Origin of the sequence: Stenotrophomonas sp. GD03877, from assembly GCF_029840555.1 — a bacterium.
Classification (GTDB): Bacteria; Pseudomonadota; Gammaproteobacteria; order Xanthomonadales; family Xanthomonadaceae; genus Stenotrophomonas; species Stenotrophomonas geniculata.
On sequence record NZ_JAOCCT010000015.1, the window covers coordinates 1 to 56,329 of the forward strand.

At 66.6% G+C, this 56,329-nt stretch carries 53 protein-coding genes (1 of these 53 cut by a window edge); 30 read left to right on the top strand and 23 right to left on the bottom strand.

Going from position 1 to position 56,329, the window contains the following annotated elements; translation table 11 throughout:
• The 6 genes from N5D20_RS12600 to asnS form a co-directional block, all read right to left on the bottom strand.
• The gene (locus N5D20_RS12600) at window positions 1-522 is read right to left on the bottom strand and encodes a 3-hydroxyanthranilate 3,4-dioxygenase (protein ID WP_029379697.1); all 522 of its coding nucleotides are present in this window, start codon (window positions 520-522) and stop codon (window positions 1-3) included.
• A gap of 19 nt (window positions 523-541) precedes the next feature.
• Complete coding sequence (can, locus tag N5D20_RS12605) at window positions 542-1,204, bottom strand: carbonate dehydratase (protein ID WP_010480460.1); 663 nt, start codon at window positions 1,202-1,204, stop codon at window positions 542-544.
• A 72-nt stretch (window positions 1,205-1,276) separates the two neighbouring features.
• Complete coding sequence (locus tag N5D20_RS12610; protein WP_043398467.1) at window positions 1,277-1,915, bottom strand: FMN-binding negative transcriptional regulator; 639 nt, start codon at window positions 1,913-1,915, stop codon at window positions 1,277-1,279.
• A gap of 7 nt (window positions 1,916-1,922) precedes the next feature.
• Window positions 1,923-2,237 carry a hypothetical protein gene (locus N5D20_RS12615; protein ID WP_006453002.1) on the bottom strand — a complete coding sequence of 105 codons (315 nt, stop codon included), beginning with the start codon at window positions 2,235-2,237 and terminating at the stop codon, window positions 1,923-1,925.
• Window positions 2,238-2,244: 7 nt separating this feature from the next.
• Window positions 2,245-2,544: a hypothetical protein gene (locus tag N5D20_RS12620; protein WP_043398470.1), complete on the bottom strand. Its 300-nt coding sequence runs from the start codon at window positions 2,542-2,544 to the stop codon at window positions 2,245-2,247.
• A gap of 29 nt (window positions 2,545-2,573) precedes the next feature.
• Window positions 2,574-3,968: an asparagine--tRNA ligase gene (gene asnS, locus N5D20_RS12625; RefSeq protein WP_049482475.1), complete on the bottom strand. Its 1,395-nt coding sequence runs from the start codon at window positions 3,966-3,968 to the stop codon at window positions 2,574-2,576.
• Window positions 3,969-4,096: 128 nt separating this feature from the next.
• Here asnS and N5D20_RS12630 point away from each other — a divergent pair, with 128 nt between their 5' ends.
• The 6 genes from N5D20_RS12630 to zipA all read left to right on the top strand — a co-directional run bounded on the left by N5D20_RS12630 (window position 4,097) and on the right by zipA (window position 10,450).
• Window positions 4,097-4,435, top strand: coding sequence for an iron-sulfur cluster assembly accessory protein (locus N5D20_RS12630; protein WP_006376495.1), 339 nt, complete (start codon window positions 4,097-4,099; stop codon window positions 4,433-4,435).
• 233 nt (window positions 4,436-4,668) lie between these two features.
• Window positions 4,669-5,106, top strand: a complete 438-nt coding sequence (gene rpsF / locus N5D20_RS12635; RefSeq protein WP_006452997.1) for a 30S ribosomal protein S6 — start codon at window positions 4,669-4,671, stop codon at window positions 5,104-5,106.
• Window positions 5,107-5,117: 11 nt separating this feature from the next.
• Entirely contained in the window at window positions 5,118-5,348 is a 231-nt protein-coding gene (rpsR, locus tag N5D20_RS12640; protein WP_002804494.1) for a 30S ribosomal protein S18, read from the top strand.
• A 105-nt stretch (window positions 5,349-5,453) separates the two neighbouring features.
• Window positions 5,454-5,903, top strand: coding sequence for a 50S ribosomal protein L9 (rplI, locus tag N5D20_RS12645; RefSeq protein ID WP_197578947.1), 450 nt, complete (start codon window positions 5,454-5,456; stop codon window positions 5,901-5,903).
• A 259-nt stretch (window positions 5,904-6,162) separates the two neighbouring features.
• Entirely contained in the window at window positions 6,163-9,666 is a 3,504-nt protein-coding gene (gene smc / locus N5D20_RS12650; protein WP_197578948.1) for a chromosome segregation protein SMC, read from the top strand.
• Window positions 9,667-9,712: 46 nt separating this feature from the next.
• On the top strand, window positions 9,713-10,450 hold the full coding sequence (zipA, locus tag N5D20_RS12655; RefSeq protein WP_049436742.1) for a cell division protein ZipA: 738 nt from the start codon (window positions 9,713-9,715) through the stop codon (window positions 10,448-10,450).
• 78 nt (window positions 10,451-10,528) lie between these two features.
• On the opposite strand, the gene N5D20_RS12660 is transcribed toward zipA, so the two are convergent.
• Window positions 10,529-11,659, bottom strand: coding sequence for a pyridoxal phosphate-dependent aminotransferase (locus N5D20_RS12660; protein WP_197578949.1), 1,131 nt, complete (start codon window positions 11,657-11,659; stop codon window positions 10,529-10,531).
• A gap of 258 nt (window positions 11,660-11,917) precedes the next feature.
• Between N5D20_RS12660 and ligA the strand changes: the two genes are divergently transcribed.
• From ligA to N5D20_RS12695, 7 genes are all read left to right on the top strand, one after another.
• Complete coding sequence (gene ligA, locus N5D20_RS12665; RefSeq protein ID WP_192840220.1) at window positions 11,918-14,389, top strand: NAD-dependent DNA ligase LigA; 2,472 nt, start codon at window positions 11,918-11,920, stop codon at window positions 14,387-14,389.
• A gap of 48 nt (window positions 14,390-14,437) precedes the next feature.
• A complete protein-coding gene (locus tag N5D20_RS12670; RefSeq protein ID WP_049436739.1) occupies window positions 14,438-14,923 on the top strand; it encodes a GNAT family N-acetyltransferase in 486 nt (161 codons plus the stop codon).
• Window positions 14,920-15,876 (top strand): EF-P lysine aminoacylase EpmA, encoded by a 957-nt coding sequence (gene epmA, locus N5D20_RS12675; RefSeq protein WP_197578950.1) that lies wholly within the window; start codon window positions 14,920-14,922, stop codon window positions 15,874-15,876. Before N5D20_RS12670 ends, epmA begins: the two co-directional genes overlap by 4 nt.
• Before the next feature lie 142 nt (window positions 15,877-16,018).
• Window positions 16,019-16,747: a DUF3011 domain-containing protein gene (locus tag N5D20_RS12680; protein ID WP_010480486.1), complete on the top strand. Its 729-nt coding sequence runs from the start codon at window positions 16,019-16,021 to the stop codon at window positions 16,745-16,747.
• Between the two features lie 47 nt (window positions 16,748-16,794).
• Window positions 16,795-17,859 (top strand): S-methyl-5-thioribose-1-phosphate isomerase, encoded by a 1,065-nt coding sequence (gene mtnA, locus N5D20_RS12685; protein ID WP_043398496.1) that lies wholly within the window; start codon window positions 16,795-16,797, stop codon window positions 17,857-17,859.
• Window positions 17,860-18,120: 261 nt separating this feature from the next.
• Window positions 18,121-20,835 (top strand): DNA gyrase subunit A, encoded by a 2,715-nt coding sequence (gyrA, locus tag N5D20_RS12690; RefSeq protein WP_010480491.1) that lies wholly within the window; start codon window positions 18,121-18,123, stop codon window positions 20,833-20,835.
• A 131-nt stretch (window positions 20,836-20,966) separates the two neighbouring features.
• Window positions 20,967-23,495: a membrane-bound PQQ-dependent dehydrogenase, glucose/quinate/shikimate family gene (locus tag N5D20_RS12695; RefSeq protein ID WP_197578951.1), complete on the top strand. Its 2,529-nt coding sequence runs from the start codon at window positions 20,967-20,969 to the stop codon at window positions 23,493-23,495.
• 43 nt (window positions 23,496-23,538) lie between these two features.
• Here the strand turns inward: N5D20_RS12695 and N5D20_RS12700 are convergent, their stop codons facing one another.
• Window positions 23,539-24,528 (bottom strand): zinc-dependent alcohol dehydrogenase family protein, encoded by a 990-nt coding sequence (locus N5D20_RS12700; protein ID WP_197578952.1) that lies wholly within the window; start codon window positions 24,526-24,528, stop codon window positions 23,539-23,541.
• Between the two features lie 119 nt (window positions 24,529-24,647).
• Between N5D20_RS12700 and N5D20_RS12705 the strand changes: the two genes are divergently transcribed.
• The 3 genes from N5D20_RS12705 to N5D20_RS12715 all read left to right on the top strand — a co-directional run bounded on the left by N5D20_RS12705 (window position 24,648) and on the right by N5D20_RS12715 (window position 27,600).
• Window positions 24,648-25,553 carry a LysR family transcriptional regulator gene (locus N5D20_RS12705; RefSeq protein ID WP_197578953.1) on the top strand — a complete coding sequence of 302 codons (906 nt, stop codon included), beginning with the start codon at window positions 24,648-24,650 and terminating at the stop codon, window positions 25,551-25,553.
• Between the two features lie 51 nt (window positions 25,554-25,604).
• On the top strand, window positions 25,605-26,105 hold the full coding sequence (locus tag N5D20_RS12710) for a DUF4952 domain-containing protein (RefSeq protein WP_197578954.1): 501 nt from the start codon (window positions 25,605-25,607) through the stop codon (window positions 26,103-26,105).
• A 64-nt stretch (window positions 26,106-26,169) separates the two neighbouring features.
• Window positions 26,170-27,600 (top strand): serine hydrolase domain-containing protein, encoded by a 1,431-nt coding sequence (locus tag N5D20_RS12715; RefSeq protein WP_197578955.1) that lies wholly within the window; start codon window positions 26,170-26,172, stop codon window positions 27,598-27,600.
• A 16-nt stretch (window positions 27,601-27,616) separates the two neighbouring features.
• Here the strand turns inward: N5D20_RS12715 and N5D20_RS12720 are convergent, their stop codons facing one another.
• From N5D20_RS12720 to N5D20_RS12740, 5 genes are all read right to left on the bottom strand, one after another.
• The gene (locus tag N5D20_RS12720; RefSeq protein WP_197578956.1) at window positions 27,617-28,009 is read right to left on the bottom strand and encodes a DUF3037 domain-containing protein; all 393 of its coding nucleotides are present in this window, start codon (window positions 28,007-28,009) and stop codon (window positions 27,617-27,619) included.
• Window positions 27,987-28,763, bottom strand: a complete 777-nt coding sequence (locus N5D20_RS12725) for a HipA family kinase (protein WP_021202746.1) — start codon at window positions 28,761-28,763, stop codon at window positions 27,987-27,989. The genes N5D20_RS12720 and N5D20_RS12725 overlap by 23 nt, the downstream gene beginning before the upstream one ends.
• A 70-nt stretch (window positions 28,764-28,833) precedes the next feature.
• Window positions 28,834-30,261 (bottom strand): XVIPCD domain-containing protein, encoded by a 1,428-nt coding sequence (locus tag N5D20_RS12730; RefSeq protein WP_197578957.1) that lies wholly within the window; start codon window positions 30,259-30,261, stop codon window positions 28,834-28,836.
• Between the two features lie 12 nt (window positions 30,262-30,273).
• Window positions 30,274-30,780, bottom strand: a complete 507-nt coding sequence (locus N5D20_RS12735) for a hypothetical protein (protein ID WP_279915005.1) — start codon at window positions 30,778-30,780, stop codon at window positions 30,274-30,276.
• Between the two features lie 292 nt (window positions 30,781-31,072).
• A complete protein-coding gene (locus tag N5D20_RS12740) occupies window positions 31,073-31,225 on the bottom strand; it encodes a hypothetical protein (protein WP_197578959.1) in 153 nt (50 codons plus the stop codon).
• A 95-nt stretch (window positions 31,226-31,320) separates the two neighbouring features.
• Here N5D20_RS12740 and N5D20_RS12745 point away from each other — a divergent pair, with 95 nt between their 5' ends.
• From N5D20_RS12745 to N5D20_RS12755, 3 genes are all read left to right on the top strand, one after another.
• Window positions 31,321-31,650 carry a hypothetical protein gene (locus N5D20_RS12745; RefSeq protein WP_049436727.1) on the top strand — a complete coding sequence of 110 codons (330 nt, stop codon included), beginning with the start codon at window positions 31,321-31,323 and terminating at the stop codon, window positions 31,648-31,650.
• A gap of 167 nt (window positions 31,651-31,817) precedes the next feature.
• On the top strand, window positions 31,818-34,280 hold the full coding sequence (locus N5D20_RS12750; protein WP_197578960.1) for a prolyl oligopeptidase family serine peptidase: 2,463 nt from the start codon (window positions 31,818-31,820) through the stop codon (window positions 34,278-34,280).
• A 220-nt stretch (window positions 34,281-34,500) separates the two neighbouring features.
• The gene (locus N5D20_RS12755; protein WP_197578961.1) at window positions 34,501-34,821 is read left to right on the top strand and encodes a hypothetical protein; all 321 of its coding nucleotides are present in this window, start codon (window positions 34,501-34,503) and stop codon (window positions 34,819-34,821) included.
• Between the two features lie 10 nt (window positions 34,822-34,831).
• Here the strand turns inward: N5D20_RS12755 and N5D20_RS12760 are convergent, their stop codons facing one another.
• A complete protein-coding gene (locus N5D20_RS12760; protein ID WP_279915006.1) occupies window positions 34,832-35,815 on the bottom strand; it encodes a hypothetical protein in 984 nt (327 codons plus the stop codon).
• Window positions 35,816-35,953: 138 nt separating this feature from the next.
• Between N5D20_RS12760 and N5D20_RS12765 the strand changes: the two genes are divergently transcribed.
• Window positions 35,954-36,919: a DUF2268 domain-containing putative Zn-dependent protease gene (locus tag N5D20_RS12765; RefSeq protein ID WP_197578963.1), complete on the top strand. Its 966-nt coding sequence runs from the start codon at window positions 35,954-35,956 to the stop codon at window positions 36,917-36,919.
• A 49-nt stretch (window positions 36,920-36,968) separates the two neighbouring features.
• Complete coding sequence (locus N5D20_RS12770; RefSeq protein ID WP_197578964.1) at window positions 36,969-37,757, top strand: SGNH/GDSL hydrolase family protein; 789 nt, start codon at window positions 36,969-36,971, stop codon at window positions 37,755-37,757.
• Here the strand turns inward: N5D20_RS12770 and N5D20_RS12775 are convergent.
• Window positions 37,732-38,616 carry a LysR family transcriptional regulator gene (locus tag N5D20_RS12775; protein WP_197578965.1) on the bottom strand — a complete coding sequence of 295 codons (885 nt, stop codon included), beginning with the start codon at window positions 38,614-38,616 and terminating at the stop codon, window positions 37,732-37,734. The two genes, N5D20_RS12770 and N5D20_RS12775, sit on opposite strands and share 26 nt — an antisense overlap.
• Before the next feature lie 106 nt (window positions 38,617-38,722).
• Here N5D20_RS12775 and N5D20_RS12780 point away from each other — a divergent pair, with 106 nt between their 5' ends.
• On the top strand, window positions 38,723-39,856 hold the full coding sequence (locus N5D20_RS12780; RefSeq protein WP_197578966.1) for an agmatine deiminase family protein: 1,134 nt from the start codon (window positions 38,723-38,725) through the stop codon (window positions 39,854-39,856).
• Window positions 39,857-39,862: 6 nt separating this feature from the next.
• Here the strand turns inward: N5D20_RS12780 and N5D20_RS12785 are convergent, their stop codons facing one another.
• The gene (locus tag N5D20_RS12785) at window positions 39,863-40,408 is read right to left on the bottom strand and encodes a thioesterase family protein (protein WP_010480517.1); all 546 of its coding nucleotides are present in this window, start codon (window positions 40,406-40,408) and stop codon (window positions 39,863-39,865) included.
• A 69-nt stretch (window positions 40,409-40,477) separates the two neighbouring features.
• Here N5D20_RS12785 and N5D20_RS12790 point away from each other — a divergent pair, with 69 nt between their 5' ends.
• From N5D20_RS12790 to N5D20_RS12815, 6 genes are all read left to right on the top strand, one after another.
• Window positions 40,478-41,053 carry a TetR/AcrR family transcriptional regulator gene (locus tag N5D20_RS12790; protein ID WP_099559561.1) on the top strand — a complete coding sequence of 192 codons (576 nt, stop codon included), beginning with the start codon at window positions 40,478-40,480 and terminating at the stop codon, window positions 41,051-41,053.
• Between the two features lie 52 nt (window positions 41,054-41,105).
• Window positions 41,106-41,489 carry a nuclear transport factor 2 family protein gene (locus N5D20_RS12795; protein ID WP_054172097.1) on the top strand — a complete coding sequence of 128 codons (384 nt, stop codon included), beginning with the start codon at window positions 41,106-41,108 and terminating at the stop codon, window positions 41,487-41,489.
• 153 nt (window positions 41,490-41,642) lie between these two features.
• Window positions 41,643-42,422 (top strand): hypothetical protein, encoded by a 780-nt coding sequence (locus N5D20_RS12800; RefSeq protein WP_197578968.1) that lies wholly within the window; start codon window positions 41,643-41,645, stop codon window positions 42,420-42,422.
• Between the two features lie 52 nt (window positions 42,423-42,474).
• Window positions 42,475-43,320, top strand: coding sequence for an energy transducer TonB (locus N5D20_RS12805; RefSeq protein WP_197578969.1), 846 nt, complete (start codon window positions 42,475-42,477; stop codon window positions 43,318-43,320).
• Window positions 43,320-44,189: a hypothetical protein gene (locus tag N5D20_RS12810; protein ID WP_197578970.1), complete on the top strand. Its 870-nt coding sequence runs from the start codon at window positions 43,320-43,322 to the stop codon at window positions 44,187-44,189. Before N5D20_RS12805 ends, N5D20_RS12810 begins: the two co-directional genes overlap by 1 nt.
• A 13-nt stretch (window positions 44,190-44,202) precedes the next feature.
• The gene (locus N5D20_RS12815; protein ID WP_049436713.1) at window positions 44,203-44,721 is read left to right on the top strand and encodes a hypothetical protein; all 519 of its coding nucleotides are present in this window, start codon (window positions 44,203-44,205) and stop codon (window positions 44,719-44,721) included.
• Window positions 44,722-44,767: 46 nt separating this feature from the next.
• Here N5D20_RS12815 and N5D20_RS12820 read toward each other — a convergent pair whose 3' ends face one another.
• From N5D20_RS12820 to hutI, 6 genes are all read right to left on the bottom strand, one after another.
• Window positions 44,768-46,879 carry a TonB-dependent receptor gene (locus N5D20_RS12820; RefSeq protein ID WP_197578971.1) on the bottom strand — a complete coding sequence of 704 codons (2,112 nt, stop codon included), beginning with the start codon at window positions 46,877-46,879 and terminating at the stop codon, window positions 44,768-44,770.
• 161 nt (window positions 46,880-47,040) lie between these two features.
• Window positions 47,041-48,477 carry a serine hydrolase domain-containing protein gene (locus N5D20_RS12825; protein ID WP_197578972.1) on the bottom strand — a complete coding sequence of 479 codons (1,437 nt, stop codon included), beginning with the start codon at window positions 48,475-48,477 and terminating at the stop codon, window positions 47,041-47,043.
• A gap of 187 nt (window positions 48,478-48,664) precedes the next feature.
• Window positions 48,665-50,332 (bottom strand): urocanate hydratase, encoded by a 1,668-nt coding sequence (gene hutU, locus N5D20_RS12830; protein WP_014037699.1) that lies wholly within the window; start codon window positions 50,330-50,332, stop codon window positions 48,665-48,667.
• Complete coding sequence (hutG, locus tag N5D20_RS12835; protein ID WP_053450187.1) at window positions 50,329-51,183, bottom strand: N-formylglutamate deformylase; 855 nt, start codon at window positions 51,181-51,183, stop codon at window positions 50,329-50,331. The genes hutU and hutG overlap by 4 nt, the downstream gene beginning before the upstream one ends.
• The gene (gene hutH, locus N5D20_RS12840) at window positions 51,180-52,721 is read right to left on the bottom strand and encodes a histidine ammonia-lyase (RefSeq protein ID WP_197578973.1); all 1,542 of its coding nucleotides are present in this window, start codon (window positions 52,719-52,721) and stop codon (window positions 51,180-51,182) included. Before hutH ends, hutG begins: the two co-directional genes overlap by 4 nt.
• Window positions 52,718-53,941, bottom strand: coding sequence for an imidazolonepropionase (hutI, locus tag N5D20_RS12845; RefSeq protein WP_197578974.1), 1,224 nt, complete (start codon window positions 53,939-53,941; stop codon window positions 52,718-52,720). Before hutI ends, hutH begins: the two co-directional genes overlap by 4 nt.
• Window positions 53,942-54,008: 67 nt before the next feature.
• Between hutI and N5D20_RS12850 the strand changes: the two genes are divergently transcribed.
• Both N5D20_RS12850 and hutC read left to right on the top strand, forming a co-directional pair.
• Window positions 54,009-55,379, top strand: coding sequence for a formimidoylglutamate deiminase (locus tag N5D20_RS12850; protein WP_197578975.1), 1,371 nt, complete (start codon window positions 54,009-54,011; stop codon window positions 55,377-55,379).
• Window positions 55,380-55,406: 27 nt separating this feature from the next.
• On the top strand, window positions 55,407-56,135 hold the full coding sequence (gene hutC, locus N5D20_RS12855; protein ID WP_049412977.1) for a histidine utilization repressor: 729 nt from the start codon (window positions 55,407-55,409) through the stop codon (window positions 56,133-56,135).
• 101 nt (window positions 56,136-56,236) lie between these two features.
• Here hutC and N5D20_RS12860 read toward each other — a convergent pair whose 3' ends face one another.
• A protein-coding gene (locus N5D20_RS12860) for a restriction endonuclease (protein WP_197578976.1) crosses the window boundary here: on the bottom strand, window positions 56,237-56,329 show its 3' portion. 918 nt of this gene lie beyond the right edge of the window; 93 of the gene's 1,011 nt are visible here — the last part of the coding sequence; its start codon lies off the right edge, out of view; its stop codon occupies window positions 56,237-56,239.

Consider the following 56,329-nt stretch of genomic DNA (forward strand, 5'->3'; position numbering starts at 1 on the left):
TCAGCCCGCCGCAGGCACCGGCAGCGGATCCACGTGCCCGCACTGGCTGCAGGTACGCAGCTCCAGGCTGGCGTGGTAACGCGCGAACACCTTGGGCAGATCGGTTTCGATGTTCTGCAGCGGGAAGTACTCTTCGTGCAGCTTGTGGTTGCAGTGTTCGCAATGCCAGATCACACCGTCCATCTCATGCGGCAGGCGCTTGCGCTCGACCACCAGGCCGATGCCACCGGGCGGACGCCGCGGCGAGTGCGGCACCTTTGCCGGCAGCAGGAAGATCTCGCCGGCGCGGATCGGAATGTCGCGCACCGCGCCGTCTTCCTGCACCTTCAGCACCATCTCGCCTTCGAGCTGGTAGAACCACTCCGGGCCTTCGTCGTAGTGGAAGTCGGTACGCGAGTTCGGCCCGCCCACCACCATCACGATGAAGTCGCCGTTGTCGATCATCTTGTTGCCCACCGGTGGCTTCAGCAGGTGGCGGTTTTCTTCGATCCAGGCGTGCAGGTTGATCGGCGAAGCGAGCATGGTGGTCATCCGTAAGGGATCAGTCGCGCTTGCCCTTGCGCGGAATGTAGGACAGGGCCTTTTCATACGCCGGCTGCAGCTCTTCCTGCGAACCGACGTCGATGCCCATCTCGCGCACGCGTCCGTCCTTCAGACTGTAGACCCAGCCATGCACCATCAGCTTCTGGCCGCGGGCCCAGGCATCCTGCACGATGGTCGAGCGGCACAGGTTGGCAACCTGCTCGATCACGTTCAGTTCGCACAGGCGAGCGTGCTTGAGCTCATCGGTCTCGATCGCATCGAGGATGCCGGTGTGCTTCTGCATCACGTCGCCCACATGGCGCAGCCAGTTGTCGGCCAGGCCGACGCGGGTGTTGTGCAGGCAGGCATGCACACCGCCGCAGCCGTAGTGGCCGACGATCAGGATGTGCTTCACCTTCAGCTGGTCCACCGCGTACTGCACCACGCTCAGGCAGTTCAGGTCGGTGTGGGCGACCACGTTGGCGACGTTGCGGTGCACGAACACTTCACCCGGGGCCATGCCGATGATCTGGTTGGCCGGCACGCGCGAATCGGAGCAGCCGATCCACAGGTATTCCGGGTGCTGCTGCTTGGCCAGCTGGTGGAAGAACTCGGGGTCTTCCTTCTCGATGCGGTCGGCCCAGTCGCGGTTGTTCTGCAGCAGCTTGTGGATGTCTTTCATGTACGGGTCCCTGGCGTCGGGTGGGGGCGCGCCGCAGCCATCCGGCTGCGTCGTCGCGGGAATCTGGGGCGTTCAGTCGCTGCGGGCGGCCTGTTCGCGGTGCCAGCGCATCCACTGCGCCAACTCGGTGGAAGAGGGGGTGCCGAGCTGTTCCAGTTCGGCGATCACGGCGCGCTGGTTGGCGTCGGGATGGTTCTGGCTCAGCTTGAGCTTGAGCTGCACCTGCTCGACCTGGAAACGGAAGCCGACGATGGCGCGCAGCTCCGGGCCGTGTTCGGCACGCGTGGCATCGAACTGCCAGGCCTGGCCGACACTGGCTTCGAAACGGTCGCTGATCGTACCGACCAGTTCGGCCAGCGCATCAGTGTCGTCGAAGGTCTGCAGCTGGCCACGCAGTTCGGCGGCGGCGTAGTTCCAGGTCGGCACCCGCGCCGCAGGTTCCTTGTCCGGGTACCAGCTGGCCGAGACATAGCCGTGCGGGCCGTCGACCAGCACCTTGGCCGCGCCGCTGTGGCGCGACTGCGGGTTGGCGCGGGCCCAGTGGCCGCGCAGTTCGATCTGTTCGCCGTCACGCCGGTACAGTACCGGCATCCGGGTCAGCTCCGGCAGGCCATCGCTGCCGGGGGTGAGCACGGTGACGAATGGATCGCGCGCCAGCAGGCGGTCCAGCCAGAGCAGGTCGGTCTCGGCGAAGGCGCGCGGGGTGAACATGCTGGGTTCAGGCGCGCCCGCCCAGCGACTGGATCATGCGGCCACGCAGGCCCTCGTCGCTGTCGGCCTGCGGCGGCTGCACTTCGTGCAGGCTGAAGCCGCGCACCAGCGCGTCTTCTTCGTCCAGGCCGTCGTACTCGACGAACTCGGCGTCGAACAGCTGCGAACGGGCGGTGTCTTCGCTGTCATAGCTCAGCGTGTTGCCATCGCTGTCGAGCACTTCGGCGGTGCCGGCCGGGCGCACGCGCAGGCGCGCCCAGATCAGGGTGTTGCCGAGGCTGGCCAGCCACCAGCTGTCGCGCGAGGCGGTGATGTCATTCATGGGTGTGTTACCAGAGCGAGGCCAGCCAGAGCAGGGCGGCCATGCCCAGTCCGGCCAGCAGGGTCAGCAGCGATACCCAGGCCGGCGTCGCCAGCCCGGACAGCGAGCGGTCCGGCTGCTTGCGATAGTCGCGGCGCAGCAGCCAGGCCAGGGCATCGGGTTTGAGGAAGGCGCCGCTGCCGAAGCGCTCGGCGAGCGCCGGATGGCGGTCGCGCACATGCACCAGGGTCAGCGGCCAGAAGATCACGAAGGCACTGAACCCGGCCACTGCAACGCCGACGAAACAGAGGGCGAAGAACAGGGTCATGGGGCAGTACCTCCGTGGTCGTGTGGGGCTTAGAAGTCCGCGCTGCCGGGGGCGCGCGGGTAGGGGATCGCATCGCGGATGTTGGACAGCCCGCAGACGTAGACCACCAGGCGCTCGAAGCCCAGGCCGAAGCCGGCGTGCGGCACCGAACCATAGCGGCGGAAATCGCGGTACCAGCTGTAGTGCTCGCGATCCAGGCCGAACTGGGCCATGCGCGCATCCAGCACGTCCAGGCGCTCTTCGCGCTGGCTGCCGCCGATGATCTCGCCGATGCCCGGGGCCAGCACGTCCATCGCGGCGACGGTCTTGCCGTCGTCGTTCAGGCGCATGTAGAAGGCCTTGATGTGCTCCGGATAGTTGGTCACCACCACCGGGCGGCCGACGTGTTCCTCGGTCAGCCAGCGCTCGTGCTCGGTCTGCAGGTCCAGGCCCCATTCGACCGGGAAGTCGAACTTCCTGCCGGACTTCTGCAGCAGGGTGACCGCATCGGTGTAGTCGATGCGCTCGAACGGCGCGTTGATGAAGTCTTCCAGCTTGGTGATCGCGTTCTTGTCCACGCGCTCGGCGATGAAGGCCAGGTCGTCGCTGCGCTCGTTCAGCACCGCGCGGAACAGGTACTTCAGGAACTCTTCGGCCAGACGTGCGTCTTCGGCCAGGTCGGCGAAGGCGATTTCCGGCTCGATCATCCAGAATTCCGCCAGGTGGCGGGTGGTGTGGCTGTTCTCGGCGCGGAAGGTCGGGCCGAAGGTGTAGACCTTGCTCAGCGCCAGGCAGTAGGCCTCGACGTTCAGCTGGCCGGACACGGTCAGGAAGGTTTCCTTGCCGAAGAAGTCGCGGCTGAAATCGATCGCGCCCTTCTCGTCACGCGGCAGGTTCACCATGTCCAGGGTGGACACGCGGAACATCTGGCCGGCGCCTTCGGCGTCGGAGGTGGTGATGATCGGGGTGCTGATCCAGTTGAAGCCGTTCTCGTGGAAGAAGCGGTGCACGGCCTGGGCCAGGCAGTTGCGGATGCGGGTGACCGCACCGAACAGGTTGGTGCGCGGGCGCAGGTGTGCCACCTCGCGCAGGAACTCAGGCGACATCGGCTTGGGCTGGATCGGGTAGGTGAGCGGGTCTTCGACCCAGCCGACCACTTCCAGTGCGCTGGCCTGGATCTCGAACGACTGGCCCTTGCCCTGCGACTTCACCAGGGTGCCGGTGGCAATGACCGAGCAGCCGCTGGTCAGGCGCTTGATCTCGTCGAAGTTGGCCAGGCCGTCGCCGGCCACGACCTGGATCGGGGCGAAGCAGGAGCCGTCGCTCACATTCACGAAAGCCAGATTCGCTGAACCGCGCACCGTGCGCACCCATCCGCGTACCGTGACTTCGCCGCCTTCCGGGATCTTCCCGGCAAGCGCATGTTCAACGCTGACCACCGTCATGACTTGAATCCTCTGCTGATCGACTCGATCTGTGAACACGGGAGTTTACCGGTTGCAGCGTTCTGCTTGCGAGGCATTTTTCGCGGCAACGGCTCCTTATAATGTCCCCGTACCTCTGGAGTAGCCCCATGGCCGTCAGCCTGACCCCCATTGCCTTCGAGCGCGTGCAGCGCTTCGTCGCCCAGACCCCCGGCGCGCTGGGCCTGCGTTTCGGCGTGACCAAGACCGGTTGCTCCGGCTGGGGTCACATCACCGACCTGGCCCGCGACGAGCGCGAGGGCGATACCGTGTTCGACCAGGACGGCGTGAAGATCTACGTCGACGCCAAGAGCCTGGCGCTGGTGGACGGCACCGTGATCGACTTCGGCAAGCACGGCCTGAGCGAGACGTTCACGTTCAGCAACCCCAATGCCACCGCCGAGTGTGGCTGCGGCGAGAGCTTCACCACCGACGCCGACAAGGCCTGACGGCCGGCCGCCGGGCATGGCCCGGCGCTACCCGCCTGGTGGGTGCCGACCTTGATCGGCACCGGGGCAGGGCACCCCGGTTCAGCATGTCGGGTACCCCCGGTTGCCCATCCTCCCCATCTGCGCCATAATGCGCGGCTTCCTGCCTGCCCGGCGGGAACCCTTGCCCCACCGCGGTCTCAACGGCGGGGGGCTGTCCGGCCGCAAGGCCACATCCGAAAGGTAGAAAAAACATGAGTCGTCATTACGAAATCGTGTTCATGGTCCACCCGGACCAGAGCGAGCAGGTCCCGGCCATGATCGAGCGCTACAAGTCGCTGGTCGAGAACGGCAACGGCACCATCCACCGTCTGGAAGACTGGGGCCGCCGCCAGCTGGCGTACCCGATCCAGAACCTGGTGAAGGCCCACTACGTGCTGATGAACATCGAAGCCGACCAGGCCGTTCTGAACGAACTGACCGAGAGCTTCCGCTTCAACGACGCCGTGCTGCGCAACCTGGTCATCAAGCGTGACGAGGCTGACACCGAGCAGTCGCTGATCATGAAGAGCAAGGACGAGAAGGGTGACAAGCCGGAGCGCGGTGAGCGCCGTCGTCGTGACGACGAAGAAGGCGAGTCCACCACCACCGCTGACAACGAAGCCGGCGACGACGCCGCTTCTGCCGCCTAAGGAGCCTTCCCATGTCCAAGTTCTTCCGTCGCCGCAAGTTCTGCAAGTTCACGGCTGAAGGTGTGAAGGAGATCGACTACAAGGATCTCAACACCCTGCGCCAGTACCTGACCGAGAACGGCAAGATCGTGCCGAGCCGCGTCACCGGTACCAAGTCGAAGTACCAGCGCCAGCTGGCGACCGCCGTCAAGCGCGCTCGCTTCCTGGCCCTGATCCCGTACACCGACAACCACGACGTCTGATGCCCGGCGGGGCGGCCCGGTGCCGCCCCCGCTGTGCCAGCTATTCGGACAGCCTTTGTTGCGGGGCATCGCCTCGCTAACGAATAACTCATCTGGAGCAATACCATGCAGCTGATCCTCCTGCAGAAAGTCACCAACCTCGGCAACCTGGGCGACCTGGTCGACGTGAAGCCGGGCTACGGCCGTAACTTCCTCGTGCCGCAGGGCAAGGCCGTGCCGGCCACCGAGAGCAACAAGGCCGAGTTCGAAGCCAAGCGCGCCGAGTACGAAGCCAAGGCCCAGGCCATCCACGCCGAAGCTGACGCCCGCAAGGCCAAGCTGGACGGCGCGAGCGTGACCATCCCGGCCAACGCTTCGACCGAAGGCAAGCTGTACGGCTCGGTCGGCGCCCGCGAAATCGCCGATGCCTTCACCGCTGCCGGCCTGCCGGTCAGCAAGAGCGAAGTCATCCTGGGCGAAGGCGCCTTCCGCAACATCGGCGAGTACGACGTGCTGGTCCACCTGCACGCCGACGTCGAGACCACCGTCAAGGTTGTCGTCGTCGCCGAAGCCTGATCCCACGCCGCAAGGCCTGGCATCACCGCAGAACGGGCGCCCGCAAGGGTGCCCGTTTTGTTTTATGGCTCCGTTTCGTGGTGTCGGACCACCTCTGGCCGACGGGGTGGGGCTGGACAATGTTCCACGCCCATTCGTAGAACACGGCCACATCGGTATACTCAGGGCGTCACACCCGTTCCACGGGCATCGATCCCAGCAGGATCAATGGCTTGGAGGGTAAACGCAGGCCGCTTGCCGGCCCCAGTCCGGAACCCCTATGCGTCTTTCCACGATCAAGCTGTCCGGCTTCAAGTCGTTCGTCGATCCGACCACCCTGCACCTGCCGACCAACATGACCGGCGTGGTGGGGCCCAATGGCTGCGGCAAGTCGAACATCATCGACGCCGTGCGCTGGGTCATGGGCGAGAGTTCGGCCAGCCGCCTGCGCGGCGACTCGCTGACCGACGTGATCTTTTCCGGTTCCAACGCCCGCAAGCCGGTCTCGCAGGCCACGGTCGAGCTGATCTTCGACAACTCCGACCACACGATCTCGGGCGAGTACGCCGCGTTCAACGAAATCTCGGTCAAGCGCACGGTCAGCCGCGACGGTACCAGCAACTACTACCTCAACGGCACCAAGTGCCGCCGCCGCGACATCACCGATCTGTTCCTCGGCACCGGCCTGGGCCCGCGCAGCTACTCGATCATCGAGCAGGGCATGATCAGCCAGATCATCGAGGCACGCCCGGAAGACCTGCGCGTCTACCTGGAAGAGGCGGCCGGCATCTCCAAATACAAGGAGCGCCGCAAGGAGACCGAGACCCGCATCCGCCACACCCGCGAAAACCTGGACCGTCTGGGTGATCTGCGCGACGAGATCAGCAAGCAGCTCGAACACCTGAAGCGCCAAGCCAAGCAGGCCGAGCAGTACCAGGCGCTGCAGGAAGAGCGCCGGGTCAAGGATGCCGAGTGGAAGGCGCTGGAATTCCGTGGTCTCGACGGACGCCTGTCGAAGCTGCGCGAAGGCCTGTCGCAGGAAGAGACCAAGCTGCAGCAGCTGATCGCCGACCAACGCGACGCCGAGGCCCGCATCGAGACCTCGCGGGTACGCCGCGAAGAGGCCGCCGATGCGCTCAACACCGCGCAGGCGGCGGTCTACCAGGTCGGCAGCACGCTGGCGCGCCTGGAACAGCAGATCCAGCACCAGCGCGAGCTGTCGCAGCGCCTGCACAAGGCACGCGACGAGACCCGTCAGGCATTGGCCGAACTGGGCCAGCACATCAGTGGCGACGAGGCGAAGCTGATGGTGCTGCGTGAGGCAGTGGAGGCCGCCACTCCGCAGCTGGAAGCACTGCAGGAAGAACACGAGATCAAGCAGGAAAGCCTGCGCGAGGCTGAAGACCGGCTGGCCAGCTGGCAGCAGCGCTGGGAACAGCACACCTCGCAGAGTTCGGAGGCCTCGCGCGCCGGCGACGTCGAGCGCACGCGCGTGGACTACCTGGACAAGCAGATCCTCGACGCTGACAGGCGTCGTGAAGCGCTGGCCGCCGAACGCGCCGGCCTGGACGTGGATGCGCTGGAAGAAGCCTTCGAGCAGCTGCACCTGCAGCACGACACGCAGAAGACCGCGCTGGATGAATTGAGCGAAGACGTCGAGCTGCGCAAGCAGGGCGTGGCGGCCGTGCAGGAGCAGCAGCGGAATGGCCAGAACGAACTGGCCGAACTGCGCAAGCAGGTCAACGGCCTGCGTGGCCGCCTGGCCTCGCTGGAAACCCTGCAGCAGGCCGCGCTGGGCCAGGAGCAGGGCGCGGCCGTGGCCTGGCTGAAGGCGCGTGGGCTGGATTCGGCGGCGCGTGTCGGCGAACGCCTGGATGTTGATGCCGGTTGGGAAACCGCGGTGGAAAGCGCGCTTGGCCAGTTGATCGAAGGCGTGCTGGTCGATGACCCGGCCAGCCTGGTCGACGCGCTGGGCGAACTGGGCGAGGGCCACATTGCACTGGTCGCCAACGATGGCGCGGACCTGAAGGTCGCGCCGACCTCGCTGGCTGCACGCGTGCGTGGCCCGGCAGCGATCCGGCGCCTGCTGGCGCACCTGCACGGTGCCAGGGATCTGGCCGAAGCCAAGGCGCTGCAGGCCAGCCTGCCGGAAGGCGATTCGACCATCACCCAGGGCGGTGAGCGCCTGGGCGAGGGCTGGTTGCGTGTGTCGCGTTCCGGCGCGGCCCAGCAGGGCGCGCTGCTGCGCGAACGCGAGATCAATGAGCTGCGCGAGCAGATCGAGCAGCTGCAGGACCGCGAAGCCGAGCTGGAAGAGCAGCTGAGCGGCTTCCGCGAGCAGTTGCAGGCCGCCGAACAGCAGCGCGAAGACGCGCAGCGTGCGCTGTACCAGGCCCATCGCGCGGTCTCTGAACTGGCAGGCCAGCTGCAGGGCCAGCAGGGCAAGGTGGAGGCCGCGCGCACGCGCATCGACCGCATCGAAGGTGAGCTGAAGCAGCTGCAGGACACGCTGGAAGCCAACAACGAGCAGGCGCGTGAGGCGCGCTCGCGGTTGGAGAACGCGGTCAGCAGCATGGGCGACCTGGAATCGACCCGGCAGCGGCTGGAGGGCGAGCGCCGCCAGCTGACCGAGGCCCGCGACCTGGCCCGCGACGCTGCACGTGCGGTGCGCGAGCGGTCGCACTCGCTGGCCCTGACCCTGGAATCGCAGCGGGCGCAGCTGGCCTCACTGAGCCAGGCGTTGGAGCGCATGGGTACCCAGCGCGGGCAGTTGGATTCGCGCCTGGGCGAACTGCATTCGCAGCTGGATGAGGGCGATTCGCCGGTCGAATCGCTGCAGGCCGAACATCAGAACGCATTGGAAGAGCGCGTGCGCGCCGACCGCGTGCTGACCGAGGCGCGCACGTTGCTGGACGGCATCGATGCCGAACTGCGCAACTACGAACAGACCCGCCACCAGCGCGACGAACAGGCGCTGGCCCAGCGCGAACGCATTTCGCAGCGCAAGCTGGACCAGCAGGCGCTGGTGCTCAGCGCGGAGACCCTGCAGGGGGCGGTGGAGAAGGCCGGTTTCGTACTGCAGGACGTGCTCAATGCGCTGCCCGAGGATGCCCGCCTGGGCGACTGGGAGCAGGCCGTGCACCAGATCGATGGCCGCATGCGCCGGCTGGAGCCGGTCAATCTGGCCGCCATCCACGAGTACGGTGAGGCGTCGCAGCGCTCGGACTACCTGGATTCGCAGCACACCGACCTGACCACGGCGCTGGAAACCCTGGAAGATGCGATCCGCAAGATCGACCGCGAGACCCGTGGCCGCTTCAAGGACACCTTCGACCGCGTCAACGCCGGCGTGCAGGCGCTGTACCCGCGCCTGTTCGGCGGTGGCCACGCCTACCTGGAGCTGACCGGTGAAGACCTGCTCGACACCGGTGTGACCATCATGGCGCGTCCGCCGGGCAAGCGCGTGTCCAGCATCTCGCTGCTGTCCGGCGGCGAGAAGGCGATGACCGCGGTGGCGCTGGTGTTCGCCATCTTCCAGCTGAATCCCGCGCCGTTCTGCCTGCTGGACGAGGTGGACGCGCCGCTGGACGAAGCCAACGTCGGCCGCCTGGCCAACATGGTCAAGGAAATGAGCGAAAAGGTGCAGTTCCTGTTCGTCAGCCATAACAAGGCGACGATGGAGGCCGCGCACCAGTTGTCGGGCGTGACCATGCGCGAGCCGGGCGTCAGTCGCCTGGTCAGCGTGGACCTGGAAGAAGCCGCGCGATTGGCGGGCGCGGCCTGACGTGCCATCCTAGTTACCTGAATGAACTAGCCGGAGAACCTATCGAATGTCCGACACGGCACTGTTGCGCATCGGCATCCTGGCCGCCGGCCTGCTGTTGATCGCCGCGATCTTCCTGTTTGGCCGTCCGAAAAAGAAGCCCCAGGGCCGCCGCGTGGAAGGCGCGGAACCGAACAGCGGCGAGCGCCGCGAGCCGGTGCTGGGCGAAGATGGCGTCACCGTGGCCGATGGCCGCGTTGAACCGGGCATGGGCACGGAAGGCGAGCAGGCCGAACTCGGCCTGGGCGAAACCGACCCGGGCGCCAGCGACCTCGGCAAGCGCGCCACCCAGGATTTCGACAAGATCGTCTCGCTGTTCGTGGCCGCCCGCGCCGGCGAACAGCTGCGTGGCGAAGACATCGTGGTGGCGGCCGAAAAGACCGGCCTGGTGTTCGGACACATGAACGTGTTCCACCGCCTGGTGGAAGGCCACCCCGAGCGCGGCCCGATCTTCTCGATGGCCAGCATCATGAAGCCGGGCAGCTTCGACATGGCCAACATCCGTGCCATGGAGACCCCGGCCATCGCCTTCTTCCTGACCCTGCCGGCGCCGCTGACCGCGCTGGATGCCTGGGAGAAAATGCTGCCGACCGTGCAGCGCATGGCCGAGCTGCTGGATGGCGTTGTGCTGGATGACAGCCGCAACGCCCTGGGTCGCCAGCGCATCGCACACATCCGTGACGAGCTGCGCGCCTACGACCGGCAGCACCAGGCTCCGCCGTTGACCAAGACCCCGCGCTGGTAAGCGCCATGGCGTGCCGACCAACGGTCGGCACCCACCGTCGGCAACCTCCGGTAGATCCACGCCGTGCGTGGATGTGGTCTACGCCGGGACGCCGGCCACCTTGGCGAATGCGCGGCGGAATGCCGCCATCTCTTCCTCGGTACCCACGGTAACCCGCACGCGCTGTGGCCAGATCGGCCAGCTTCGCCCGATCACCACGCCGTTGTCGGCCATTGCCTTGGCGAACGCGCTGCCATCGCGCTGGACGTCGACCACGAAGCAGTTCGCTTCCGACCGCACGCAGCTGAAACCACGCTTGCCCAGCCACGCGATGGTGGCCTGCCGCACCTTGGCATTCTGCAGGCGGCGCTGAGGAATCAACTGCGGATCGCGCAGGCTGGCCAGTGCAGCGGCCAGTGCCGGCACGGGCAGCGGGTTGTCGCCCAGGCTGGCCAGTTCGCGCAGGCGGTCGGGATGCGCGGCCGCCACGCCCAGTCGCAGGCCGGCCATGCCATAAAGCTTGGAGAACGTGCGCAGCACGATCAGGTCGTCGCGCTGCGCCACCTGCGCAATCAGGCTCGGCTGCTCGCTGTACTGCAGGTAGGCCTCGTCCAGCAGCACGCGGGTGGAGGCGGGCTTGTGGGCCAGCAGCCAGGCAAGCTCATCCGGTGGGCTGATCGAGCCGGTCGGGTTGTTCGGGTTGCACACATACAGCAGTCCGGTCGGGCGTGCATGCGCGGCGGCAACCATTGCACGCATGTCATGTGCGCCGTCGTCGCGCAGCGGCACTTTCTGCACGTGCGCACCGTGTGCGGCGGCGACCTCGCCCAGCGTCTCGAAGGTCGGGTCGGCGACTACCAGTCCCGCCAGCGGGCCGGTCCATAGCACGGCGGCACGGTTCAGCGGTTCGCTGGAACCCGGATACAACCGCACGTGATCAGCCGGAATGCGTGCCTGTTCGATGAAGGCGTCGCGCACCTGTCCGGCCAGTGCGAAACGGTAGCGGCCGCAACCGGCGATGCTGTCGCGTGCCGCCTGCTGGGCTGCGGGCGAGGGGCCGTAGGGGCATTCGTTGAAATTCAGCAGCACCGCACCTTCGGCGGGGGCGGGGGCGGGGGCGGCGGCTGTCGCGGGTTGGGCATGGCCGAGCTGTGGCAGCCCGCTGCCGGCGACGGCGAGGCCAGCACCGGCCAGTTGCAGGAAGCGTCGACGGGAAGCGGGCAGGGGCACGGGCAGGATTCCGAAGGGCAGACCGTCGCACGCTAGCGCCGGTGAGGGTGGGCGGCAAGCTGCATTTGCAGCGTCGAGCCGTGCTCGACTACAGACGTGCCAACCAAGGTTGGCACCTACCGGAACGAGGGAGACGGTTGGCACCTGCCAGAGCGGAGGGGGGAGCAGTCGAGCATGGCTCGACGCTACAAAAGCGGGGCCGTTACCGGGCCTGACGGCCGGGCGCGGTAGAATTCCCGGCCATCCCAGAACCACCGTATCCCGATGAGCCCCAGCCCAGCCGAACGCGCCGAAGACCTCCGCCGGCAGATCGCCCAGGCCAACCGCGCCTACCACGAGCTGGACGCGCCGGAGATCCCTGACGTCGACTACGACCGGATGGTGCGCGAGCTGGAAGCGCTGGAGCGCGAGCACCCGGAACTGGCCCGTGCCGACAGCCCGACCCAGCAGGTCGGTGCGCGGCCCTCCGGCCGTTTCCCGGAAGTGCGCCACGCGGTACCGATGTTGTCGCTGTCCAATGCCTTCAGCGATGAAGAAGTGGCCGATTTCGTGCGCCGCATCGATGAGCGCCTGGGCCGTCGCAGCCTGCGGTTCTCGGCCGAGCCGAAGATGGACGGCCTGGCGATCAGCCTGCGCTACGAGGAGGGTCATTTCGTGCTCGGCGCGACCCGTGGCGATGGCAGTACCGGCGAGGACGTGACCGCCAACCTGCGCGAGATCGGCGACATTCCCAAGCGCCTGCACGGCAAGGATTGGCCGGATGTGCTGGAGGTGCGCGGCGAGGTCTACATGGCGCGTGCCGATTTCGAGGCCTACAACGAACGTGCCCGTCAGCACGGTGGCAAGGTGCTGGCCAATCCGCGCAATGCCGCGGCCGGCTCGCTGCGCCAGCTCGATCCTAAGATCAGTGCGCAGCGCAGGCTGAGTTTCTTCGCCTACGGCACCGGCGAAGTGCAGGGCGGTGAACTGCCGGACACCCATTCTGGCACTCTGGCCCAGCTCGGTACCTGGGGCTTTCCGGTCAGTGAGCTGTGCAAGGTGGTGGAAGGCACCGACGGCCTGCTCGGCTACTACCGCGACATCGGTGAGCGCCGTGATGGCCTGCCGTTCGATATCGATGGCGTGGTCTACAAGCTCGATGATCGTGCGGGTCAGCAGGCGATGGGCTTCGTTTCGCGCGCGCCGCGCTGGGCCATCGCGCACAAATTCCCGGCGCAGGAACAGAGCACCACGGTGGAGGCGATCGAGATCCAGATCGGCCGCACCGGTGCGGCCACACCGGTCGCGCGCCTGGCGCCGGTGGCCGTGGCCGGCGTGATCGTGTCCAACGCCACGCTGCACAACGCCGACCAGATCGCACGCCTCGATGTGCGCGTCGGCGACAGCGTGATCGTGCGCCGCGCCGGCGATGTGATTCCGGAAGTGGTCAGCGTCATTCTCGACCGCCGCCCGCAGGGCACTACGCCGTGGCAGATGCCGACGCGCTGCCCGGTGTGCGGCTCGGAAATCGTGCGCGAGGAAGGTGCCGCCGCGTGGCGCTGTTCGGGTGAGCTGTCCTGCCCGGCGCAGCGCAAGGAGGCCATTGCCCATTTCGCTTCGCGTCGTGCGATGGATATCGACGGCCTTGGTGACAAGTACATCGAAACCCTGGTCGACGCCGGCATCGTCAAGAGTGTGGCCGACCTGTACCGGCTCAACCGTGACCAGCTGCTGCACCTGAAGCTGGTGCTGGATGCCGAAGACCCTTCCGCACTGGCTGCTGCGCTGAAGCTGCATCTGCCGGCCGAGGGCAGTGGTGCGGTGCTCAATGCGGTGCTCAAGCTGGATGGCAACGATCCGGGCTGGCGCGCGCAGGCGCTGGTGCAGCCGGCCAGCTTCGAATGGAACACGAAGAAGATCGCCACCAAGTGGGCCGACAACCTGATCGCGGCGATCGACGCCAGCCGTGCTGCCACGCTGGAGCGCCTGCTGTTCGCGCTCGGCATCGAGCATGTGGGCGAAAGCACGGCCAAGGCGCTGGCGCAGTGGTTCGGTGACCTGGAGCTGATCCGCCATCTGCCGTGGCCGTTGTTCAAGCGTGTGCCGGACATCGGTGGCGAAGTGGCGCGCTCGCTCGGCCATTTCTTCGAGCAGCAGGGCAACCAGCAGGCCATCGATGACCTGTTGCTGGTTGGCCAGGTGCGCATCAGCGACGTGCATGCGCCCAGCGCCAAGCTGCGCGAGGGTCTGGATCTGGCGCAGCTGCTGGTCGAGTCGGAAATTCCCGGCATCACGCGCCTGCGTGCGGAAAAGCTGGTGGCCGCGCTTCCCGGTGCGCAGGCGGTGCTCGACGCCGAGCATGGCCAGTTCGTCAACGCTGGCCTGCCCGACGATACCGCGCGTGGCCTGGCCGCGTGGCTGGATGCCGAAGGCCATGGCGCGATGCTGCTGGCGGCCGAGAAGGCGATGCAGCAGATCCTGGCCAAGGCGCCGGCGCTGGCCGAGATTGTGGCCGGCCCATTGGACGGGCAGACCGTGGTGCTGACCGGCACCCTGGCCCAGCTTACCCGCGATGCCGCCAAGGAGCGCCTGGAGGCCCTCGGCGCGAAGGTCTCAGGCAGCGTGTCGAAGAAGACCAGCTTCGTGGTGGCCGGTACCGAAGCCGGTTCCAAGCTGGACAAGGCGCAATCGCTGGGCGTGCCGGTGTGGGACGAAGACCGCCTGCTGGCCTACCTTGCCGAACACGAATGATGACCCCGCCGGGGCCTCGCGCCCGGCATGAAAGACAAAGGAACACCGATGCAGACCGCCCCGCTGGATTTCCGCCTGGCCACCCGAGCTGACGAGGAGCAGTTGATCGCGTTGATGCGCGAGTTCTATGCCGAAGACAGGATCGACTTCGATGACGCGCGCGTGCGTCGCGGTGTGGATGCGCTGCTGGCTGACCCGCGCAATGGCGAAGTGCTGCTGTGGCTGGACGAGGCGGGCGAGGTGGTCGGCTACGCAGTGATCGCGATGGGCTTCAGCCTGGAGCAGGGCGGCCACTTCATGCTGCTGGACGAGCTGTACCTGAGCCATCGCGCGCGCGGTCGTGGCCGCGGCAAGCAGGCGCTGGCCATCTGCGAACAGCGCGCTCGCGGGCGTGGCGTCAGCCGCCTGCGCCTGGAAGTGAACCACCACAACGAACTGGCCCGGCGCCTGTACCTGGCCAGCGGCTACATCGATGACACCCGCGATCTGCTGACCCTGCCGCTGGATCACCCGCGCCCGGAGGGCATCCTGTGAGCGAGGCCCTGCTGCGCGTGCTGCAGCAGCGCGCCGCGCTCAATGCGCTGGTGCGCCGCTTCTTCGCCGAGCGCGATGTGCTGGAGGTGGAGACGCCGATCCTGTCGGTGGCCGGCAACACCGAGCCGAACATCGACAGCTTCCATACCGATTTCACCGGCCATGTCGATGCCGGCGGACGCCGCCGCTGGCTGCGCACCTCGCCGGAGTATCCGCTCAAGCGCCTGCTGGCGGCGGGCGTGGGTGACTGTTACGAACTGGGCCGGGTGTTCCGCAATGGCGAGGCGGGCGGCCGCCACAATCCGGAGTTCACCATGCTGGAGTGGTACCGGGTCGGTTGGGACCACCATCGCCTGGTGCAGGAAACCGCCGAGCTGGTTGGCCAGGCGCTGGCTCTGGTCGGGCGCAGTGCGACGCTGCGTGTGCTCAGCTACCGCGAGCTGTTCCAGCAGCATGTGGGCGTGGATCCGTTCGATGCTGATGAGGCCGCGCTGCGTGCCGCGCTGGGCGAGGTGCACATCGACCCGGTCGGGCTGACCCGCGATGACTGGCTGGACCTGTTGATGACCCATCGCATCCAGCCGCACTTCGATGACACAGTGATGACCGTGGTCCATGACTGGCCCGCAAGCCAGGCCGCACTGGCACGCATCCGTGCCGGCGCGCCGCCGCTGGCGGAGCGTTTCGAGCTGTACCTGGGTGCAGTGGAACTGGCCAACGGCTATCACGAACTGAACGACGCCCACGAGCAGCGTGCGCGTTTCCAGCGCGACCTGCAGCGCCGCCATGAGCGCGGCCAGGTGCAGCCGGCACTGGACGAAGCATTGCTGGCCGCATTGCCCGCGATGCCCGCCTGCGCCGGCGTGGCGGTGGGTGTCGATCGGTTGCTGATGGCGATGAACCGCACGCCGCGTATCGCCGATGTGCTGGCCTACGACTTCGCCCACGCGTGAGCGCGGTGCGCACGTTCCTGAACATCGAAGGCTGAACGGAATTCCGCGTTTCTGCGCTTGCTTCGGTAAGCGGGATGATGCTCTTATCACGGCAGATGCCGGACACTGGCACGCAGTTCATCCATTCCTGCTGGGGAAGGCTTTGGTCAAGTGGTTTGCGGTTGTCGCTGCACCGGTGTACTCCATCGCGCTCTGGGGTGCCTGGCTGCCGTCATCGGCGTCGGCCCAGCAGGCGGGCTATGACGGCGAAGTGGTGACCTGCGAATCGCGCGACATGGGCTGGGTGCATTGCGATATCGACGTCAGCAATGGCATCGACCTTGTGCGCCAGCTGTCCAGCAACAGCTGCATCCGTGGCAGCGAGTGGGGCACCGACCGCAGTGGCGTGTGGGTCACCCTGGGCTGTCGGGCCGAGTTCCGTGCGCGTCGAGCGCAGGGTGCAGCGCCTGCGGCAACGGAAGGCAAGCGCCTGGTCCGCCGTGTGGTGCGCTGCGAATCCAATGGCCGCCCGCAGAGTTGCCCGGTGCGCCTGGACGGGGCGCCGGTGCGCCTGCTGCGCCAGTTGTCGGTGCTGCCGTGCCGCGAAGGGCAGGGCTGGGGCTACAAGCGCAATGAAGTCTGGACCAGCCGTGGTTGCCAGGGCGATTTCGAAGTGGCTGACGAGGACGGCCGTTTTGTCGACGTGCCACGCCGCCTGACCTGCGAGTCGAAGTCGAAGAAGCGCCGCTTCTGTGGCGCGAGCATTTCGGTCGGCGCCGTCGTCACCGAACAGTTGTCCAGCACCCCGTGCGAGGAAGGCAACACCTGGGGCTGGAACCGCAACGGGATCTGGGTGGACGGCGGCTGCCGCGCCGAATTCTCGGTGAATTGAGCCGGGGCAGGCTCCAACCGCGCGGGGCGTGGCCCTACAATGGGCCCATGAACACTGCCTCCGACATCGACTACGCCCGTTATGACCACATCCGCCCGATCCTCTGGACCGGCGATGCCCTGCAACTGCTGGACCAGCGCAAGCTGCCGTTCGTGGTCGAGCACGTGGTCTGCCATGACAGTGACGAGGTTGCCGCCGCCATCCACGCGCTGACCGTGCGTGGCGCGCCGGCCATCGGCATTGCCGCGGCCTGGGGCGTGGTGCTGGCCGCACGTGACGTGCAGGCTGCTGATGGCGCGCATGCGCTGCAGCAGCTGGAGCCGGCGCTGCAGCGCCTGAACGCCTCGCGCCCGACCGCCGTCAACCTGGCCTGGGCGCTGGCGCGCATGCGCCGTTGCCTGAACGCCGCTGGCGCCGACTGGAAGGCTCTGCTGGAAGCGGAGGCGCAGGCCATCGCCGAGGAAGACCTGGCCGCCAACCGCCACATGGGCGCGCTGGGCGCCGGCCTGATCGAGGCCGGTAGCGGCGTGCTGACCCATTGCAACACCGGCTCGCTGGCCACCGCCGGCTTCGGTACCGCGTTGGGCGTGATCCGTGCCGGCATGGCCCAGCACCGCATCGCCCGGGTATTTGCCGGCGAGACTCGTCCGTGGCTGCAGGGCGCACGTCTGACCGTGTGGGAGCTGCAGCAGGATGGCATCGACGCCACCCTGATTGCCGATTCGGCCGCCTCGCACCTGATGAAGACCGGTGCTGTGCAGTGGGTGATCGTGGGTGCGGACCGCATCTGCGCCAATGGCGATACCGCCAACAAGATCGGTACCTACCAGCTGGCCATTGCCGCGCGCCACCACGGCGTGAAGTTCATGGTCGTGGCGCCGTCCTCGACCGTGGACATGGAAACCGTGGACGGCAGCCAGATCGAGATCGAGCAGCGCGATCCGGGCGAGCTGTACGGCGTGGGCGGTACCCGCACCGTGGCCGAGGGCATCGCCGCCTGGAACCCGGTGTTCGACGTCACTCCGGGCGAGCTGATCGATGCCATCGTGACTGAGCGCGGGGTGATCCTGAATCCGACCGCCGACAACATGCGCGCCGCCTTCGGCGGCTGAGGCGGGCAGGGTCGCGGATGTCTGTAGAGCCGAGCCCACGCTCGGCTCAGCCAGCGAATCCGCCGCAGCCGAGCATGGGCTCGGCGCTACAGGGGCGGTATGGGGCCCTAAGTTCCTGATTTGTGCCGGTAAAATCCCCGTAAAGGGAGGCGGAAAACGGCCTGTTGTGGTAGTATCCACAGGTTGAATCGAGGTTCCGGCACGACCCCCTCCCGCAGAGGGCTGCGCCGGACTGGACCGCTACCAGACAACGGAACCCGAATGGCAGAAACCGCCAAGGAAATCATCCAGGTCAACCTGGAAGACGAGATGCGCAAGAGCTACCTCGATTACGCCATGAGCGTGATCGTGGGCCGCGCGCTCCCGGATGCGCGCGACGGCCTCAAGCCGGTGCATCGCCGCGTGCTGTTCGCGATGAATGAACTGAACGCGCACAGCAACAAGCCCTACTTCAAGTCGGCGCGTATCGTCGGTGACGTCATCGGTAAGTACCACCCGCATGGCGATCAGTCGGTGTACGACACGCTGGTGCGCCTGGCACAGCCGTTCTCGCTGCGCTACATGCTGGTCGATGGCCAGGGTAACTTCGGCTCCATCGACGGCGACTCCGCCGCAGCGATGCGATACACCGAAGCGCGCATGTCGCGCCTCGCGCATGAGCTGATGGCCGACATCGACAAGGAAACCGTCGATTTCCAGCCCAACTACGACGAAAAGGAACTGGAGCCGACGGTCATGCCGACCCGGTTCCCGAACCTGCTGGTCAATGGTTCGGCCGGTATCGCGGTGGGCATGGCGACCAACATCCCGCCGCACAATCTGAGCGAATCGATCAACGCCTGCATCGCGCTGATCGACAACCCGGAAATCGACGTCGACGGCCTGATGGAATACATCCCGGGCCCGGATTTCCCGACCGCCGGCATCATCAATGGCACCGCCGGCATCGTCGCCGGCTACCGCACCGGCCGTGGCCGCGTGCGCATCCGTGCCAAGGCCGATATCGAAGTGGCCGACAACGGCCGCGAATCGATCATCGTCACCGAGATTCCTTACCAGGTGAACAAGGCGCGTCTGATCGAGAAGATCGCCGAGCTGGTCAAGGAAAAGAAGATCGAAGGCATCAGCGAGCTGCGCGATGAGTCCGACAAGGACGGCATGCGCATCTACATCGAGATCAAGCGCGGTGAATCTGCCGAGGTTGTGCTGAACAACCTGTACCAGCAGACGCAGATGGAATCGGTGTTCGGCATCAACATGGTGGCGCTGGTCGATGGCCGCCCGCAGTTGATGAACCTCAAGCAGATGCTGGAGGCGTTCGTCCGCCACCGTCGCGAAGTGGTCACCCGCCGCACCGTGTTCGAGCTGCGCAAGGCGCGTGCCCGTGCCCACGTGCTGGAAGGCCTGACCGTCGCGCTGGCCAACATCGACGAGATGATCGAACTGATCAAGACCTCGCCGAACCCGAACGAAGCACGCGAGCGCATGCTGGCGCGCGTGTGGGAGCCGGGCCTGGTCGGTGCGATGCTGGGCGCCGCCGGTGCCGAAGCCTCGCGTCCGGAAGACCTGCCCAAGGGCGTGGGCCTGATCGAGGGCGGCTACCAGCTGACCGAGATCCAGGCCACCCAGATCCTGGAAATGCGCCTGCACCGCCTGACCGGGCTGGAGCAGGACCGCCTGACCGACGAGTACAAGCAGCTGCTGGAAGTGATCGCCGGGCTGATCCACATCCTGGAAGACCCCGACCGCCTGCTGCAGGTGATCCGCGAAGAGCTGGTCAGCGTCAAGGCCGAGTTCGGCGACGAGCGTCGTACCGAGATCCGCCACAGCGAAGAAGACCTGGACATCCTCGACCTGATCGCGCCGGAAGACGTGGTGGTCACCGTGTCGCACGCCGGTTACGTGAAGCGCCAGCCGGTGAGCGTGTACCGCGCGCAGCGCCGTGGCGGCCGTGGCCGCAGTGCGGCGGCGACCAAGGAAGAGGATTTCATCGAACAGCTGTGGCTGGTCAACACGCATGACACGCTGCTGACCTTCACCAGTTCGGGCAAGGTGTTCTGGCTGCCGGTCTACCAGCTGCCCGAAGCCGGTTCCAACGCTCGTGGCCGTCCGATCATCAACTGGATTCCGCTGGAACCGGGCGAACGCGTGCAGGCCGTGCTGCCGGTGCGCGAGTACGCCGATGGCCAGTTCGTGTTCTTCGCCACGAAGAACGGTACGGTCAAGAAGACCCCGCTGGGCGAGTTCGCCTTCCGTCTGGCCCGCGGCAAGATCGCGATCAACCTCGACGAGGGCGATGCGCTGGTTGGCGTCGGCCTGACCGACGGCGAGCGCGACATCCTGCTGTTCGCCTCCAACGGCAAGACCGTGCGCTTCGGCGAGGACAAGGTCCGCTCGATGGGCCGTACCGCGACCGGCGTGCGTGGCATCAAGATGCCGGCCGGCGAGGAAGTGGTCAGCCTGATCGTGGCCGAAAGTGCCGGTGGCATCGAGGACGAGAACGAGGACGACAACGGTGTCGAAGAAGCCGCCGCCAATGGCGATGCGGTGATCGACGGCGCTGACGACGCCAGCGTGCAGTACATCCTCACCGCCACCGAGAACGGCTATGGCAAGCGCACCCCGCTGCCGGACTACCCGCGCAAGGGCCGTGGTACGCAGGGCGTGATCGGCATCCAGACCACCGAGCGCAACGGCAAGCTGGTCGCCGCGGTGCTGATGGGCTCCAGCGACGAAGTCCTGCTGATCTCCGATGGCGGCACCCTGGTGCGTACGCGTGGCTCGGAAATCAGCCGCGTCGGCCGCAACACCCAGGGCGTCACCCTGATCCGCCTGTCCAAGGACGAGAAGCTGCAGGCGGTGGAGCGCATGGATGCCTCCATCGAAGAGGACGAGGACGAGGTGGCGGCTGCCGCCCCGGCCACGACCGACGGCGCCCCGGCTGCGGCCAGCAGCGAGGACGCCGCGCAGGAGTGATCCTGCCGCGAGCCTGAAGTACCCGACGACGCCGGCCCTGTGCCGGCGTCGTCGTAACCGGACGCCACACATACGCGCGCGCTTCACGCCGGCGGTGGGATAAGGGCGCATGCTGCCCCCGGAGATCGACGATGTCCGTCACGCCGCCGTCCGATCCTGCTCCTGTCCGAACCCCGCGCCATCCGCTGGTGACCGTGCTGTCGCTGTTGCTGGTCGTGCTCGGCCTGGTCATCGGCGGGCTCGGCGCATGGCTGCTCAGCCTTGGCGGCTCGGCGTACTACGCCATCGCCGGGCTCGGCCTGCTGGCCAGCGGCCTCCTGCTGTTCGGCAACCGTCGCAGCGGCGCGCTGCTGTACGCGCTGGTGTTCATCGGCACACTGCTGTGGACCTGGTGGGAGTCGGGCAGCGACTACTGGCGTTGGGTGCCGCGTCTGGGCCTCGTTACGGCCCTGGGCATCGTGGTGGCGCTGCTGGCACCGACCCTGCGCGAACCGGTGTCCAAGCGCCTGTCGCGCAGCGTGGCGGGCGTGCTGATGCTGGTGTTCGTAGCTGCCTTCGGCCTGGCCTTTGCGCCGCATGGTGAAGTGGACGGGCACCTGCCGTTCCCGGAAGGCGCGGTCAGCGCCGGACTGGAACCTACGCGCGATACCACGGGCCTGCAGCCGGCTGACCAGCCCGCCGAGGGCGACTGGCCGGCGTGGGGCCGCAGCAATGCGGCCACCCGCTATTCGCCGCTGCAGCAGATCACCCCGGCCAATGTGGCCACGCTGCAGCCGGCCTGGCAGTTCCGTACCGGCGATATGCCGAAGAAGCGCTGGGGCGCGGAAACCACGCCGCTGAAGATTGGCGATCGCCTGTACCTGTGCACCGCGCGCAACCGCCTGATCGCACTCGACGCCGCCAGCGGCAAGGAGCTGTGGCGGTTCGATCCAAGGGTGAAGGATGCTTCGATTCCCTATACCGCTGCCTGTCGCGGTGTGAGCTATTACGAGCAGCCCAGCACGCCGACCGTTGCTGATGCGGCATTGGCCGATGTCGCCGCTGATCTGGCGCTGCCGGAACCGCCGCCCAGCATCACCCGCAGTGTTGCACCGGGCAGTCGTCCGGCATGCTGGGCGCGCATCATCGAAGGCACGCTGGATGGGCGCATCATCGCGGTGGATGCGGACAGTGGCCGCCGGTGCGCGAATTTCGGCAACAACGGCCAGGTCGACATCACCCTGGGCATGGGCGAAGTGCCGCCGGGCTATGTGTCGATCACCTCGCCGCCGGCCATCGTGCGCGGCGTGATCGTGACCGGTCATCAGGTGCTCGACGGACAGCGCCGCGATGCGCCCTCGGGCGTGATCCAGGCCTACGATGCCATCACCGGCAAGCTGCGCTGGGCATGGGACATGGACCAGCCCGAGCGCAGCGGCTTGCCGCCGCGCGAGCAGACCTATACGCGCGGCACACCCAACATGTGGACCACCGCCACCGGTGATGAAGCACTGGGGCTGGTCTACCTGCCGCTGGGCAATTCTGCGGGAGACTATTGGAGTGGCTCGCGCACGGAGAGCCAGAACCGCTATGCAACCTCGCTGGTGGCGATCAACGTGGCCACCGGCAAGCCGGTCTGGCATTTCCAGGCGGTGCGCAAGGATGTGTGGGACTACGACCTGGGTTCGCAGGCCAGCCTGATCGACTACCCGACGGCGGCGGGCAAGGTGCCGGCGATCCTGTTGCCGACCAAGCAGGGCGACCTCTATATCCTCGATCGCCGCAACGGCCAGCTCCTGACCGCCGCCGAAGAGCGCAAGGTGCCGGTGGGCGGCGTCGAACCCGAGCAGCGTTCACCCACCCAGCTGTTTTCGCTGTACCACACGCTGCGCCGCGAACATGACCTGACCGAGCGCGACATGTGGGGCATCACCCCGATCGACCAGCTGGTCTGCCGCATCCAGTTCCGCAAGGCGTACTACGAGGGTTTCTATACGCCGCCGAGCAGCGAGCGCCATTCCATCGAGTACCCCGGCTACAACGGCGGCTCGGACTGGGGCAGCGTGTCCATCGATACACGCCGCGGCGTGATCGTGGCCAACTACAACGACATGCCCAACTACAACCGGCTGGTGCCACGCGCCGAGGCCGACCGGCTGGGCTGGCTGCCGCGCGAGAAGATCCGGTTCGACAACGGCGGTGCAGAAGGCGCGGGCGACCCGCAGGTGGGCACGCCGTACGGCATCCAGGTCAACGCTGGCTGGCGGCTGCCGTTCACCGGCCTGCTGTGCAAGCAGCCGCCCTATGGCGGTATCCGTGCCATCGACCTGCGTACCGGCAAGCTGCTGTGGGACCGTCCATTCGGCAGTGCGCGCGGCAACGGACCGTTCGGCATCCGCTCCGGCCTGCCGATCGAGATCGGCACGCCGAACAATGGCGGTTCGGTAGTCACCGCCAGCGGCCTGATCTTCATCGCCGCCGCCACCGATGACCTGCTGCGTGCCATCGATCTGAAGACCGGCAAGGAACTGTGGCATGCCAAGCTGCCCGCGGGCGGCCAGGCCAATCCGATGGTGTACGAGCAGGGCGGGCGCCAGTACGTGGTGATCATGGCTGGCGGCCACCATTTCATGGAAACCCCGAACGGCGATTACGTGATGGCGTTTGCGTTGCCGAGGTAACCGCAATGGGGGCGGCGGGCCGACCCCATTGCACGACACTGGATTACACCGCCACCACCACCTTGCCGATCTGCTCGTTTGATTCCAGGTAACGGTGTGCCTCCTGGATCTGCGCAAACGGGAATACCTTGGCAATCTTCGGTGCGAGCGTGCCCTTGTCCAGTCCGTCGACAATGAAGGCCTTGGCACGCGCCAGCGCGGCATCGTCGGAGACGATTTCCGAGTACAGATAGCCCTTCAGCGTCAGCGACTTGCCCAGCACGTTGAACAGCGGGAACGGCGTGGGTTCGCTGCTCAGCGCGCCGTATTCCAGCAGGATGCCGCCACGGGCCATCGCTTCGGTCAGCGGCACGAACTGCGGGCCACCGATCGGATCGAACACCACACGGGCACCGGCACCGCCGGTGATGCGCGCCACTTCGGTCACCAGATCCTGCTCCTGGGTGGCGATGACGTGGGCGGCACCGGCATCGAGCAGGGCCTGGCGCTTGCCCGGGCCACGGGTGACCGCGATCGGCGTGGCGCCTACTGCATTGGCGATCTGGATGGCGGCCAGGCCGACGCTGCTGCTGGCGGCGGTGATGATGACGAAATCCCCGGCGGCCAGATGAGCCTGTTCCAGCAGCGCGCCCCAGGCGGTGACGTACTGCATCCACACCGCGGCCGCCGTTTCAAAGTCCAACGCCTGCGGGTGCTTGACCACCAGTCGTGCCGGCACGTTGGCCAGCTCGCCATAGGTGCCCCAGCGCGCGATGTCCAGCGGCGGTATCACGCTGACCGCATCGCCAGCAGTGAAGCCGCTCACCGCACTGCCGACCGCTTCGACAACGCCCGCCGCTTCATAGCCCAGCCGGCTGGGGAATTGCGCTTCCTGCAGATAGGCGCCGTTGCGGAACATCACCTCGGCGCGGTTCAGGCCGATCGCCCTCACCCGGATCTGGACTTCGTCGGCGGCGGGGGCGGGAACGTCGATATCGTCGATGCGCAGCACATCGGCGGTGCCATATTCGTGGATGCGGACAACCTGGCTCATGGGGGACTCCGAGGAAGGGCCGACGAGGGCGCCGGCGGAAGGGTGAGCGCTACTGTGCGCGTAGTCTGCAACCAGAATAAGGGGTAATCTGGCGTTTCATTGAAAAACAATTGTTTGCAATGGACCTGATCGTTCCCCTGCGGACCTTCGCCAAGGTGGCCGAGGTCGGCTCCTTCGCCGCCGCTGCCGAGGCACTGGATCTGTCGCCGCAGCTGGTCGGCAAGCACATCCAGGCGCTGGAGCAGCACCTCGGCGTACGCCTGCTCAACCGCACCACGCGCAAGCAGAGCCTGACCGACTTCGGCCAGGCCTATCTGGCGCGGGCGCGGGTGATCCTGGAGGAAGTGGAGGGCGCCGAGCAATTGGCGGAAGTGGCGCGTGGACGGCCGATGGGACGCCTGCGCATCAGCGCGCCGGTCACCTTCGGCGTGCACGCGCTCGGTCCGGCGGTGGTGGCCTACATGCAGCAGTACCCGGACGTGCAGGTCGATCTGAACCTGTCCAACAGCCTGGTGGACATCGTCGAAGACGGCTACGACCTGGTGTTCCGTACCGGTGACCTGGCCGACAGCGGGCTGGTGGCACGGCGGCTGGGGCCGTATCCGCTGGTCCTGTGTGCGTCGCCAGGCTACCTGGCTTCGCGCCCGGCCATTACCCATCCCAATGACCTGAGCCGGCACGAGTGCCTGGGCTTCGCGCATTCGATCATCCGCACGCGCTGGAGTTTCCGCGATGCCGACGGCAGCGTGCTGACCGTGCCGGTGTCCAGCCGCTTCATGGTCAATCAGGCCGAGCCGCTGCTGACCGCAGCCGTGGGTGGCCTGGGGTTGATCCTGCAGCCTTACGAAATGCTTGCCGCTGCGCTGGCGCGTGGTGAACTGTTGGAAGTGCTGCCGGACCATGTGCCGGTATCGACCTGGATCAACCTGGTGTATCCGCGCGACCGCCAGCTGACGCCCAAGCTGCGCAGCTTCCTGGACTTCTGCGTGGCGCGTTTCACAGAGCAGACGATGGCAAGGCGATAGCGTGGCATCGATCAGCATTCCCGTGTTCCCATGCGAAGGACTCGCCCCGTGATGTCTCTCCCGTTGCCGCAGCATGCCGCTCGCGTCCTGCTGCTGGCGTCCTTTTCCAGCGCCAGCGTGCTTGCGCAGCAGACACCTGTGCAGGCGTTGGCCGAGTGGGAGGTGCAAGGGCGTGCGGACGGCCTGGCGCGACCCGATATTGAATGCCAGGATTTCCTGCAGGCGATGGGCCGGAAGCCTCCGGGACTGCAGTATGTAGGCTGCAGCCAGGATGACGCGTCCTACATCAAGCCGATGGAGGCCCACTATCGTGTTTCAGGTGCCCAGGCGGCGCAGGTCGAAGCCTATCTGCACACGGCATTCGGCCTGCCTGCGTTGCGCTACGTCTGTTGTGGTTGGAGCAACGGCGCACCCTATTACTGGCGCGAAGGCCCGGATGCGGTGAGGTATCAGATCGGCATGGGCGTGGAATCGCTGCCGTACGAACGCGGCGAATGGCATCGCATCGAGGCATTCAACGTCACCGTCGAGGTGGTGCGGCTGCGTCCCTAGCGTGGATGCGGCGGGCCGATCCATCGTCTAGGATGCGCCCAGGGATACCCGCAAAGGAATTGCCATGAAGGCTGTTGGACGCCTGTTTCTCTGCAACGCGCTGGCCTGTTTGGTCCTGGTTGCCACATCGGCGTTCCCGGCAGTTGGCGCTGCACCTTCCGAGCGCGAACATCCACGTGCGCAGGATGCCATCGATGACTGGCTTGCGGCGTTCAATGCAGGCAGCCTCGAGGGGTTGCAGGCATTTGCCGACAGATATGCGAAGCACGAGGGCAGCACGCCCAAGGACTATCTCGAGTTCCGCGAGAGCACCGGCCCGCTGAGCGTGCTGGAAACACTCGAGCGCGCGCCCGGCCAGGCGAAGCTGCTGGTGATGGGCCAGCTGAGCGAACGTGCGATGTGGGTGACGGCGGTCATGGACCCGGCCAACCCGTCGCACGTGAAGCAGTTCCAGATCGAGGGCACTGAAACGCCGGACAAATACAAGCCGGCACGGGTTGCATTGCCTGCGCTGATGGCTGATGCCGCGGCAAGGCTGGAGGCGCTGCGGGCGCAGGACGCGCTGTCGGGTGCATTGCAGGTGGCGCAGAATGGCAAGGTGCTGCTGGACTGGCGTGGTGGCGATGCCGATCGCACCGCTGGCATTCCAGTGGACGTGGATACACAGTTCCGCCTTGCGTCCTCCAACAAGATGTTCACCGCAGTGGCCGTCCTGCAGCTGGTGCAGGACGGCAAGCTCAGTCTCGATGACACGATCGGCAGTCGCCTGCCGGACTATCCGAACAAGGCCGTTGCCAACAGCGTAACCGTTCGCCAGCTGCTGTCACATACCAGTGGCCTGGGCGACTTCTTCGGCGACGATTTCGAGGAGTATTCCGCGTCGTTGAAGACGCTGGATGACTACGTGCGGCGCTTTGCCAAGGATGCGCCGCAATTCACGCCAGGCAGCCAGGACAGCTACTCGAACTATGGCTTCATCGTGCTTGGGCGGATCATCGAGGCCGTCTCCGGGCAGTCGTACTACGCCTATGTGGAGCAACACATCCTGCGCCCGGCGGGCATGATGGGCACCGGCTTCGAACCGGAAACAGTGAACGTCCCGCAGCGTGCCGTCGCCTACACGAAGAAGGACGGGCAATGGGTCCGTGAAACGAAGTCGCTGCCCTGGCGCGGCATGTCAGCCGGTGGTGGCTACAGCGCGGTGGGCGACATGGTGAAGTTCGCCGAGGCATTGCGCAGTGGAAAGCTGGTCTCACCTGCATTGCTGCAGCAGGCCACCACGGCGCAGAACCACAAGGGCTGGTATGGATTCGGCTTCGTGGTGCAGGGCAAGGGCAGGGAGCACCAGTACGGCCACGAAGGCGGTGCGCCCGGATCGAACAGTGCCATCGTGGTGATGCCCGCACAGGGCTATGTGATCGTTGGCCTGGCCAATGTCGATCCGGATGCGATCGGCAACGTGGTCAACTACATCGCACGCAGGGTGCCGCTGTAGCCGAGGTGCATGCCGTTCATTCCGGCACCCGCACCATCTTCGTCATCAGGTGTTCCACCACGCCCGCCGGATCGGCCGTGCGGCCGACATGCGTGCTCGACATCTGCACCACGGAGCTGCGCTTGGCGGTGAGGAAATGGAAGCGCGCGCGCGCGGGCAGCTGCGCGATTGGCCCGGCCGTGGCGTCACCGCGGCAGATCGCCACGATCGCATCCAGCCATGGCTGCAATGCGTCCAGGTCCAGCGCCGGCGCGAAGGCGCGCAGGCGCGCAGGATCGATCTCGATGGCCGCCTCCAGATGACGCGCACCAGGACAGGAGACGATCACCCCGACGTTGATGAACTCCTCGCGTTCCACCCGCGGTACCACGCGGATGACCGCGTAGTCATACGTGTGCAGCGTGGGCACGGATGGCCTCCTGCACGAACACCGCACGCACTTTCAGGCGATGCTTGAGATAGTCGATGTAGCCTTGGCGATAGGCCTGCGGACTGTCGAATGCCGGCTCGTTGACCAGCCAGCTGTCTGGCACCAGGCCGACGATGCGTTCGATCTCGGCATCGGTCAGGCGCGCGGCCAGTTCGGCATCCACCTCGGCGATGCGGCTGGCGAACGACAGCAGCACGTGGTCGCGGATCAGCACGAACGGCTTTTCGCAGGCATCGCCGGCGTTGGCCCAATCGTGATGGAAGTACATGGCCGCACCGTGATCGATCAGGTACAGCTTTCGATGCCACACCATCAGGTTCGGATTGCGCGTGGTGCGATCGACATTGCTGGTGAACGCATCGAACCAGACGATGCGCGAGGCCAGGTCGGCATCCACCGGCATCGCCGCCGGGTCGTAATTGATCGCGCCGGGCAGGTAGTCCAGGCCCAGGTTCAGGCCCTCGCTGGCGCGGATCAGCTCCTGGATCTCCGGGTCCGGTTCGGTGCGGGCGAACTCGCGGTCCAGTTCCACGAACAGGATCTCTGGAATCGGCAGGCCCAGCGTGCGCGCCATCTCGCCGGCGATCAGCTCGGCGATCAGCGCCTTCGGGCCCTGGCCGGCGCCACGGAACTTCAGCACGGCCATGCCGTCGTCGTCGGTCTCGACCACGGCCGGCAGGGAGCCACCTTCCCGCAAGGGAGTGATGTAGCGGAGGGCATGTACGGTGCGCATGGGCGCATTCTAGCGTGGGTGCTGCCAAGGGAGCGCCGGGAGCGCCCCGGCGGCTCCATGTCGTTCACCGTCAGTGAGCCAGCGTACCGCGCTGCTGTTCCTGCACCTGCGTGCGGGTCTGCTCCTGCGAGGCCTGATCGGCCTGTCGCTGGTTGACCACGGCAAGCGTATCCAGGCTGTCCTGCACCGGGCGTTGCGCGGCCTCGGCGGTGGGCGATGACGCGCGCAGCGAGGCCGGATCATCCAGCGGCCCCTTCACCACGAAGATGTTCTGCGCCGCGCCCGCACCATCGGTCTGGCGGCTGAGCACCACATGGTCGACCCGGTCCAGCCCGTTTTCGCGGGCCAGCACCAGCAGGCTGGCGCTCAGGCGCTCGCTGGACGCATCGAAACTGCGTCCGTTGGCAGCATCCAGCGCCGCTACCTTGCCGCGGATCTGCTCGTGCAGCGAACGGTCACGGCCTTCCGCAAGCGGCAACGCCATTGCATCACCTGCGGAGGCCTGCCGTGCGGTGATGGGGACGTGTGCATGCGTGCCTTCGGTGTGGTCGAAGTAATGCAGCGTCGACGGCGAGGTGCTGGTATCGAAATAGGGCTGGCGCGGGGGCGAGCCCTCGCCGAGGTTGAGCCCGTTCTGCTCCAGCAGGCGCTCGTCCAGGCCCAGCTTCTTCATGTTCACTTCCATCCGGCTGACGCCGTCGGGCGCTGGATTCGCGGCCTCGTATCCGCTGGCCAGTTCGATCGCTTGGACGCCGTAGAAATTCTGGTAGTCCGAATTCCCATGATGGCCCAGGCCGGTGCTGACGCCCTGGTCGTAATAGTGCCTGGCCATTCCCTCGATGTTGGCTGCGGTGGGGGAGATGGTCAGGTCCGCATTGAGGGTCAGCTCCGGGTGCGGTGCATAGGTGATCGGCGGGCCGGGTCGCGACTGGATGACGTCTGTCGAGCGGGTGCTGGCTTCATACAGGTCGCGCAGGGTAGCGTCCGGGTTGTTGGCACGTACCTGGCTGACCAGCGCATTCCAGCCTGCGATGTTCGAGGAGGCCTCGTCGCGGCGGTTGGCCGCGAGCAGGGTGCCGATTGCCTCGGTGTAATCATGGCTGGTGGTACGGCCTGCGATCTGCTCCACGTCGGCATCGAACTGCACGTAGGCACGCTCGACATCGGCGTCGTTGAAGCCGTGCTGGATCTCGTGACCGAGCACAAAGGTGACCTCGGCCGCGTCGAACCTGTCCGGCGCCGCCGGAGTCGACAAGCTGCTGGCGGGCAGGTTGATGGATTTCGTGCCGGTCTCGTAGGTGCCACCCGCATTGCTTGTGGCGGGCAACAGTTCGAAGCGTTCCAGATAGCCTGCCGCGATCGCTGCGTCCACCTGCTTTGCCAGCACGGGCGAGCCCGCGATGACGCTGCGCAGGTTGTCGACCTGGTCGCTGGTGACGTCGGTCTTGCCGGCGAACTCGCCCAGCAGGCGTTCCGTTTCTGCGGAAAGGGTCGTCATTGATGGCTCCCCTTACTGCACGGTGACAAGACGCACGCAGGCATGCGTGGCGTCGCCGAGGGCGTGGGGGTTCTCGGGCATGGTGTCGACCTTGATGCTCAGCTGCGGTCGATCGAAGCGGTCGTAGATCACCCGGCCGTGTTCGCCGAGCACCGTCTCGCGCTTGAATCCGGCGGCATCCAGTGCCGAAGCGAAGTGGTTGAAGTCGACCCGGCAGATCGCCGCAGCCGAGGCCTTGCGATCGCTGCTGGTGTCGATGAAATTCAGGTCCAGCCGCGCGTCGGCAGTGCCGGCCCGCTGCACTTCCAGGCCATAGCCCCATTCCGGCGTCAGCGTGCCGCCATAGCCGAAGTGCCCGGGGCCGAAGGTCTGCGCCGGTGCCTGCATTGCGGCGGACAGGCGTTCGACGGTCAGCTCGCGCGTGGACGTCGTTGCCTTGATCAGGTCCAGCAGGCGCAGCAGCAACTGCTCGGCATTGAGCGGGGAGGGCGAAGTGGTGTCGGATACGGCGGGGGCCATGGTGTCGGTTCCTTGAGAAGTCGGCGTGCGGTCGGCGGCATGTGCGCAGGCGCAGAGCGTGGCCGCTGAAAGTGCGAGCGTCCACGGTCGTATGAATGCGTACCGGGGCATGTGCGTTCCTTGCAATTGAAGGCTGACCCTAGGGCCAGCCGGATGAAGCAGAGGTTAAGCGCACTTGAGGCGTGGTCTTCACTCCGCCCTTCCCGTTGTGGTGGCAGCATCGGTTCCCAAGCAGCATCCACCCTGGGTGTGACCTTCAACAGGAGGCTGTCATGCCGCTACTGCGCAGCTGTCACGTTTCATCCCGCATGCTCTGCACCGCGTGGTGTTGAACCCGGTCTGATACGGCCACCTTGCCGGCACGGATGGCCGCCACCCGCAATACCTGCCACGTTTCACGCATCGCAGATCCGGCGCTGTCCTGCCGGTGCTGCGATCCAGGCATGTGCGCCTCCAGATTGCCCCTGTGTTGCCGCTGGCATTCCAGGTGCGGGAGAGCGCCATCTCCATGATGTTCCTGCAGGCTTTGGAGGTGTACCAATGAGCGACGAATACGATGGAACGCTGCCGCCCCTGGACGATGCCAAGGTTGAGGAAATGATCGGCAAGCTGGTGCTGGTCGGTGTGACCCGCTATGGCGGCGATGGCCAGGTAAAGGGGCTGGAGCAGTACGCAGGCACGGTGTTGCGCATCAGCGCTGACGAGGGCGTGGTGCTGGCCGATGAGAATGATGGCCACGAGCGCTATCTGCCGCCGATGCTGGACCAGTACCAGCCAGCCGAGCCCGGGGAGTACCGCATGCACACCAGTGGCATGATCGTGGTCGACCCCGACTACCTGGCCACCTGGGACTTGCACGCGCAGCAGTAGTGCCAGGCCATGCCTGGCAGGTGCCTGCAGTTCCCCGGCACCTCCCGGAGCTGCACTTTGCCCCATCCGGCCACTAGCCCTTCCGGCCCATTCACGACAACCCCTGCGGTGCTAGATTCGGGTCCATGCCCGATTCCGGGTACCCATTCACACTCCAGGGGATAAGGATGCTGATCCGTCGAACCTCTTTGGCAGCGGCTGTTGCCGTTGCCACCGTCGGCCTGCTGGCCGCTGGCCCGGCGCTTGCCGATTACGCGAAGCCGCCGGAACACCTGCTCAAGGTGCTGAAGGCGCCGCCGCCGCCGGCACCGAACGTGGCCCCGGGCGGCCAGCGCCTGCTGCTGACTACCGCGCAGACCTACCCGTCGATCAGCCGTGTCGCCCAGCCGTACCTGAAGCTGGCCGGCGTGCGCCTGGAGCCGAAGAACCGCAGCCGCCATGACACACCCGGTGGCTACGGCATTCCGGCCTGCGTGGCCGACTTCACCCTGGTCGATATCGCCAGCGGCAAGGAGACCAAGGTCAACCTGCCGCAGGGCTGCGCGACCGGCGCGCTGTGGTCGGCCGATGGCAGTCATTTCGCGTTCCAGAACGCAGTCGATACCAGCGTGCAGCTGTGGGTGGGTGATGCGGCCACCGGGCAGGTGAAGCAGATCCCGAACGTGCAGCTGAACCCGATCTTCGGCAACACCGTGCAGTGGCTGGGTGGCAGCCAGAACCTGCTGGTGAAGCTGGTGCCGGCCAACCAGGGCCCGGCGCCGTCCAACGGTGGCGTGCCGACCGGTCCGGATGCGCAGGAGTCGCTGGGCAGCAGTGGCGAGAGCAGCACCTACGAAGCCCGCGACACGCTGACCAGCGTCCATGACGAGAAGCTGTTCGCGTACTACGGCGCCTCGCAGCTGGCCGTGGTCGATACCGCCGCCAACAGCGTGCGTCCGGTCGGCCAGCCGGCGCTGTTCAACGACGTCAGCGCCGCGCCCGATGGCGTGCACGTGCTGACCGAGTCGATCAAGGCGCCGTACTCGCATGCGGTGACCTACCAGCGCTTCGCCAACGACGTGGCCGTGCTGGATATCGCCAGCGGCAAGTCCACGCCGATCGCCAGCCTGCCGCTGGCCGACCGCGTGCCGGTGCACGGCGTACCGGAAGGCCCGCGTGGCTTCGATTGGCGTGCCACCGATCCGGCCACCCTGGTCTATGCCGAAGCGCTGGACAAGGGCGACTGGAAGGTCAACGTGCCGCATCGCGATCGCGTGCTGATGCTGAAGGCGCCGTTCAACGGCAAGCCGACCGAAGTCACCCGTACCGCGCAGCGTTTTGAAGGCTTCGCGTGGTCCGCCGATCCGTCCGTGGCGTTCCAGTTCGAGAACGACGAGAACCGCCACTGGATGCAGACCCGCATCGTCGATGTGGACCAGCCGAAGAAGGAAGGCCGCCTGCTGTGGGACATGTCCAGCGATGAGCTGTACGGCAACCCCGGCAACCTGGTCTTTACCCGCCTGCCGAATGGCGCGCAGGTCGTGCGCCGTGAGGGCAACCATGTGTTCCTCAGCGGCCGTGGCGCCTCGCCGCAGGGCGACCGTCCGTTCCTGGACCGCCTGGACCTGGGCACGCTGAAGAGCGAGCGCCTGTTCCGCAGCAGTGCCGACGCCTACGAACAGTTCCTCGGTTTCAGCAACGCGCCGGGGCGCTACCTGACCTGGCACCAGTCGGTGATCGATCCGCCGAATGCCTTCATCCGTCAGCAGGGCGAAGCAGTAGCTGACGCGAAGACCGGCGAGGCGCAGTTCGCGTCCACCGCGACCGCGCTGACCAAGCTGGTTGACCCGACCCCGGAAGTGCGCCAGATCAAGAAGCAGCTGGTGACCTACAAGCGTGCCGACGGCGTGGATCTGTCGTTCACCTTGTACACGCCGCCGGGTTACAAGGAGGGCCAGCGCGTGCCGGCGATCCTGTATGCGTACCCTGCCGACTTCGCCAATGCCGCGCAGGCCGGCCAGGTGTCCGGTTCGCAGCAGACCTTCACCCGCCTGCAGCCGTACCGCCTGATGCTGCTGGCCGGCTACGCGATCATCGACAACGCCTCGTTCCCGATCGTGGGTGACCCGAAGAACGCCTACGACACCTACCTGGAGCAGCTGGAAGCCGACGCCAAGGCGGCGGTGGACAAGGCCGTGGACATGGGCGTGGTCGACCGCAACCGCATCGGCGTGACTGGTCACAGCCACGGCGGCCTGATGACCGCCAACCTGATCGCGCACACCAAGCTGTTCAAGGCCGGTGTGGCGACCAGCGGTTCGTACAACAAGACCTTCACCCCGTTCGGCTTCCAGAACGAACGCCGCTCGGTCTGGCAGGCGCAGGACGTGTACCTGAAGGCCTCGCCGTTCTTCTATGCCGACAAGATCAAGCTGCCGCTGCTGCTGGTCCACGGCGAGGACGACGCCAACCCGGGCACCGAGCCGTTCCAGTCGCGCAAGCTGTACCAGGCGATCCGTGGCAACGGTGGTACCACCCGCCTGGTGATGCTGCCGAACGAACCGCACTGGTACACCGCATTGGAATCGAACGAGCAGCTGGTGGCGGAAATGTTGAACTGGTTCGACACCTACGTGAAGAACGCCAAGTAGCGTCGAGCCTGCTCGACCGCTTTGCAGAAGGCCGCCTTCGGGCGGCCTTCCTGCATCCTGCTGTAGAGCCGAGCCCACGCTCGGCTATCCGTTGGCCTGTAAACAGTTGCAGGTGCTATGCAATCAACTGTGGAGACTCGGTAACGACGTGTTACCGGCACATTCGCACGCCGCGCAAATGGTCTAGGCTGAACCTGATAGCTCGTTCCAGGTCGGTGCAATGAAAGCCATCCTTCTTGCTGCAACGTTGTCCTTGGTCCTGGTCTCAACTGCAGGTGCGCAGCCATTGCCCACCGAATTGGCGCAGCTGGGCATCATCGCCGGCATGCCCTACGCCAAGGCCAAGCGCCTGCTGGATGCCGCAGGCTGGCGGGCAAAACTTGCGCAGGGCGCGCTGGAATCGCTGGACGGCTTTCCGGAAGTCGGATGCCGGAAGGACGGAAAGCAATGTGCGACGACCTTCGAAAAGGACGGTCAACAGATCGCGGTGCGGCTGGGCACTACCCTGGCAGGGCAGCCGTTCGTGCAGAGCGCTGACTGAGTACCCGCCCTCACGCCAGCGGTAGGCGGTCCTGCGCGTGCGACAGCCGGTCATGCAGGTCGCACACATGTTCTGCCTTGGCATGCACCCGGGTGGTATCGCCGAAACTGCGTAGATAAGCGCAGGCCGCGAAGCCGGCGCTCTTCTTTTCGTACTCCGCAATCCAGGCCAGCCGATCCGGATTGTTGGTCTGTTCGGCTGACCACGCGGCGACCGGCGGGCGGATGCGATAACGCAGGCCGACGCGCCACGGCTTCGGTGTCAGCCGCGCACGGAAGCAGTGCTGCAGTCGGCACATGCGCGCGTACAGGGTATCGGTGCCCAGTGCCTTGAAGAACGCCTGCAGCTGCTCGTCCTCGGGCGAGAAGGTGGCATGCATCGCCAGCACGCGCAGTCCCGCAGGCGTGCGGTAAGCGCGCAGATGCCAGTCGGGGTGTTGTTCGCTGAAGACTTCCACGCGCCGCAGCGCAAGCCCTTCGGCACCCCCTGCGGCCGCCAGACGCTGCCTGCGGCGCAACAGCAATGCGGCATTGACCAGAACCACCGCCGCTCCGCCCAGCACCAGCCCCACCAGCCAGTGCCACAGCAGCGTGCCGGTGACGGCGCCGGCCAGCAGCACGATCGCCGCAACGATGGCCGGCATCACGCAGCCGGCTGGCGGCTGCGCATGGTCGATGTCGGCGAACAGCACGTCCGGGCTGTTGAGGCACAGTGCGCCATAGCTGTTGCGGGTGATGACGACGTCGCCGTCGCGCTGCACGATCTGCTCGCGGATCGGCACGCCCTCCACGCCGTAGTTGCTGCGTACTCCGCGGCGCGGCAGCGCCTGCCCGGCGAGGATGGCATTGAGGGCTTCGTTGGCGCGGCGGTCGGCGTGCACCTGCGCCTCTGCAGGGCCTTCGTCGGACCAGCCGAAGCGGCGCACCACCACCGGCCGGCCACGGAAGCGGGCCTGCAGGCGGGCTTCAGCCCAGTACGCGGGAACGATCATCATCGCGGGGTGCTCCATCTTCCGTGGCAGGTGCCGAATCGAGTCTGGCACAGCGCCGGGGTGCCCGCATCTGCTTGCTGCGGCGGCCGGGCCGGGGTGATAGATTGCGCGCTTCGCCTGCACTCCACCAAGGACGGAGCGATGTCCATGATCCTGCGCGGCCTGTTGGCCCTGGCCTGTGCCGGGGCAGTTGGCATGGCCACGGCGGCGGTACCGGCCGGGCCTCAGATTGTCACTGACGATGTCAGTCGCTTCTACGCGCTGTACGACAACGCAGGTGGCAAACCCAGCGTTGCGCAGTTGCGTGGATACATGGCCGAGGGTTCGGCGGGCCTGGCCGAGCTGGCGAAGGCGCGCCGGGTCACCCCCGAGCGCATTGCCGAGTCCATCGCCATCCAGCCGGAACTGTATGCGCAGGGACGAAGCTGCCTGGCCGAACTGCCAGCGGTGAAACAACGCCTGACGCAGGTGTTTTCCAACCTGCAGGCCATCTACCCGCAGGCCGCGTTTCCGCCGGTGACTATCGCAGTCGGCCGTGGCCGTCCGGTCGGGCTGACCTCGAAAAGCGGGGTGATCATCGGCCTGGAAGCGCTGTGCGCAGCCGATTTCATGAATCCCAATGTGCAGGACCGCTTCGTCCACGTGATCGCGCACGAGTACGTGCACATCCAGCAGACCGGCCTGACCGACTTCGAGCCGGGCGACCCGCATGCGACGGTGCTGCGTGTTTCGCTGGGGGAGGGCATCGCCGAGTTCATCGCCGAACTGATTTCCGGCAACGTCGGCAACGGGCGCCACGCGGCCTGGACCCGTGGCCGGGAAGTGCATATCGAAAGCGCGTTCGCGCTGGATCTGGACAGCACCGATCTGTCGCCGTGGCTGTACAACTACAAGCCAGGCTCGCAGGAACCTTACGACCTGGGGTACTGGGTGGGCTACCGCATCGCCAAGGCCTATTACCTGCAGGCCAAGGACAAGCGTGATGCGGTGCGTGCGCTGATCCAGCAGGACAACCCGAAGGCGATCCTCGCTGCCAGCGGCTGGACGCCGGGCATGTGGATGCCGGCGAAAGTCACGGGTGTGGCGGCGCGTACGGCTGCACGCTGAGCACAGGGCGGGGCGTTAGACTGCGGAAGATGATTTCAGGAGTACCCGCATGCGTGGATCTGTTGAGCTTGCCGCTGCCACCGTCGTGACGCTGGGCCTCGCGTTGGCTTCTCCGCTGGGCGCTGCAGAAGCCGTCGCAGTCAATCCGCTGCTGCAGACGCCGATCGACCAGCTGCGCCCCGACGAAGTTCGTTTCATGCAGCAGCGCCTGGCCGATTGGCCGCAGCTGCAACGCTATCGTGACGCGAACGCGCGACTGCCTGCGGCAGTGCCGGGCCAGCCACGCGTAGTGTTCTTCGGTGACTCCATCACCGAGGGCTGGGGCAGGGAAGGCAGTGCCGGTTTCTTCCCCGGCAAGGGCTGGCTCAACCGCGGCATCAGTGGCCAGACCACGGCGCAGATGCTGGTGCGTTTCCCGCAGGACGTGCTGGCACTGAAGCCACAGGTGGTGGTGATCCTGGCCGGCACCAACGACATCGCCGGCAATACCGGCCCATCCACGCAGGCGATGATTGAAGACAACCTGCATGCGATGGTGGACCTGGCGCGTGCACATGGCATCGCCGTGGTGCTGTCGTCGGTGCTGCCGGTCAGCGACTATCCGTGGCTGCCGGGCACAACGCCAGCGCCGAAGGTGCGCGCATTGAACACGTCATTGAAGCGCTATGCCGGCACGAAGCATGTGGTCTATCTGGACTACTACACGCCGATGTCCAATGCCGCCGGTGGACTGGATCCGCAGCTGGCCGAGGACGGCGTGCATCCCACGGCGAAGGGCTATGCGGTGATGGCGCCGTTGGCCGAAGCGGCGGTCAAGCGCGCGCTGCAGCAGAAGTAGCTCCCGCGGGCAGACTCGCCAGCAACCACTCGCAGAAACTGATCACCAGCGGATCGGCCGCGCTGTCCTCATGCACCAGCCAGCTCCAGCGCGGGCCGCGCACCCGTGCCTCATCCAGCGGATGCAGCAGGCCTTGATCGCAGGCGCGGGCCGCCAGCAGCTCACTGACCAGCGCGATGCCCAGCCCTTGGCAGGCGGCATCCAGCAGCTGCCCGGGCTCGGAGAAATTCATGCCTTCGCGGCGCTGGCCGACATCGGCGCCACCCTGTACCTGCCACTGGCTCCAGTCCATCTCGCGCTCGCCATGCAGGGTGAGGCGTTCGTGCGCGGGCGTGGCCAGAAGGTCGGGATGGCAGGCCGGAAAGAGGCGATCCTGCAGCAGCACGCGATGCTGGCACTGCGCCTGTGAGTCGAGGTCATCGCGTACCGCCACGTCCAGCGTCTGCGTGCTCATATCCGGCGCGTCCTCGCTGGTCAGCAGCCACAGGTCGGCGTCGGGATGCAGGCGATGGAAGGTGGCCAGGCGCGGTACCAGCCAATGCCGGGCAAAGGCCGGGCTGGTGTTGACGATCAGTTGATTCGGCTTGCGGTACTGATCGAGCCGGCGGATGCCACTGGCCAGCTGCCGCAGCAGGGACTGGGTGGTTTCCAGCAGGTCGATGCCGGCGTCGGTGAGGGTGACGCTGCGGCCCTGCCGGAAGAACAACGGCTGCTGCAGCGAGGCTTCCAGGCCCCGGATCTGCTGGCTGATGGCCGACTGGGTCAGATGCAGTTCCTCGGCGGCCCTGTGGAAACTACCCAGGCGGGCGGCGGCCTCGAAACCACGCAACGCGTTCAGCGGTGGCCAATGCTTGAGCATTTCAGGTAAGTAAAACTGTTCAATTGATAGCTGAATCTATCGTTTGTTCTTATGGATGGGCAAGCGCAGGATAGCTTCCGTCCCCACACCGGCCCTGGAGCCCGTCATGAGCAGCCGTCGTCACTTCCTCACCCAGCTGGCGGGCGCCGCCGGTCTTGGCGGCCTGGCCGCCCTCGGTCTGGCGGGGCTGCCGGCTCGCGTATCCGCAGCGGGGCCAGCTGCGGGCACCTGGCGCATGCCGGACGAGCACGGGCCGCAGGAACGTGTCTTTCTGGCCTTCGCCGCGCAACCGCGGGTGTGGGGCGCGCAGGCCGATGCGGTGAACACCGCCGTGGCACGGCTGGCCCGCACCATCGCCTGCCACCAGCCGGTCAGCGTGCTGTGCCGCCCGGCGCAGCTGAAGCAGGCGCAGGACCGCTGCGGCCGCGACAACATCGAGTTCCTCGAGGTGCCGCTGGACGACATCTGGGTGCGCGATTACGGCGGGTGCTTCGTCACCGATGGCCGGGGCGGACTGGGACTGGTCGACTTCAACTTCAATGGCTGGGGTGGCAAGCAGAGCGCACGCAACGATGGCGCGGTGGCGCCCTGGCTGGCGCAGGTGACCGGCGCGACGCTGCTGGAAAGCGATCTGGTGGGCGAGGGCGGTGGCATCGAAGTCGATGGCCATGGCACCGCCATCCTCACCGAGAGCTGCTGGGTGAACCGCAACCGTAATCCGGACTGGTCGCGCGCGGAGATCGAGGCCGAGCTGAAGTATCACCTGGGCCTGCGCAAGGTGATCTGGCTGCCCGGCATCGCCGGCGAGGACATCACCGACGCGCATGTGGATTTCTATGCGCGCTTCGTGCGCCCGGGTGTAGTGATTGCCAACCTGGACAATGATCCGGAGTCCTACGACTACGACCTGACCCGCGAACATCTACAGATCCTGCGCGAGGCCACCGATGCCGATGGCCGTCGCCTGCAGGTGCATACGCTGCCGCCGCCGCTGGACGGGCGCGACAACGTGCATACCCGCGACAACGACGATCTGGCGACGGGCTATATCAACTACCTGCCGATCAACGGCGCGGTGGTCGCGCCGCAGTTCGGTGACGACGCAGCCGATGGCTACTGCCGTGAACTACTGGAAGACATGTATCCCGGTCGCGTGATCGAACAGGTGGATATCGATGCGATCGCCGGTGGCGGAGGTGGCATCCACTGCGTGACCAAGAACATGCCGAAGATAGGGTGACGTGCCTCAGGCATCGTCCAGCTTCAACGCGGCATCGGCCGCCAGCAACGCCTCGGCGGCTGCACTGAGCGACGGCGACGGTGGGGCGACTACGCCGATCGCTTCCATCATCTTCGGCATGCCCAGGAACTGACGTGCGCGACGGTCGTAGATGCCGGTGACCAGCAGCGCACGTGTGGCGATCTTCTGCTCGGGCCCGATCAGCACGCGCTGCTCCATGATGCCGCGCGAGCCGACCCAGCCCACCAGGCGCGTTTCCAGGGTGAAGCGCTGGAACGGCTTGAGTTCGCGGCGGAACTGGATGGTGCCGGCGCCGACAATCGGCGCCCACTTCTCGCGCAGTGCCACCCGGCCCAGGCCCATGCGCAGGATCAGGTCCAGCCGGCCCAGATCGAAGATGTTCCAGTAGCGGCCGTTGGTCATGTGCAGGTTGCTGTCCAGGTCATTGGGCAGTACCCGGAACTGCAGCCGCGAGACCCCGAACGGCGCTTCCAGCTTCGGCCGGAACAGGCTGCACAGCAGCAGGTGGAGCAGGCGGAACCAGAGATTCATGGTTATGACGACTGTTATAAAATCGCCGATACGCTAATCTATGACGACTGTCTTAGCAAGGAGCCTGCCGTGAGCCCGCGCCCCTCTGATGCGCCACAACGCGTGATTGATGCTGCGGCACAGATGCTGGCGCGCGTAGGCCTCAATGCCACCAGCATCCGTGAGGTGACCAAGCTGGCCGAGGCCCCGCTGGGCTCGACCTACCACCATTTTCCCGGCGGCAAGCAGGAACTGCTGGCGCGCGCCACCCACATGGCTGGAGACAAGGTGGAAGCGCTGCTGGTGGAGCTGCTGAAGGGCGGGGCGGTGCAGGGCCTGCAGCAGTTCCTGGCAATGTGGCGCGAGCGCCTGCTGCGCTCCGGGTTCCGCGCTGGTTGCCCGGTACTGGCCGCTGCGGTGGAGGAGCCGGTGGAGGCAGTGCCGAGCCAGCCTCGTGCGGCAGCTGCTGAAGTGTTCGCACGTTGGCAGGGCCATCTGGCCGCAGCGTTCATCGCCGACGGCCACGATCCGGTCGCCGCGGGCGGGCTGGCCAATCTGGTGATTGCCAGCGTGGAAGGTGCGGTGGCGATGTGCCGTGCACTGCAGGACATCGCTCCGTTCGACCAGGTGGCCGCGCAGTTGCTGAAGGCCGCCGCGCCTCCTTGATACGGCTGCACGGTAGCGGGAGACTCGGCGCAGGCCCTGACTGGACGCCGCCGTGGACGAATTGCACTGCCGCCATTTGATCGAACACTACCTGCAGGCCTACAACCGCTTCGACATCGACGCCATGCTGGCGGTGCTGGCGCATGACGTGCGTTTCGAGAACCACAGCGGTGGCCAGCTGACGATGGTCACCGAAGGCATCGATGCCTTTGGCGAACTGGCACGGCAATCGGCACCGTTGTTCCGCGAGCGCGAGCAGCGGTTGCTCGAGCTGACCTTCAATGATGGCGTGGTGCTGGCCAGCATCGGCTGGCGTGGCGTGTTCGCGCAGGACATTCCCGATGGTCCCAGCGCGGGCACGGAACTGGCACTGCAGGGACACAGCGAGTTCGCTTTTGAGGACGGTCGCATCGTGCGGATCGTCGACCGCAGTTGATGATCGATGGCCTCGGCCCGTCGTCTGGACAGCGGCCCCGGCCGCGGTAGAATCCGCGCAACACCACCCACGCGTGCCCGGCAAGGATGTCCGCATGCTGTATCAGGTTCTTGAGCTTCCCTGCTCCACGATCCGCGGCATCCGGTGGCGCCGATGAAACACACCCGTTTCTTTGCGCGGAGCCCGCTGAAGTTGCCGGTGAACCGCGCCGGTGAGCTTGTGCGCGCGCGACAACACCTGCAGGAACGCGGTTGGCCACGCCTGCAGATGGCGCTGATCGTAGCCCTGACCGGTGCGGCCGGTTTCCTTGCCTCGCACCTGCTGCGTCTGGCCGGTATCGACGCGATGCTGCTTCGCTACCCGATGGCCGTATTGCTGGCCTATGGCGTGTTCCTGCTGCTGATGTGGATCTGGATCCGCTGGCGCTGGGACAACGTGCTGGACGGCCTGTCGCCGGATGTGGGCAGCGGCAGCCCTTCGCCTCGCGGAGGTGCCGTGGAATCACCGTGGAGCGGCGTCGGTGGCCGTTCTGGAGGTGGCGGCGCGTCAGCTTCGTGGAATGAGTCGGCGCAGGTCGGCGGCGGCGATGCCGGTGAGCTGCCGTTGACCGGCCTGGCCGAAGACGAAGCGGGCCTGCCGTTGCTGGCGATCCTCGGCATCGTCGCGCTGGTGGCGACCGTCCTGCTGGCGAGCGTGTGGGTGGTGTGGTCGGCGCCGGTGCTGATGGCCGAACTGCTGGTGGACGCCGCCATCGCCGGTGGCCTGTATCGGCGCATGCAGGGCATGCACGAGCAGGGGTGGTGGCGGGTATGCGTGACGCACACGATCTGGCCGCTGCTCGGCCTGCTGCTGTTCTTCGTGGTGCTGGGCTGGCTCGCGCAGGAACTCGCGCCAGATGCGACCCATCTGCTGCAGGTCATTCAAGCGCTGTAGCGCCACTTTCCCGGCCGATATCCCAACCTGCTTCATTTCTTCCAGGAACTTCATGCGACAGCGCATTGCAGGGAAACGCGTCCTGGGCACAACGGTCGTTCTATCGATGGTTGCAGTCGTAGCGCTGATCGCCAGCGTGCGCCCGCAATGGCGGCAGGCAGTCGGCCCACCTCCGATCAATCTGGGAACGGCACGGATGCAGGCCGAAGTGATGGCAGAGCTCATCGACCTGCGACCGACACCACCAGGGAAGCCGCCGGAACCACCGATTCCAATCAAGGGAATCTTCTCCCCGATGCTGACCGGTAACAGTGGATCCGCGACCGCGGCAGTGCCGCTGGAAGATGTCGCGCCAGCACACTTCGAGCCGCGCGGCTGGCAGCCCGACATGCCATTTGCCGTGATGGAATGGACTGCGCCTACCTGCGGCGAAGGAGACCCCGCCCCTGTCTGCCAGGTTCGTCACAGCGTCGTGGAATGGCGTGATAATGACAGTGCAGCGTCCTTTCAACTGCAGCAGCATCTGGAGTCGATGCTGCAGGTTGTGAACCGCCGGGCTGTACGGGTACCCGACCTCGCGTTTGAGCTTGCGCATGTGCGGGCGCAGCGGATGACGTGGGACGAACTTCAGGACCGACGCGCGCGCGGTATCGAGGGATGCAAGGGTGGTCCGGGCAATACCGATCTGGGCGTTGTCTATCTGCAGCGTCCTGTGTTCAGCCTGGACGGGAACTGGGCAATGGCATCGATCGCCTCGGATCTGTGCAGCGGCGGAACGGGTATGCGCGGCCTCTACCTTCTGCACCGCAGGAATGGCGGATGGGAGCGCATTCGAGTGGAGCCTGTCCGCCATATGAGCTTTGGACACGGCCTGTGGCCCGCGTTGCCGGAGTCGTGATGACAGATACCTCGTTCAAGCCAGACCGTGACTGCCAACAACGGATCGCCTGGCGACGCATTGCATCGCTGGCGGCGGCGCTGTCGGCTTTGGCTCTCATGGCCGGGATCTGCAGCCTGCGCCCGAGGTGGCAGCAGGAGATCGGTCGGCTACCGATCAACCTGGGAACGGCGCAGATGCAGGCTGAGGCGATGGCGCTGGCGATCCGGCAGATGCCGCCATTCCCCCTTCCACCCGCATTGCCGCAGCCAACGCCAGTTCTGCCAACGTCGCTGAGCGAGGTGCCCACCGCACCGCAGACGCCGTCCACGCGCGTTGATCGATGGGGCCCGCAGGAGCAGCCGCAGTTGACCGACCCGGCGGGGGAGGACATCTACGTGATGGAGCAGACCTTGCCCTATTGCTGGCCGGGCAGCGGTGCCTCCATCTGCCAGGAGGTGGACGATCTGGTCCTGCCGCTGGACGATTGGTGGCCGCCGGACATCCATGCGCTGCGGTTGCAGCTGCAGGCGGACCTGGTTCCCGCCAATCGCCGGTCCACGCCAGTGCCTGCGGCCGCATTGGCCGGTGCGCAGCGGATGGACAGCGCGGGGCTTCGAGTGCTGCGGGAGCAGGGGTGCGGGGCAACGGTGCATGGGCCGACTCGGACATACGACCACGTCGCCTATCTGACCCGGCCCGTTTTCAGCGTCGATGGGCAGTGGGCTATGATCGCGGTCGCCTGGGATTCGTGTTCCGGCGATTTCGTCTACCGGGAGCTTGTCGTGCTGCATCGGGAACAAGGACGCTGGATGGCCGAACCCCCGGAACGGGGTCTGGGCGGCGTATGGGACGGCCGCATACTGCGGCCCTGGACGTACAACCACTGACGAGGAAGAGCGCATGGATGTCGCTGCACGCAGGAACAGGACGTTGTTTCGTTGGATCATGGTGACGCTGTTGGCGGTACTGATGCCGTTTGCAGCACTGGCGCAGCCCGCAGCCGGGCAGGCCGATGGCGCCGAAGCCGCCACTGCCGCGGAAGAGGCCCAATGCCGCGCCTGCAGCTATGAGCGTATCGGGCCCAAGATCGATATCGGACTGGTTGCACTGGTGTCGCTGCTGGTGGTGGGCTTGCTGGTAGCGGTGTCCCGCGAGTGGGGCACCACGTCGCAGCGCTGGACCTGCCGCACGCTGGCCCTGCTGCTGGTGGGTGTCGGCGTGGCGTTGCTGTGGTGGGCTGGCAGCGTCGTCTACCTGGGCTACAACCCGTGGCAGGAAATGGCCGCCCCTGTCGATGGCTCGCTCACCTCGACACTGCTCAACACCTCACCGAAGTGGCTGGCGGCGCTGGTGTTGATTGGTTTCGCACCTTCCATCTGGAAGCGCAGCGAGCGCCTGCCGGCCTGGCGTATCGGCTGACCCTGGAACGACGGCGCCGGCTCACATCCGGCGCCGCCTGCGGTAATCAGTCAAAGCGCCAGCGCACGCCCGCATAGACGCCACGCCCATCGCCCGGAGTCGAGCGTGCGACATCCTTGCCGGCGTCGTCGTAGCCCGGCGTGACCGTGGCGGCGTAGTGGCGGTTGCCGATGTTGCGCATCTCCGCCCAGGCCTGCCAGCGGCCACCGGGTGCGTCGTAGCCGATGCGGCTGCCGAAGATCACATGGCTGTCGGCCCAGTAGCTGTTGGCGTAGTCCACCGCGATGCGCGAGGCGTATTCGGTGTTCAGCGCCGCGTACAGGCCGGACGCGTGATCGAAGCGCAGCTCGGCCTGGTAGCTGTGGCGCGGCAGGCCAGGCAGGCGGTTGCTGCCGAAGCGTGCATCGTGGCGATAACGGAAATCACTGAAGGTGTACGTCTGGCGCAACGACAGGCGCCCCGGCGCGGCCTGCCACAGTGTGCTGTCCAATCCGGCTTCGATGCCACGGTGCACGGTGGCGCTGGCGTTGTTCTCTGCGATGAACAGGTTCGGTACCGGCTGCAGCTCCACGCTCAGCAGCTCGTGGTTGACGTGCGCGTAGTAGCCGGTCAATTCCCAGCGGCCCAGCGCCGCGTCGCCGCGCGCACCCAGTTCCAGCGTGGTGGCGGTCTGGTTCTGCATCGGCACCGGCGCGCGCTGGCGGCCGGTAGACGGGCCATTGCCCGGCCCGAAGTACTGGTTCGAGCCCCAGATCATCGACCACGGATGCGGCGCTTCCACCGAGCGGCTGAGGTTGCCGAACCACTGGGTCTGGGCGTTGTGCTGCCAGGTGAAGCCCAGTCGCGGCGCATAGTCCCAGTCGTGGTCGCGCGGACGGCCGCCGCTGCTCGGCCAGGTCACCTGCACATCGCGGCGGGTGTTGATCAGTGCCAGCCCGGTCTGCATGCGCAGGCGGTCATTGAAGGTGAGGGTATTGCCGACGTGCAGCGTGCTGTCGGTGCCGTGGTGGCGGAAGTCACGCGTGCGCGTACCGGCGGCATAGCCGTTGTTGGCAAAGCGCAGCGACTCGCGCACATCGGCGTCCAGATCGTGGGTGATGCGCAGACCGACCGTGGTTTCGCTGTCCAGGCCGAACAGCTGGTGGCGGCGGCGGTAGTCCAGCGTGGCGTTGAGGTTGGCGTAGTCCAGCTGCTGCCGGTACAGGCTCTCGTTCAAGTCCATCGGGTACGTGTGATAGACCAGCCCGGCCTGCAGCGAGGAGTCCTCATCGATCTGCAGCGTGGTGACGTTGCCCACCCAGGTGCTGCCCGGCTGCGGGCGGCGCGCATCGATGGCCAGGTTGGCCGCATTCGCGGCGCGTGGATCGTTGCGGATCTGATCGCGGGTCAGGCGGCCGGGCGTTTCATGATTCGTTTCGCGATAGCGCACGAAGAAACGCGTCTGCAGGTCGGGCGTGATCTGCCAGCCGATGTTGGCCATCGCACCCTTGCCGTCGCCGCGCGCATGGCGCTGGTAGCCGTCGAATTCGGTATCGGTGTAGGCCAGGAAGTAGTCGAAATCACCACTAACGCCGCCCCAGCTGATGCCCCGCTTCTGGTAGCCACGGCTGCCGGCTTCGTAGTGCAGCTGCACGCCGGCCGAATCACGACCGCTGCGGCTGACGTAGTCGATGGCACCGCCCAGCGCCAGCGCGCCGCGCTCGAAGCCGTTGGCGCCGCGCAGCACTTCCACGCGTGACAGCCACAGCGGTTCCAGCAGCTCGTAGGGCGTGCCGCCGGGGCCGGTCAGTGGCAGGCCGTCGATCGACACGGCGATGCCCGAGGCGTGCGCACCCGGGCCACGGTTGATGCCCGAGCCACGGATCGAGATCTTGGTGCCTTCGTTGCCCGGCGATTGCGCGCTGATGCCCGGCTGGTAGGCCAGCACATCGGCACTGCTGGACAGTCGGCTGTTGGCCTTGGACACGTCGATGACGTTGCTGGCGCCGGGCACGCGCTTCAGCGCCTCGCGTGCCTGCGTGCTGGCATCGGCAGCAGCGGTGACCTGCACGGCATCCAGCGTGGTGGCCTGCGGGGCTGCAGTGGCGGTGGAGGAAAGGCCGAGGGAAACGGCCAGGAACAGCAGCGAGGGGGTGGGGCGGTACGACGAGAGCGACATGCGGGAATGCTGTAAACCACTAAAGTGGCGCGCAAGTTAACAGGTCGCGAGCGGTACGTCACCCATCACCGGCGTATGGGGGCTGGTGCGCCTGTAGAGCCGAGCCCATGCTCGGCTGCTTTTTTACGGAGCCGAGCATGGGCTCGACTCTACAGCAGGGTTTACTGCGAAGGCTTCGCCAGCGCCTTGGCCTTCGCGTACAGCGCCTTGGCAGTCTCCGCATCCCCCAACGCTGCATGGCACTCCGCCAAGCTGTCCCACACATTGGCCGAATCCGGATACAACTCGGCGTTGAGCGCGAACACCTTCAATGCCCTGCGTGCACCCAGGCTCTCGCGGATGGCATAGCCATCGGCATTGATCGCACGCTCCAGTTCATCGGTCGCAATGCCGCTGCTGTCACGCAACCATGTGCGCAGGGCTGGTGCAGCGCCTGCATCATCATCCAGCGCATAGGCAATCAAGCGTTCGGACAACACCGCATGCGGAAATTCCTTCGGTGCGGCCACCGCCATCGTGCTTTCCACCAGCGTGCTCGACCACACATTGCGCGCACTGCCATTGGTCAGGTACACGAATACCCAGTAGCCATTCGCCAGCGTGCCCTTGTAGGCCAGCCGCGCACGCACGCGGGTACCGCCATCGTGACCGACCTGGGTGTAGCCATCGCTGCGCACGGTATCCCAGCCGGTGGAGAAGAAATTGTTGCCGCCACCGGCCAGTTTCTGCGGCTGCCAGAGTTTTTCCAGGGTCGCCGTGCGCACCAGCTTGCCGGTCGCAAGCGCCTGCAGGAAACGGTTCATGTCGCCTACGGTGGTCTGCAGATCGGCATGGCCCCAGCCGTAGCCCGGCCAGGGATCTTCATTGGCCGGTTGCAGGTGGCCGTCCTTGCCGATGTAAGGCACCGCCGCGCGCTTGGCTGGCACGCTGGTGACGCCCCATGAGGTGCTGGTCATCTTCAATGGCTGCAGGATGCGTTCGCGCGCGATGGCCGGGTAGGGCTTGCGGTAGTGCGCTTCCAGCAAGGCGGTCAGCACCAGGTAATTGGCCTGGGTGTACTGCACGCGGCTGCCGGTGGCGAACTGCATCGGTGCCGCGCCGGCCACCTTCAGTGCAGCGCCAAGGTCAGGGGCCACACCGGCGTAGCCCTTGCTCACCCAGCGGTTGTCCACGCGGTCGTAGTACTCGCCGATACCTGAGCTGTGGTTGAGGAAATCGCGCACGTGGATCGCCTGCCATGCAGTGGGCAGGTCCTGCACATAGCGACTGGCCGGCGCATCCAGATCCACCTTGCCCTGGTCCACCAACTGCATCACCAGCGTGCTGGTCAGCAGCTTGGCCATCGACTGCGCGGCGAAGATGGTCTCGACGGCGGCGGGCGCATGGGTAGCGGGATCACGTTCACCGCTGGCGCCCTGGTACAGCACCTGGCCGTTGTGTGCGACCAGCACTGCCTGGCCGGCAATGCCGTAACGCTCGCGGTTGGCCTTCAGCTGGGTGTCGAGCTGATTGGAAAGATCGCCGGCAGTTTCAAGCGCCGAAACGGGTGGGATCGCAAACAGCGTGCAGAGCAATGCAGCAGCCAGGGTGCGGTACATCGCGGTGATCCGTCAGCGGTGATGGCGCATGTTGGTCAGCGACGGGCATTGGGTCAAGCATGTAGAGCCGAGCCCATGCTCGGCTGCCTTCGGGTCAGGCGTCGTGGGCCCGGACGCATTGAGCCGAGCATGGCTCGGCTCTACAGGTGCCTTGCGGTAGTGCCGGCCGCTGGCCGGCAACCTTGGATCAGCCCAGAATTCCCGGCAGATCCAGCCCCTTCTCCTTCGCGCAGTCGATCGCGATCTCATAACCCGCATCGGCATGGCGCATCACGCCGGTGGCCGGGTCGTTCCACAGCACACGGCCAATCCGCTTGGCCGCTGCCTCGGTGCCGTCGCAGACGATCACCATGCCGGCGTGCTGAGAGAAGCCCATGCCGACACCGCCACCGTGGTGCAGTGAGACCCAGGTCGCGCCGCTGGCGGTGTTGAGCAGGGCGTTCAGCAGCGGCCAGTCGGAGACCGCATCGGAACCATCGGCCATCGCCTCGGTTTCGCGGTTCGGCGAGGCCACACTGCCGCTGTCCAGATGGTCACGGCCGATCACCACCGGCGCCTTCAGTTCACCGTTGGCCACCATCTCGTTGAAGGCCAGGCCGAGGCGATCGCGGTCACCCAGGCCGACCCAGCAGATGCGTGCCGGCAGGCCCTGGAACTTGATCTTCTCGGCGGCCATGTCCAGCCAGCGGTGCAGGTGCGGGTTGTCCGGAATCAGTTCCTTCACCTTGGCATCGGTCTTGGCGATGTCTTCCGGATCGCCGCTCAGTGCCGCCCAGCGGAACGGGCCGATGCCACGGCAGAACAGCGGGCGGATGTAGGCCGGCACGAAACCGGGGAAGTCGAACGCGTTTTCTACGCCTTCTTCCAGCGCCATCTGCCGCAGGTTGTTGCCGTAATCCACGGTGGGCACGCCCAGCGCGTGGAAGCCGAGCATGGCGCGGATGTGGTTGGCCATCGAAGCACGCGCTGCCTTTTCCACTTCCTTCGGTGCAGAGACACGTTTCTCGTCCCATTGCTCGACGGTCCAGCCCTGCGGCAGGTAGCCATTCACCGGGTCGTGGGCGGAGGTCTGGTCGGTCAGCAGGTCCGGCTTCACGCCACGCTTGAGCAGTTCAGCCAGCACGTCGGCGACGTTGCCGAGCAGGCCCACGGACTTCGGGGTGCCGGCCTTGCACGATTCGTCGATCAGGCGCAGCGCTTCGTCCAGGTTGTCGGTCCAGGTGTCCAGGTAGCCGGTGCGCAGGCGCATGTCGATGCTGCTTTTGCGGCACTCGACGGCCAGGCAGGAGGCACCGGCCATCACCGCAGCCAGCGGCTGTGCACCGCCCATGCCGCCGAGGCCGCCGGTGAACAGCCACTTCCCGGTCAGGTCGCCACCGAAGTGCTGGCGGCCCATTTCCACGAAAGTCTCGTAGGTGCCCTGCACGATGCCCTGCGCGCCGATGTAGATCCAGCTGCCGGCGGTCATCTGGCCGTACATGGCCAGGCCCTTCTTATCCAGCTCGTTGAAATGGTCCCAGTTGGCCCAGCGCGGCACCAGGTTGGAATTGGCGATCAGCACGCGCGGCGCATCGGCGTGGGTGCGGAACACGCCCACCGGCTTGCCCGACTGCACCAGCAGGGTCTGGTCGTCGTCCAGGCGCTTGAGTGTTTCGACGATGGCATCGAAGCTCTCCCAGTCGCGCGCGGCGCGGCCGATGCCGCCGTACACCACCAGCTCCTGCGGCCGCTCGGCCACGTCCGGGTGCAGGTTGTTCATCAGCATGCGCAACGGCGCTTCGGTCAGCCAGCTCTTGGCGTTGAGCGTGGTGCCGGTCGGCGCGGCGATGGTGCGGGACGGGTCGTTGCGGGTCATGCGGCGCTCCGGTTCGTAGCGAATTCAAGGCAGGCGTTGAGCACCTGCGCCAGGGTGTGGCGCAGCGGTGCGGCGTGGTCGGGGTCGAGCGGGGTGGGCCAGCTGTGCTCGTCCACCTGGTCGGGTAGCGGCTCGTGCATGTAGCCGCGGCAGGCCAGTTCCATCTGCAGGCTGTGCACGCCGCCGGCGACGTTGCTGTAGTGGCGGGTGATCCAGCCACCCTTGAAGCGGCCGTTGCGCACCTGGCTCATGCCACTGATCTTCAGCAGGTTTTCCACCACATCGCTCAAGGCGTTGTCGCAGGACGTATCGGGTGCGCCGGACGGCCCGGCGGTACCGAGGTTGAACTGCGGCAGCTCGCCATCGAACAGGTGCGGAATATGCGAGCGGATCGAATGCGCGTCGTACACCACCACGGTGCCGTGGCGTGCACGCAGGCGAGTGATCTGCGCGGCCAGCGCATCGTGGTAGGGCAGGAAATACGTGTCGCGGCGCCGGGCGATCTCGGCGTCATCCGGCTCGCGCCCGGCGTGGTACAGCGGCTGGTTGTCGAAGGTGGTCAGCGGGCACAGGCCGGTGGTGTTCTGGCCCGGGTACAGCGAGACCCCGCTGGGGTCACGGTTGAGGTCGATCACCGAACGCGAGATCGCCGAGCGCACCGTGGTTGCGCCCATGCCGCGCACGAAGTCGTACAGCTCGTGTACCCACCAGTCGGCATCGCGGCGGGCCAGCCACGGCGAGTGGTAGTGGCCGATCAGGTCGTGCGGCAGTTCGCTGCCGGTATGTGGAAAGCTGACGATCAACGGGGCGTCGCCCTCGTGCACCGTCAACCATTCGGGATGGGCATTCATGCCTGCGGTTCCACGGTCGGCAACAGGTCGGTCAGGCCACGTGCCAGCGCGCCGCTGCGCACCAGGTTGGTGGCGGTCACCATGTCCGGGTGGAAGTAGCGGTCTTCTTCCAGCGTCGGCACCTGGGCACGCAGGGTGGCGCGCACGCTTTCCAGCGCGGCGCTGGAACGCAGCGGGGCATGGAAATCACAGCCCTGCGCGGCGGCCAGCAGCTCGATGCCGATCACGTTGGCGGCGTTCTCGGCCATCTGCATCAGGCGGCGCGCACCGTGCGCAGCCATCGACACGTGGTCCTCCTGGTTGGCCGAGGTCGGGATCGAATCGACGCTGGCCGGGTAGGCGCGCTGCTTGTTTTCCGAGACCAGCGCAGCGGCAGTCACCTGCGGAATCATGAAGCCGGAATTCAGGCCCGGGCGTGGGGTCAGGAACGCCGGCAGGCCGGACAGCGCCGGGTCCACCAGCATCGCCAGGCGGCGCTCGCTGATCGAACCGATCTCGCACACCGCCATCGCCAGCATGTCGGCGGCAAAGGCCACCGGCTCGGCATGGAAGTTGCCACCGGACAGTGCTTCGCCGGTATCGGTGAACACCAGCGGATTGTCGGACACGCCGTTGGCTTCGATTTCCAGCGTGGTCGCGGCCTGGCGCAGGATGTCCAGCGCCGCGCCCATCACCTGCGGCTGGCAGCGCAGGCAGTACGGGTCCTGCACGCGCACGTCGTTGTCACGGTGTGATTCGCGGATGTCCGAGCCCTGCATCAGGGTGCGCAGCGTGGCCGCTGTGGCGATCTGCCCGCGCTGGCCACGGATGGCATGGATGCGCGGGTCGAACGGTGTGTCCGAGCCCTTGGCCGCTTCCACCGACAGCGCACCGGTGACCAGCGCGGCCTGGAATACGGTTTCGATTTCGAACAGGCCGGCCAGCGCATAGGCGGTGGAGAACTGGGTGCCGTTGAGCAGCGCCAGGCCTTCCTTCGCGCCCAGTTCGATCGGCTGCAGGCCGGCACGCGCCAGTGCGTCGGTTGCGGGCAGGCGTTGGTCACCAATGAACGCTTCGCCGACGCCCAGCATCACGCTGGCCAGATGCGAGAGCGGCGCGAGGTCGCCCGAGGCGCCGACCGAACCCTGCGCCGGTACCACCGGCAGCACGCCCCTGACCAGCATCGCTTCGAGCAGCAGCAGGGTTTCCTCGCGCACGCCGGAAGCGCCCTGCGCGAGGCTGACCAGCTTCAGCGCCATCATCAGCCGCACCACGTTGGCCGGCATCGGTTCGCCCACGCCAGCAGCATGCGAGAGCACGATATTGCGCTGCAGGGTGGCCAGGTCCTCGCGTTCGATGCGCACGCTGGCCAGCTTGCCGAAGCCGGTGTTGATGCCATACACCGGCGCACCCTTGGCGACGATGGCAGCGACGGCGGCGGCACTGGCGCGCACCACCGGCAGCGCGCCGGGGTCCAGTGCCAGCGGTGCACCGCGATAGACCTGCCGCCACTGGGCGAGAGTGACATGGCCGGGGCGAAGAACCAGGGTGTTGCTCATGTGTTGCTCCAGGAGGCAGGCAGGTCGGGCTGTCCGCGCACCACGCGCGCGTGCAGCGGGTTGAATCCAATGCGATAGACCAGGTCGGCGGGGGCGTCGATGTCCCAGATCGCCAGATCGCAGTCCATGCCGACGGCCAGGCGGCCGATACGCTCGCCATGGCCCAGTGCGCGCGCCGCTTCACGGGTGAAGCCGGCGATGCACTCATCCACGGTCAGGCGGAACAGGGTGGCGCCCATGTTCATCGCCAGCAGCGGACTGGTCAGCGGCGAGGTGCCCGGGTTGCTGTCGGTGGCCAGCGCCAGCGGTACGCCGGCCGCACGCAGCGCGGCGATCGGCGGCAGGGTCGTATCGCGGGTGAAATAGAAGGCGCCAGGCAGCAGCACAGCGACGGTGCCGGCCGCCGCCATCGCGGCGATGCCGGCATCGTCCAGATGTTCGATATGGTCGGCGGAGAGCGCACCAAAGCCGGCCGCCAGTTCGGCGCCGTGCTGGTTGCTCAGCTGCTCGGCATGGATCTTCACTGCCAGCCCGTTTGCACGCGCTGCCTCGAAGACCTGCTGCGCCTGCGCCGGGGAAAACGCGATGTTCTCGCAGAACACGTCCACCGCTTCGGCCAGGCCTTCGGCGGCGATGGCCGGGATCATCACGTTGCACACCTCGTCGGTGTATTCCTGGGCCTCGCGGCCCGGCGGAATCGCGTGCGCGCCGAGGAAGGTGGTCACCACGTTGACCCGGCATTCCTCGCCCAGCGCACGTGCCACCTGCAGCTGCTTGCGCTCGTCGGGCAGGGTCAGGCCGTAGCCGGACTTGATCTCGAGGGTGGTCACGCCTTCGGCGCGCATCGCCAGCAGGCGTGGACGGCTTTCGCTGGCCAGCTGCTCGGACGTGGCGGCGCGGGTGGCGCGCACGGTGGAGACGATGCCGCCGCCGGCACGGGCGATGTCGGCATAGCTGACGCCCTGCAGGCGCTGCTCGAATTCGTTGGCGCGGTTGCCGGCGTAGACCAGGTGGGTGTGGCAGTCGATCAGGCCCGGCGATATCCAGCGGCCCTCGCCGTCAATGCGGGTGGTCGGCTTCAGGTGGGCGTCGCTGCCGGGCGGGCCGACATGGACGATGCGGCCGTCGGCGCAGGCCAGCACGCCATCGCGGATGACACCCAGCCCCTCGCCGTCGAGGGTGATCAGGTGAACGTTGGACCAGAGGGTATCGACGTGCATGGCATCCACAACGCGGCTGTGCTTATATGTCTATACAATATAGGTGTCCATTTCGGGTTGTCCAGCCATGTCCGATTCGCGTTCCCCGCACTGTTTCCATGCCGCCCACGCCTTGCTGGCCGAGGGCTGGGCCCGTGATGTCCGCCTGCAGGTTCAGGACGGCCGCATCACCGCGATCAGCACGGGGCAGGGCGCGCAGGACGGCGACACCCGCGTCGGCATCCTGGTGCCGGGCCTGCCCAACCTGCACAGCCACGCCTTCCAGCGCGGCATGGCCGGCCTGACCGAGATCGGCGGCGGTGACGGTGACAGCTTCTGGAGCTGGCGCGAACTGATGTACCGCTTCCTGGCCCATCTGCGCCCGGATGCGGTGCAGGCCATCGCCGCCCAGGCCTACATGGAAATGCTGGAAAGCGGCTTCACCCGCGTCGGCGAATTCCACTACCTGCACCACGATGCCGACGGCCGCGCCTATGCCAACCGCGCCGAGATGAGTGCGCGGATCGCGGCGGCGGCCGATCAGACCGGCATCGGCCTGACCCTGCTGCCGGTGTTCTATGCGCATGCCGATTTCGGCGGGGTAGCGCCGAATCCCGCTCAGCGTCGCCTGATCCACGATGTGGACGGCTTCGCGCAGTTGCTGGATGCCGCCAAGCCGGCATTGGCCGCGCTGCCCGATGCGGTGCTCGGCATCGCACCGCACAGCCTGCGCGCTGTCACGGGCGAGGAACTGGGTGCGTTGTTGCCGCTCACCGATGGCCCGGTGCACATCCATATCGCCGAGCAGGTGCGTGAAGTCGAGGCCTGCCTGGCGTGGAGCGGCCAGCGCCCGGTGCAGTGGCTGTACGACCACGCACCGGTCGATACGCGTTGGTGCCTGGTGCACGCCACCCACATCACCGACGACGAGCGTGCCGCCATCGTGGCCAGCCAGGCGGTGGCCGGCCTGTGCCCGATCACCGAAGCCAACCTGGGCGACGGTCTGTTCCCGATGCAGGCGTTCGCGCGCGAGGGTGGCCGTTTCGGTGTCGGCTCCGATTCCAACGTGCTGATCGATGCCGCCGAAGAACTGCGCCTGCTCGAATACGGCCAACGCCTGACCCTGCGTGGGCGCAATGTGCTGGCCCCGGACGCCACCCGCAGCACCGGCCGCTTCCTGTTCGAAGGCGCACTGCACGGTGGGTCGCAGGCGCTGGGCGTGGCCGCTGGCCTGCAGGTCGGTGCCAGTGCCGATCTGGTCGAACTGGACGCCGCGCACCCGGCGCTGCAGGCGCGACAGGATGACGCATGGCTTGACAGCTGGGTGTTCGCCGCACGTAATGGCGCGCTGCGATCGGTCTGGCGCCATGGCCGCCAATGCGTGGCCGAGGGCCGCCACCTGCAGCGCGAGGCGATCACCACCGCCTTCGCCGCCGCCCTGAAGGGCGTGCTGGGCTGATCGCCTCCGCCACCGGGACCCCATTACGTGAAGGCCAGCAAGTCCGCCACGCTCAACCAGCGTATCCGCAGCGATCTGGAAAGCCGCATCCTCAGCGGAGAATGGGCGCCGGGCTTCCGCATTCCATACGAACACGAGCTGATGGAGCAGTACGGCTGCTCGCGGATGACGGTGAACAAGGTGCTGACCGCGCTGGCCGAGAGCGGCATGATCGAACGTCGCCGTCGTGCGGGTTCGTTCGTGGCGCGGCAACCCCCGCACCTGGAGCAGGTGGCGTTGGAAATTCCGGACATTGCGATGGAGGTCGGTTCGCGCGGGCATCAGTACGGCTACCGGCTGCTGCAGCGCGAGCTGCGTCTGGCTGAAGTGGGCAATGCCGGCGAAGTGGAACTGGCCGGCAGCGAAATGCTGTTGGCGATGCGTTGCCTGCACCTGGCCGATGGCCGCCCGCTGGCGCTGGAGCATCGCCTGATCAGCCCCGTCGGCGTGCCCGAGGTGCTGGAGGTCGATTTCAGCACTACCGCGCCGGGCAGCTGGCTGCTGCAGAACGTGTCGTGGACCCGCGCCCAGCACCGCATCAGTGCCTGGGGCGCGGATGCTGTCACCGCCAAGCTGCTCGATGTGAAGCCCGGTACCGCCTGTCTGGTGATCGAGCGCCTGACCTGGCGCGGTGAGCAGCCGATCACCCGCGTGCGCCAGGTGTTCCTCGGCGATGCCTGGGACCTGGTTGCGCGCTTCGCGCCTGGGGCGCGCTAGAGGCGTATCCACGCATGGCGTGGATCTACTGAATCCCGGTTGGGCTTATCCGACGCGTGTGAATCCCTGGTAGATCCACGCCATGCGTGGATGCTGCCCCATCAATACGTGGCGCATTGGCGCCAGCGCACCGGCTCATCCACACCGGGGCGGGCATTGAGCTGGATGCGCACGTTGCGCAGGGCGGGGTAGTG

Excerpts from the sequence above, each read along its gene's own strand:
- N5D20_RS12600 (WP_029379697.1), bottom strand. The coding sequence starts at position 522 with ATGCTCGCTTCGCCGATCAACCTGCACGCCTGGATCGAAGAAAACCGC.
- can (WP_010480460.1), bottom strand. The coding sequence starts at position 1,204 with ATGAAAGACATCCACAAGCTGCTGCAGAACAACCGCGACTGGGCCGAC.
- N5D20_RS12610 (WP_043398467.1), bottom strand. The coding sequence starts at position 1,915 with ATGTTCACCCCGCGCGCCTTCGCCGAGACCGACCTGCTCTGGCTGGAC.
- N5D20_RS12615 (WP_006453002.1), bottom strand. The coding sequence starts at position 2,237 with ATGAATGACATCACCGCCTCGCGCGACAGCTGGTGGCTGGCCAGCCTC.
- N5D20_RS12620 (WP_043398470.1), bottom strand. The coding sequence starts at position 2,544 with ATGACCCTGTTCTTCGCCCTCTGTTTCGTCGGCGTTGCAGTGGCCGGG.
- asnS (WP_049482475.1), bottom strand. The coding sequence starts at position 3,968 with ATGACGGTGGTCAGCGTTGAACATGCGCTTGCCGGGAAGATCCCGGAA.
- N5D20_RS12630 (WP_006376495.1), top strand. The coding sequence starts at position 4,097 with ATGGCCGTCAGCCTGACCCCCATTGCCTTCGAGCGCGTGCAGCGCTTC.
- rpsF (WP_006452997.1), top strand. The coding sequence starts at position 4,669 with ATGAGTCGTCATTACGAAATCGTGTTCATGGTCCACCCGGACCAGAGC.
- rpsR (WP_002804494.1), top strand. The coding sequence starts at position 5,118 with ATGTCCAAGTTCTTCCGTCGCCGCAAGTTCTGCAAGTTCACGGCTGAA.
- rplI (WP_197578947.1), top strand. The coding sequence starts at position 5,454 with ATGCAGCTGATCCTCCTGCAGAAAGTCACCAACCTCGGCAACCTGGGC.
- smc (WP_197578948.1), top strand. The coding sequence starts at position 6,163 with ATGCGTCTTTCCACGATCAAGCTGTCCGGCTTCAAGTCGTTCGTCGAT.
- zipA (WP_049436742.1), top strand. The coding sequence starts at position 9,713 with ATGTCCGACACGGCACTGTTGCGCATCGGCATCCTGGCCGCCGGCCTG.
- N5D20_RS12670 (WP_049436739.1), top strand. The coding sequence starts at position 14,438 with ATGCAGACCGCCCCGCTGGATTTCCGCCTGGCCACCCGAGCTGACGAG.
- mtnA (WP_043398496.1), top strand. The coding sequence starts at position 16,795 with ATGAACACTGCCTCCGACATCGACTACGCCCGTTATGACCACATCCGC.
- gyrA (WP_010480491.1), top strand. The coding sequence starts at position 18,121 with ATGGCAGAAACCGCCAAGGAAATCATCCAGGTCAACCTGGAAGACGAG.
- N5D20_RS12695 (WP_197578951.1), top strand. The coding sequence starts at position 20,967 with ATGTCCGTCACGCCGCCGTCCGATCCTGCTCCTGTCCGAACCCCGCGC.
- N5D20_RS12700 (WP_197578952.1), bottom strand. The coding sequence starts at position 24,528 with ATGAGCCAGGTTGTCCGCATCCACGAATATGGCACCGCCGATGTGCTG.
- N5D20_RS12705 (WP_197578953.1), top strand. The coding sequence starts at position 24,648 with ATGGACCTGATCGTTCCCCTGCGGACCTTCGCCAAGGTGGCCGAGGTC.
- N5D20_RS12710 (WP_197578954.1), top strand. The coding sequence starts at position 25,605 with ATGTCTCTCCCGTTGCCGCAGCATGCCGCTCGCGTCCTGCTGCTGGCG.
- N5D20_RS12715 (WP_197578955.1), top strand. The coding sequence starts at position 26,170 with ATGAAGGCTGTTGGACGCCTGTTTCTCTGCAACGCGCTGGCCTGTTTG.
- N5D20_RS12725 (WP_021202746.1), bottom strand. The coding sequence starts at position 28,763 with ATGCGCACCGTACATGCCCTCCGCTACATCACTCCCTTGCGGGAAGGT.
- N5D20_RS12730 (WP_197578957.1), bottom strand. The coding sequence starts at position 30,261 with ATGACGACCCTTTCCGCAGAAACGGAACGCCTGCTGGGCGAGTTCGCC.
- N5D20_RS12735 (WP_279915005.1), bottom strand. The coding sequence starts at position 30,780 with ATGGCCCCCGCCGTATCCGACACCACTTCGCCCTCCCCGCTCAATGCC.
- N5D20_RS12740 (WP_197578959.1), bottom strand. The coding sequence starts at position 31,225 with ATGCCTGGATCGCAGCACCGGCAGGACAGCGCCGGATCTGCGATGCGT.
- N5D20_RS12745 (WP_049436727.1), top strand. The coding sequence starts at position 31,321 with ATGAGCGACGAATACGATGGAACGCTGCCGCCCCTGGACGATGCCAAG.
- N5D20_RS12750 (WP_197578960.1), top strand. The coding sequence starts at position 31,818 with ATGCTGATCCGTCGAACCTCTTTGGCAGCGGCTGTTGCCGTTGCCACC.
- N5D20_RS12755 (WP_197578961.1), top strand. The coding sequence starts at position 34,501 with ATGAAAGCCATCCTTCTTGCTGCAACGTTGTCCTTGGTCCTGGTCTCA.
- N5D20_RS12760 (WP_279915006.1), bottom strand. The coding sequence starts at position 35,815 with ATGATGATCGTTCCCGCGTACTGGGCTGAAGCCCGCCTGCAGGCCCGC.
- N5D20_RS12765 (WP_197578963.1), top strand. The coding sequence starts at position 35,954 with ATGTCCATGATCCTGCGCGGCCTGTTGGCCCTGGCCTGTGCCGGGGCA.
- N5D20_RS12770 (WP_197578964.1), top strand. The coding sequence starts at position 36,969 with ATGCGTGGATCTGTTGAGCTTGCCGCTGCCACCGTCGTGACGCTGGGC.
- N5D20_RS12775 (WP_197578965.1), bottom strand. The coding sequence starts at position 38,616 with ATGCTCAAGCATTGGCCACCGCTGAACGCGTTGCGTGGTTTCGAGGCC.
- N5D20_RS12780 (WP_197578966.1), top strand. The coding sequence starts at position 38,723 with ATGAGCAGCCGTCGTCACTTCCTCACCCAGCTGGCGGGCGCCGCCGGT.
- N5D20_RS12785 (WP_010480517.1), bottom strand. The coding sequence starts at position 40,408 with ATGAATCTCTGGTTCCGCCTGCTCCACCTGCTGCTGTGCAGCCTGTTC.
- N5D20_RS12800 (WP_197578968.1), top strand. The coding sequence starts at position 41,643 with ATGAAACACACCCGTTTCTTTGCGCGGAGCCCGCTGAAGTTGCCGGTG.
- N5D20_RS12805 (WP_197578969.1), top strand. The coding sequence starts at position 42,475 with ATGCGACAGCGCATTGCAGGGAAACGCGTCCTGGGCACAACGGTCGTT.
- N5D20_RS12810 (WP_197578970.1), top strand. The coding sequence starts at position 43,320 with ATGACAGATACCTCGTTCAAGCCAGACCGTGACTGCCAACAACGGATC.
- N5D20_RS12815 (WP_049436713.1), top strand. The coding sequence starts at position 44,203 with ATGGATGTCGCTGCACGCAGGAACAGGACGTTGTTTCGTTGGATCATG.
- N5D20_RS12820 (WP_197578971.1), bottom strand. The coding sequence starts at position 46,879 with ATGTCGCTCTCGTCGTACCGCCCCACCCCCTCGCTGCTGTTCCTGGCC.
- N5D20_RS12825 (WP_197578972.1), bottom strand. The coding sequence starts at position 48,477 with ATGTACCGCACCCTGGCTGCTGCATTGCTCTGCACGCTGTTTGCGATC.
- hutU (WP_014037699.1), bottom strand. The coding sequence starts at position 50,332 with ATGACCCGCAACGACCCGTCCCGCACCATCGCCGCGCCGACCGGCACC.
- hutG (WP_053450187.1), bottom strand. The coding sequence starts at position 51,183 with ATGAATGCCCATCCCGAATGGTTGACGGTGCACGAGGGCGACGCCCCG.
- hutH (WP_197578973.1), bottom strand. The coding sequence starts at position 52,721 with ATGAGCAACACCCTGGTTCTTCGCCCCGGCCATGTCACTCTCGCCCAG.
- hutI (WP_197578974.1), bottom strand. The coding sequence starts at position 53,941 with ATGCACGTCGATACCCTCTGGTCCAACGTTCACCTGATCACCCTCGAC.
- N5D20_RS12850 (WP_197578975.1), top strand. The coding sequence starts at position 54,009 with ATGTCCGATTCGCGTTCCCCGCACTGTTTCCATGCCGCCCACGCCTTG.